General features: G+C 44.4%; 39 protein-coding genes, 1 tRNA gene and 1 pseudogene (1 of these 41 cut by a window edge). 31 read left to right on the top strand and 10 right to left on the bottom strand.

The genetic code is table 11. The annotated features are described in order from the left end of the window. On the top strand, positions 1 to 504 hold the end of the coding sequence (gene pafA, locus A1D16_RS03970) for an alkaline phosphatase PafA (protein WP_290707935.1). The gene continues 1,155 nt to the left of window position 1, outside the view; only the last 504 of its 1,659 coding nucleotides appear in the window; its start codon lies beyond the left edge, outside the window; the stop codon is at positions 502 to 504. A gap of 71 nt (positions 505 to 575) precedes the next feature. On the opposite strand, the gene A1D16_RS03965 is transcribed toward pafA, so the two are convergent. Continuing rightward, positions 576 to 1,025 (bottom strand): SRPBCC family protein, encoded by a 450-nt coding sequence (locus A1D16_RS03965; protein WP_290707934.1) that lies wholly within the window; start codon positions 1,023 to 1,025, stop codon positions 576 to 578. A gap of 174 nt (positions 1,026 to 1,199) precedes the next feature. Between A1D16_RS03965 and A1D16_RS03960 the strand changes: the two genes are divergently transcribed. The 7 genes from A1D16_RS03960 (at position 1,200) to A1D16_RS03930 (ending at position 14,228) form a co-directional block, all read left to right on the top strand. Continuing rightward, complete coding sequence (locus tag A1D16_RS03960) at positions 1,200 to 1,817, top strand: sigma-70 family RNA polymerase sigma factor (protein ID WP_290707933.1); 618 nt, start codon at positions 1,200 to 1,202, stop codon at positions 1,815 to 1,817. 64 nt (positions 1,818 to 1,881) lie between these two features. After that, positions 1,882 to 2,922, top strand: a complete 1,041-nt coding sequence (locus tag A1D16_RS03955; RefSeq protein WP_290707932.1) for a FecR domain-containing protein — start codon at positions 1,882 to 1,884, stop codon at positions 2,920 to 2,922. Between the two features lie 22 nt (positions 2,923 to 2,944). Beyond that, positions 2,945 to 6,325 carry a TonB-dependent receptor gene (locus tag A1D16_RS03950; RefSeq protein ID WP_290707931.1) on the top strand — a complete coding sequence of 1,127 codons (3,381 nt, stop codon included), beginning with the start codon at positions 2,945 to 2,947 and terminating at the stop codon, positions 6,323 to 6,325. Positions 6,326 to 6,355: 30 nt separating this feature from the next. After that, complete coding sequence (locus A1D16_RS03945) at positions 6,356 to 7,912, top strand: RagB/SusD family nutrient uptake outer membrane protein (RefSeq protein WP_290707930.1); 1,557 nt, start codon at positions 6,356 to 6,358, stop codon at positions 7,910 to 7,912. A gap of 9 nt (positions 7,913 to 7,921) precedes the next feature. Beyond that, positions 7,922 to 10,987: a glycoside hydrolase family 2 TIM barrel-domain containing protein gene (locus A1D16_RS03940; protein WP_290707929.1), complete on the top strand. Its 3,066-nt coding sequence runs from the start codon at positions 7,922 to 7,924 to the stop codon at positions 10,985 to 10,987. 157 nt (positions 10,988 to 11,144) lie between these two features. Next, positions 11,145 to 13,316 (top strand): aminotransferase class III-fold pyridoxal phosphate-dependent enzyme, encoded by a 2,172-nt coding sequence (locus A1D16_RS03935; RefSeq protein ID WP_290707950.1) that lies wholly within the window; start codon positions 11,145 to 11,147, stop codon positions 13,314 to 13,316. 9 nt (positions 13,317 to 13,325) lie between these two features. Beyond that, positions 13,326 to 14,228, top strand: a complete 903-nt coding sequence (locus A1D16_RS03930) for a DUF1338 domain-containing protein (protein ID WP_290707928.1) — start codon at positions 13,326 to 13,328, stop codon at positions 14,226 to 14,228. 104 nt (positions 14,229 to 14,332) lie between these two features. On the opposite strand, the gene A1D16_RS03925 is transcribed toward A1D16_RS03930, so the two are convergent. The 3 genes from A1D16_RS03925 to A1D16_RS03915 all read right to left on the bottom strand — a co-directional run bounded on the left by A1D16_RS03925 (position 14,333) and on the right by A1D16_RS03915 (position 18,935). Then, positions 14,333 to 14,725 carry a hypothetical protein gene (locus A1D16_RS03925; protein ID WP_290707927.1) on the bottom strand — a complete coding sequence of 131 codons (393 nt, stop codon included), beginning with the start codon at positions 14,723 to 14,725 and terminating at the stop codon, positions 14,333 to 14,335. 263 nt (positions 14,726 to 14,988) lie between these two features. Continuing rightward, the gene (locus A1D16_RS03920; protein ID WP_290707926.1) at positions 14,989 to 15,243 is read right to left on the bottom strand and encodes a helix-turn-helix transcriptional regulator; all 255 of its coding nucleotides are present in this window, start codon (positions 15,241 to 15,243) and stop codon (positions 14,989 to 14,991) included. A 62-nt stretch (positions 15,244 to 15,305) separates the two neighbouring features. After that, on the bottom strand, positions 15,306 to 18,935 hold the full coding sequence (locus A1D16_RS03915; protein WP_290707925.1) for a two-component regulator propeller domain-containing protein: 3,630 nt from the start codon (positions 18,933 to 18,935) through the stop codon (positions 15,306 to 15,308). 354 nt (positions 18,936 to 19,289) lie between these two features. On the opposite strand from A1D16_RS03915, the gene A1D16_RS03910 reads away from it, so the two are divergent. The 5 genes from A1D16_RS03910 to A1D16_RS03890 all read left to right on the top strand — a co-directional run bounded on the left by A1D16_RS03910 (position 19,290) and on the right by A1D16_RS03890 (position 29,367). Further along, positions 19,290 to 22,604, top strand: coding sequence for a TonB-dependent receptor (locus A1D16_RS03910; protein WP_290707924.1), 3,315 nt, complete (start codon positions 19,290 to 19,292; stop codon positions 22,602 to 22,604). Positions 22,605 to 22,624: 20 nt separating this feature from the next. Then, positions 22,625 to 24,433, top strand: a complete 1,809-nt coding sequence (locus A1D16_RS03905) for a RagB/SusD family nutrient uptake outer membrane protein (RefSeq protein WP_290707923.1) — start codon at positions 22,625 to 22,627, stop codon at positions 24,431 to 24,433. Between the two features lie 112 nt (positions 24,434 to 24,545). Beyond that, on the top strand, positions 24,546 to 25,799 hold the full coding sequence (locus tag A1D16_RS03900) for a glycoside hydrolase family 88 protein (protein ID WP_290707922.1): 1,254 nt from the start codon (positions 24,546 to 24,548) through the stop codon (positions 25,797 to 25,799). Between the two features lie 38 nt (positions 25,800 to 25,837). Then, positions 25,838 to 28,078, top strand: a complete 2,241-nt coding sequence (locus A1D16_RS03895) for a glycoside hydrolase family 95-like protein (RefSeq protein WP_290707921.1) — start codon at positions 25,838 to 25,840, stop codon at positions 28,076 to 28,078. Positions 28,079 to 28,089: 11 nt separating this feature from the next. Next, positions 28,090 to 29,367: a DUF2264 domain-containing protein gene (locus A1D16_RS03890; RefSeq protein ID WP_290707920.1), complete on the top strand. Its 1,278-nt coding sequence runs from the start codon at positions 28,090 to 28,092 to the stop codon at positions 29,365 to 29,367. 10 nt (positions 29,368 to 29,377) lie between these two features. On the opposite strand, the gene A1D16_RS03885 is transcribed toward A1D16_RS03890, so the two are convergent. Beyond that, positions 29,378 to 31,039 carry a glycoside hydrolase family protein gene (locus tag A1D16_RS03885; RefSeq protein WP_290707919.1) on the bottom strand — a complete coding sequence of 554 codons (1,662 nt, stop codon included), beginning with the start codon at positions 31,037 to 31,039 and terminating at the stop codon, positions 29,378 to 29,380. 142 nt (positions 31,040 to 31,181) lie between these two features. Between A1D16_RS03885 and A1D16_RS03880 the strand changes: the two genes are divergently transcribed. The 10 genes from A1D16_RS03880 (at position 31,182) to A1D16_RS03835 (ending at position 47,859) form a co-directional block, all read left to right on the top strand. After that, on the top strand, positions 31,182 to 31,781 hold the full coding sequence (locus A1D16_RS03880; RefSeq protein WP_290707918.1) for a sigma-70 family RNA polymerase sigma factor: 600 nt from the start codon (positions 31,182 to 31,184) through the stop codon (positions 31,779 to 31,781). A gap of 132 nt (positions 31,782 to 31,913) precedes the next feature. Beyond that, entirely contained in the window at positions 31,914 to 32,159 is a 246-nt protein-coding gene (locus tag A1D16_RS03875; RefSeq protein WP_290707916.1) for a hypothetical protein, read from the top strand. A 56-nt stretch (positions 32,160 to 32,215) separates the two neighbouring features. Next, complete coding sequence (locus A1D16_RS03870) at positions 32,216 to 32,992, top strand: FecR family protein (protein WP_290707915.1); 777 nt, start codon at positions 32,216 to 32,218, stop codon at positions 32,990 to 32,992. 91 nt (positions 32,993 to 33,083) lie between these two features. After that, positions 33,084 to 36,512: a TonB-dependent receptor gene (locus tag A1D16_RS03865; RefSeq protein ID WP_290707914.1), complete on the top strand. Its 3,429-nt coding sequence runs from the start codon at positions 33,084 to 33,086 to the stop codon at positions 36,510 to 36,512. Positions 36,513 to 36,523: 11 nt separating this feature from the next. After that, entirely contained in the window at positions 36,524 to 38,221 is a 1,698-nt protein-coding gene (locus A1D16_RS03860; protein ID WP_290707913.1) for a RagB/SusD family nutrient uptake outer membrane protein, read from the top strand. Between the two features lie 22 nt (positions 38,222 to 38,243). Beyond that, complete coding sequence (locus A1D16_RS03855) at positions 38,244 to 38,687, top strand: hypothetical protein (protein WP_290707912.1); 444 nt, start codon at positions 38,244 to 38,246, stop codon at positions 38,685 to 38,687. 78 nt (positions 38,688 to 38,765) lie between these two features. Next, on the top strand, positions 38,766 to 40,904 hold the full coding sequence (locus tag A1D16_RS03850; protein WP_290707911.1) for an alpha-N-acetylglucosaminidase: 2,139 nt from the start codon (positions 38,766 to 38,768) through the stop codon (positions 40,902 to 40,904). Between the two features lie 34 nt (positions 40,905 to 40,938). Further along, the gene (locus A1D16_RS03845; protein ID WP_290707910.1) at positions 40,939 to 43,170 is read left to right on the top strand and encodes a beta-galactosidase; all 2,232 of its coding nucleotides are present in this window, start codon (positions 40,939 to 40,941) and stop codon (positions 43,168 to 43,170) included. A 5-nt stretch (positions 43,171 to 43,175) separates the two neighbouring features. After that, positions 43,176 to 45,584, top strand: a complete 2,409-nt coding sequence (locus A1D16_RS03840; RefSeq protein ID WP_290707909.1) for a glycoside hydrolase family 95 protein — start codon at positions 43,176 to 43,178, stop codon at positions 45,582 to 45,584. A 13-nt stretch (positions 45,585 to 45,597) separates the two neighbouring features. After that, positions 45,598 to 47,859, top strand: coding sequence for a beta-galactosidase (locus A1D16_RS03835; RefSeq protein ID WP_290707907.1), 2,262 nt, complete (start codon positions 45,598 to 45,600; stop codon positions 47,857 to 47,859). A gap of 1,042 nt (positions 47,860 to 48,901) precedes the next feature. On the opposite strand, the gene A1D16_RS03830 is transcribed toward A1D16_RS03835, so the two are convergent. The 5 genes from A1D16_RS03830 to A1D16_RS03810 all read right to left on the bottom strand — a co-directional run bounded on the left by A1D16_RS03830 (position 48,902) and on the right by A1D16_RS03810 (position 52,142). Then, a complete protein-coding gene (locus A1D16_RS03830; RefSeq protein ID WP_290707906.1) occupies positions 48,902 to 49,327 on the bottom strand; it encodes a VOC family protein in 426 nt (141 codons plus the stop codon). A 14-nt stretch (positions 49,328 to 49,341) separates the two neighbouring features. Further along, positions 49,342 to 50,409, bottom strand: coding sequence for an acyltransferase (locus A1D16_RS03825; RefSeq protein WP_290707905.1), 1,068 nt, complete (start codon positions 50,407 to 50,409; stop codon positions 49,342 to 49,344). Positions 50,410 to 50,433: 24 nt separating this feature from the next. Then, a complete protein-coding gene (locus tag A1D16_RS03820) occupies positions 50,434 to 50,868 on the bottom strand; it encodes an SRPBCC domain-containing protein (RefSeq protein ID WP_290707904.1) in 435 nt (144 codons plus the stop codon). 67 nt (positions 50,869 to 50,935) lie between these two features. Further along, positions 50,936 to 51,514 carry a Crp/Fnr family transcriptional regulator gene (locus A1D16_RS03815; RefSeq protein ID WP_290707902.1) on the bottom strand — a complete coding sequence of 193 codons (579 nt, stop codon included), beginning with the start codon at positions 51,512 to 51,514 and terminating at the stop codon, positions 50,936 to 50,938. 556 nt (positions 51,515 to 52,070) lie between these two features. Further along, positions 52,071 to 52,142: transfer RNA gene (locus tag A1D16_RS03810), tRNA-Arg, on the bottom strand. A gap of 195 nt (positions 52,143 to 52,337) precedes the next feature. Between A1D16_RS03810 and A1D16_RS03805 the strand changes: the two genes are divergently transcribed. From A1D16_RS03805 to A1D16_RS03770, 8 genes and pseudogenes are all read left to right on the top strand, one after another. Continuing rightward, on the top strand, positions 52,338 to 52,949 hold the full coding sequence (locus tag A1D16_RS03805) for an RNA polymerase sigma factor (RefSeq protein ID WP_290707901.1): 612 nt from the start codon (positions 52,338 to 52,340) through the stop codon (positions 52,947 to 52,949). After that, on the top strand, positions 52,924 to 54,183 hold the full coding sequence (locus A1D16_RS03800; RefSeq protein ID WP_290707900.1) for an outer membrane beta-barrel protein: 1,260 nt from the start codon (positions 52,924 to 52,926) through the stop codon (positions 54,181 to 54,183). Before A1D16_RS03805 ends, A1D16_RS03800 begins: the two co-directional genes overlap by 26 nt. Before the next feature lie 78 nt (positions 54,184 to 54,261). Continuing rightward, positions 54,262 to 55,095, top strand: a complete 834-nt coding sequence (locus A1D16_RS03795; RefSeq protein ID WP_290707899.1) for a hypothetical protein — start codon at positions 54,262 to 54,264, stop codon at positions 55,093 to 55,095. Further along, a complete protein-coding gene (locus tag A1D16_RS03790; RefSeq protein WP_290707898.1) occupies positions 55,088 to 55,498 on the top strand; it encodes a hypothetical protein in 411 nt (136 codons plus the stop codon). The genes A1D16_RS03795 and A1D16_RS03790 overlap by 8 nt, the downstream gene beginning before the upstream one ends. Before the next feature lie 7 nt (positions 55,499 to 55,505). Further along, positions 55,506 to 56,069, top strand: coding sequence for a YceI family protein (locus A1D16_RS03785; protein ID WP_290707897.1), 564 nt, complete (start codon positions 55,506 to 55,508; stop codon positions 56,067 to 56,069). A gap of 1 nt (position 56,070) precedes the next feature. Further along, on the top strand, positions 56,071 to 56,928 hold the full coding sequence (locus A1D16_RS03780; protein ID WP_290707896.1) for a DUF5777 family beta-barrel protein: 858 nt from the start codon (positions 56,071 to 56,073) through the stop codon (positions 56,926 to 56,928). Between the two features lie 69 nt (positions 56,929 to 56,997). Then, positions 56,998 to 57,366: a hypothetical protein gene (locus tag A1D16_RS03775; RefSeq protein ID WP_290707895.1), complete on the top strand. Its 369-nt coding sequence runs from the start codon at positions 56,998 to 57,000 to the stop codon at positions 57,364 to 57,366. Between the two features lie 88 nt (positions 57,367 to 57,454). Next, positions 57,455 to 57,671, top strand: a pseudogene (locus tag A1D16_RS03770) (hypothetical protein); the annotation flags it as partial.

Genomic DNA, 57,671 nt, shown 5'->3' with positions numbered 1-57,671 from the left:
GCACTACTTAAAGCCAGAACAGGCGTTGACTCCCTGGTAATTAGTTTAGCCAACTACCAGGTTCATTTCAACTACAAACGGATCCAGGAAAAATCAATCAGCGAAAAAGAACTAATTGAGCTGGCAGTTCCTTACCTGCAAAAACTGGAGGGTATTTCCTTTGTTACGCCAATGGCAAATGCGGCAACAGCAGCTATTCCGCAACTCCTGAGAGAGCGGATCATAAATGGCTATAATTATAAAAGAGGGGGAGCTATCCAATTTGTACTGGATCCCCAGTTATACAGTGGCGGACCCAGGTCAAAAGGAACCACACATGGCAACTGGCATCCGTATGATTCCCATATTCCTTTACTGTTTATGGGTTGGGGTGTGAAAGCGGGTGCCTCTAATCGGGTAGTACATATGACCGATATTGCGCCAACTGTTGCTGCTTTATTACATGTACAGGAACCGAATGGAAATATCGGCCAGCCCCTGGTGGAACTACTTAATAAACGATAATAGTACGCTTCTAAAAAACAATCCCATGCAAGATCTTGCATGGGATTGTTTTTTAGAAGAGCGGCAATGGATTATGCATCCGGTATTGTTGGTTCTACCAGTCTTTTCAACTTGTCCAGTGACTCCTGCCAGCCGAGGTAACACATTTCCGCAGGTATCATTTCGGGGATACCCGTTTGCGAAATGGTCAATTCTGTACCACAGATCACTTTTTTAAACCGGATCGTAACTATCATTTCCCCAGGCATGTTAGGATCATCAAAGCGGTCGGAATGTTTGATCAGTTCATTTTCTGTTATTTCCAGATATTCTCCACCAAAAGAATGACCATTACCGGTACTGAAATTGATAAAGGACATTTTATACGAACCTCCTGTTTTAAATTCCATATGGTGCACTTTGGCCAGGAAACCATAAGGTGGCAGCCAGGCAGCATACGCCTCGGGACTAGTAAATGCCTTAAAAACTTTTTCTGGCGGAGCTGCCAATACCCGGTGTAATTGAACTTGATTACTTGACATCTGATACTATTTTTGATTAAATAAGTAAGGTTAACAGAACAAAGATGCGCGGAAAATAATTGATTGCCGGGGGGCAGTTCTGACAGCTTAGGGGGTAGTTTCTGACAAGCTATGAAAAATCAGGAATTATTCAGATTCTGGACTGAATTCGCCATATTTGACTATCCCTGCTGCATGAAAAACGAACTGCTTAATACCCCATCTCCGGATTACCAGCAATGCTGGATAGATTTCAGGTCGGATCAGGAAACCGGCCTATATACCCTGTATAACCACGAATATGACCGGTTATACCGGTATGGTATGCTTTCTTCACAAGACCCCCACCTGGTTAAATCCGCCATTAATTCTACTTTTCTGGATCTCTGGGTCCGGCGCGCACAGCTACCCGAGGTTGAAAATGTAAAAGGGTATCTTTTTATCTGCTTCAAACGTCAACTTTTCCAAACCCTGCGTAAAGAACAGGGCCGACCGCTGCAATTGCAGGATGGCAGCCCGGTGCTTTTATCGGAAGCCTCTTTTGAGGACGCATTGATCGGGCATGAATTAGACGAACGCAGGAAAATCCGTATCAAAAAAGCGCTTGCCTGTCTTTCCGAACGACAACGCCAGTTTATTCAACAGCGTTTTTTCGAGGACATGAATTACGAGGAAATTGCTGAGCAATCAAATACCTCTGTTAGAACCGTATACAATACCATTCATGCGGCCATTAACCGGCTAAGGGCAGAGCTGGGAGATGCCGACCTGCTGGTTATTCTGCTCCTGGCCGGCCTGCCGATAAAATTTTAAAAAAAACTTATCAATTCTTTGGTAAAAACTGCAAGCACCATTCCTCTTTAGTTAAGTTAACAGCATGACGAAGTTCCATCACTACACCATTGAAGAATTGTTATTGGAGGATTCCTTTGTACACTACTGCCTGGCTACCAATGACCAGGCTGTGGAAGAATGGGATACCTGGCTAAAGCAATACCCCGATCAGCAGAAGAAAATAGAGGCTGCGAAAAAGCTCTTGTTTTCACTGGGTATACGTCTTACCAAGGAAGAAAAACAACTGGAGTTGGAGAAGCTGAAAGCCGCTGTTCAGTTAGAAAAACAAAACAGGCAATTGCCGCAGGCCTGGAGGCCATCCGGTAAATCCATGGTTAGGTCGGTAGTTAGTATTGCCGCCGCTGTACTGCTTTTTTTTGCCGGGTACCAGGTTAGCAACTGGTTTAGTTCAGCGCCTGTTTCCGATACCAGGCTCGCTTACGAAATCATTCATTCCGGAAACGGGGAAAGGAAGATGCTTGAATTAAGCGATGGTTCTTCCGTTATTCTTAATTCCAATAGCCGGCTGAAAATTCCGGTGGATTACAACCTCCATACCCGAAGTCTTGAATTAGAGGGAGAAGCCTTGTTTGAAGTAGCTCCCAATAAGAAAAAACCTTTTCTGGTGCGTGCTGAACAAACAACAGTTGCGGCACTCGGAACGGTTTTTAAGGTTCGTGCGTATGCATTTGAACCCGGGTTGCAGGCCTTACTGCTCGAAGGAAAAATAAAACTGTCGTCAGCCGCAAAGCCGGCAGCGGCCAGCTTCTTATTGCCGGGGATGCAATACAGTGCAGAAAGAAAAACCGGAACTGTTTCCTTGCTCAACTTTGACCAGGAACAGGAAGCTGCATGGCGAAAGGGCAGGTTGATTTTTCGGAATGCATCACTCGAACAGATAAGAGAAACCCTTCAATACTGGTACGGTATGGAAGTAATACTTAAGAAAAACTCCCACAAACCTGTTCGCTTTAACGGGGAGTTTGATAACAAGGAACTCAAGGAGGTAATGACAGCTATCGCTTATGTAAATAATCTTTCCTACACTATAAATGAGAACCAGCTTACAATAATTTCCAGGTAACAACCAACTATAACACTGCTATATGAAAAAAATGAACCGCACCGTTAGGTGGCGTAACGGCCTTGTATTGTCTCTGCTCTTGTATTTTTGCCTGCTCCCCGGCATTTTGCCAGCGCAAACGGGAAATGCAGCCAGCCAGCGAATTGAGATCGGATTTACCGATGCTGATATTCGTTCTGTTTTTAAACAGATCAGCTCAAAAACCAACCTCAAATTCTCCTACAACGAAGCTGATCTGGTGTCTTCCGGTCCAATCCGGTTGGAGAAAAAAAATCGTACCCTGGGAGAATTACTTCAGTTGGTTGGTCAGCAGGCTGGCCTTGAATTCAGGGTAGAGAAAGACCTTATATTGGTTAAGCCTCAGGTAAAAAAAGATCCTTCTCTGGAACAGGCAGGTATAAGCGTCAAAGGAACCATCCGGGCAGCGGGCGGAGAAAGCCTGGCAGGAGCATCGGTGCGGGTACGTAATTCAGGTGCTGGTGTTTCCTCCGATGAAGCAGGTAATTTTCAATTGAATAATGTTCCTGCCTCCGGCGTGCTTGAAATCAGCCTGGTTGGTTTTGAGGCAATAACAGAACCCATACAGGGAAGAACACAGATCGCCCTAACCCTGCAACCCACCAGCCAGCAGATGGACCAGGTAGTAGTTGTAGGATATGGCACCCAGCGAAAAAGAGATGTGATCGGTGCCGTGTCTTCTGTGAATACTAAAAATATGGAGAAACTGGCTGGCGGAAATGTGGCTACCATGTTGCAGGGGCAGGTAGCGGGTATTAACGCAGCGCCTGGATCGGGCGATCCGGGAGCTCCACCGGTGGTATTGGTTCGCGGACTTTCCACTATTGGCAATAATGATCCTTTATACGTAATTGACGGAATACCGGGCGATATCAATGCTATTAACCCCAATGATATCCAGTCTATCGATGTGTTGAAAGACGCATCGGCGGCTACCATCTATGGTTCACGGGCCTCTAATGGCGTAATTATGGTTACGACCAAACGCGGCCGTGCTGGTAAAGTAATAATAGGCGTTAATTCCTATTATGGCATCAACCAACTGGCTAAAAAACTGCCCCTTGCCAATCGGGTGCAATACAATTCCATTATGAAACAGGTGGCGCAAAATGATGGTATCACCCCGCTGGATTATGTTTCTTCTGATACCTACACAGATGCAAACGGTCAGCAACAGCGATATCCTGATACAGATTGGCAGGATGCTTTTTTCCGGACTGCCCCTGAAAATAAAATAGATGTATCTGTATCCGGCGGTACAAAAGACATGCGGATGAATGTTTCTTTTGGCCGTTTTGCCCAGGAAGGCATTGCAATCGGTAGTAATTTCGAACGCTATAATATTCAGGTCAATTCCGACCTTACAAAAGGCCGGTTTAAATTCGGTGAATCCTTTACCTACTCCAAAACCAATCGTCGTCTTTTACAGGGCTCCAATGAAAGCAGGGCAAATGGACAAAATGCCGGTTATCCCATCATGTATGAAATGATTAACCGCGTGCCTCACCATCGCCTGTATGATGCTAATAACGATGGTGGTTTTGGAAGCCGTATCGGGTTTCAGATGAGTGATGCCATTAACCCGGTTGGGTACCAGACCCTTGTAACCAGCCGGGATGAACCCACTTATTTCATAGGTAATATTTTTGGCGAATACCAAATCATTGCTCCCTTAAGTTTTCGGTTACAATATGGATTTAGTTCTAACGAAGGGTTTAGCTATACCAAAACTCCTACCTACTATATGGGCGATAAAGCGCAGAACCCCAACGCCCAGTTATATGAGTCCAGAGATCGGAAATTCAGGGATGTACTGAATGCAGTATTTACCTATTCCAAAATCTTCCGCGAGCTGCACAGCCTGAATGTTGTGGCCGGCTTTTCGCAGGAGGGCGAAAACTACCGCAGTCTTTCCGGAAGTAATAATAACCTGCCCTCCAATGATCTGGGTTCCTTAAACGGGGGAATAGGCGATAAATCGGCCGGTGGGGTATTGCTGGAAAGCACCCTGCGTTCCTGGTTTGCAAGAATGAACTATTCTTATGCTGGAAAATACCTGTTAGGCGCCAGTGTTCGGAGAGATGGATCTTCGCGTTTTTCAGAAGCTAATAAATACGGAACCTTTTACTCGGTTTCTGGTGCCTGGAGAGTAAGCGAAGAAGATTTTTTCAGCAATCGTTTTTCGCAAATCAGTGATCTGAAACTCAGGGCCAGCTATGGCGTGTTGGGTAACCAGAGTATACCGGATTATCTCTATCTGCCGGCAACAGTTAATTCTGGCAACCCAACTACCAATTACCCGTTCGGTTCCGGTCTGCGTCAGAATATAGCAGTAGGTGCCATAATAACCAATGCTTCCTCCCCGGATATTCGCTGGGAGCAATCTGCTACCTTTAATGCCGGGCTCGATCTTTCTATTTTGAATGAACGCTTGCTGCTGATCGTGGATTATTTCCGCACCAGAACCACTGATATGCTGGTAACTATTCCGCTTCCGCCAAGTGCCGGGTTGTTATCAAATCCTATCCGTAATGGCGGTGAAATGCAAAACCAGGGAATTGATCTGGCGCTGACCTATCGCAAGAATAAAGGGGAACTGAAGTTTGATATCACCGCTAATATTACTGCAAGCCGAAATAAAATTATTCAGCTTGGATTCGCCGATGAAGCCTTTACAGATGGTTATATGGATTTTAATAATTTTCCAACCACCAGAACAGAAGTAGGTGGACAAATAGGACGATTCTACCTGTATAAAACAGACGGTGTAATCAAAACACAGAAAGAACTGGAAGACGTTAAAACCATTCAGCCAAATGCACAATTGGGCGATATTCGGTTCGTTGATATTAATAAAGATGGAGAGTTGAACGATAACGACCGAACTTTTATGGGAAGCGGACTGCCTAAAATGGAATTCGGCCTCACTTCCAATTTTTCCTATAAGCGCTTTGATTTAAATATTTTCTTCCAGGGTACCCAGGGGAATTATATGTACAATGGCGCCAAACGACTGATGTACCAGAATACAATCTTTAATAAATCTACCGATTTGCTGGATGCCTGGTCGCCCGCTAATCCTGGCAGTTCTATTCCACGTGTATCTATTGTGGATGCAAACGGTAATATGGGCAGGCCCTCTGACCTGTTCCTGGAAAAAGCTTCCTATCTCCGCCTTAAAAGTATGCAATTAGGCTACCGCTTCCAGGTAAAAGGAATCAATGCCTTACGGGTGTACCTGGGTGCAAGCAATATTTTTACTATTACCGGTTATTCGGGTTACGATCCCGGTGTAGTTAACTATTCCTCTTTTGCAAGAGGGGTAGATCGGGGACTATACCCGCTTTCGAGGAATTATTTTGCCGGGCTTAACCTGGAATTTTAACCTGATCTGTAAACGATTAAATCTACTGCCATGACTATAAATAGGTTATATGGATTACTTCTTTCAATAGGACTACTTACCGCGGCCTCCTGTTCCAAATCCTATCTCGATAAAGAAAACAGAAACGAGTTGTCCGGTTCTTCTTTCTGGAAAACAAAAACACAGGCTATACAGGCAATAACTGCTACCTATGCAGCGCTTCAGGCTGCCGATGGTTCCAAGTGGACCTGGTTCGAAGAAACCTATGTGGCTGCTGAATACAAGACCGATGAAATGATTAACAATAAAGCAGAAGGTTATGGTAAAAGCCTTCAATCATTTACACATACCACGGATGAAAGTAGTTTTACCAACCTCTGGCATATGTGTTTTGCAGGCATCAACCGGGCCAACCAATGTATAGAGAATATTCCCCGCGTGTCTTCCAATGCACAGAACGGGTTGAGTGAGGAGGAAAAAGCAAGTCTTATTGCAGAGGCAAAATTTTTACGGGCTCATTTTTATTTATTACTACAAAGTTATTTCACGAATATTCCGCTGCTAACCGCTTTACCCGCTTCCAATGCTGATTTTTATCCTGCACCTGCTTCCGAAGCAGCTATCTGGGAACAGATCGAAGCAGACTTAAAGGAAGCCGCAGCCAAGCTGCCCGCTTCGAGGGATGAGCTGGAACTGGGCCGGGTAACAAAATATACGGCTACCGCCTACCTGGGTAAAGCCTACCTGTTTCAGGAAAAATTTGAACTGGCTTCAGATGCGTTTGAAACAGTTATTAATAGCGGGAACTACCAGCTGCTGAATAAATACGAAGACAATTTCAACGGCCTGGCGGAAAATGGCCGGGAATCAATTTTTGAAATTCAGTTCTCCGGCGATCGTACGAACGGTAATGACGAAAGAACACCCATGCCCTGGGAAGTTAGTCCCTATGCGTTAAACGGCTGGGAATTATTCTACCCCTCCGAATGGCTTGCAACAGAACTTAAGACCGACAAACGTACAGATGGTGGATTCAGTGACCGTGTATACGGAACCATCTTCTTCGATGATCCGGAATCACGCGCAGCGGTGGTAGACCAGCCGGGTGTTGTAAAACGTTATGCTGATGTAAAAAATGACCTTAATAACGACGTATATTTCAAAAAGTATACAACCCCAACCGACCTGGCTGATAACGGATTTTATACCGGGCAAAATATTCATCTGATGCGCTATGCCGATCTGTTGTTGATGCAGGCAGAAGCGCTGAACGAACTGGGTCAAACGGCCGATGCCCTGCTGCTGGTAAACCAGGTAAGGGAAAGAGCAAAGGCTGCTGCCCTGGTTGCTCTTGATAAACAAGCATTAAGGCAGCAGATAAGGCATCATGAACGCCCCTGTGAATTATCAATGGAATATGCCATCCGCTGGCCCGACCTGTACCGCTGGAGCCGTAGTAAAACGGCCCCCGAAAAAATTAAAACTGTAATGGTCAATCACCAGCACGAGTTTGCCACCAACTTTATAGACGGAAAACATGATATCTATCCGGTTCCGCTTTCGGAAATAAACAAAAATCCAAATAGCAAACAGGCGCATAACTGGTAAATAGAAGGGATGATAACGAAACGTACAGCCAGGTTCATTGGTTTGGCCCTGGCTTTTTTTACTTCAATTCATGGCAGATCCCAACAGGTAAATGATTGGGAAAACCCACTGGCTGTATCCTATAATACCAGTGAGCCGCGGGCCTGGTTTCTACCCCAGGACCCCAGCGCCGTAATAAATCTCGACGGGGCCTGGAAATTTAATTGGGTCAAAAATCCCTCTCTCCGGCCGGCAGATTTTTACCAGGTTGATTTCGATTATCGCAACTGGGCTACCATCCAGGTGCCTTCCAACTGGCAAACAGAAGGCTATGACCGGTTTATTTTTACAGATGTGGAGTATCCTATTGCCGTCAACCCGCCTTTAGTACCGCAGGATTTCAATCCGGTTGGCTCCTACATAAGAGAATTTGATTTGCCCGGAAACTGGGATGGGCAGCAATTGCTACTGCGCTTTGGTGCAGTTAATTCCTTTTTTTATTGCTGGGTAAACGGGCAGTACCTGGGATTCAGTAAGGATAGCAAAACACCAGCAGAATTTGATGTGTCTGCTTACCTGAAAAAAGGCAAAAACAGGCTGGCAGTACAGGTCTTCCGGTTTAGCGATGGTACCTACCTCGAAGGACAGGATATGTGGAAGTTGAGTGGAATTGAACGATCGGTTCTATTAATCAGGCGGCCTGTTTATTATATCCGCGACTTTGTTTTGAAAGCTGGTTTAGACAGCAGTTACAGCACGGGTATTTTTAGGCTGGATATAGAAATGGCAGGAAAAACCACCCGTAAAAAAGGCAGCCTCGAGGTTACATTGCTTGATGCCCTGCCTGCCTCCGGCCCGGTATTTTCCGTAGTACAGAAGATCGGCGACCATCCTATGCGGGTAGAACAACAAATCCCCGCTGTAAAGTCCTGGAATGCCGAAGAACCCCATTTGTATACGCTGTTGTTAAGGCATAAAGACGAACGGGGAAAATTGCTGGAAACAATCCGGCAACAGGTGGGTTTTCGTACCACCGAGGTTCGGAACGGATTATTTCTAATCAATGGCAAAGCGGTTAAACTGAAAGGCGTTAACCGGCACGAGCATGATATGATCAAGGGTAAAGTAATAACCCGTGAATCTATGGTGAACGATATACGCTTGATGAAAGCATTTCATATTAATGCCGTTCGAACCAGTCATTACCCCAATGCAGAAGAATGGTATGAACTCTGCAACCAGTACGGTATCTACGTGGTGGATGAAGCAAATATTGAGTGCGATGGCATGGCTTTTCATCCGTTGCAAACACTCTCCGATCATCCAGACTGGAAAGCGGCTTACCTGGACCGAACCAAACGTATGGTAGCGCGCGATAAGAATTTTGCCTGTATCATTACATGGTCACTAGGTAATGAAAGCCGGTTTGGGAGAAATTTTGAAGCAAGTTATTCCTGGTTGAAGCAATACGATGCTACCCGACCCGTGCAATACGAGGAGGCAAAGGATAATCCGTATACAGATATTTTTTGTCCCATGTATAAATCCACCCCCTTTTTGCTGGATTATGTTAAAGAGTGGCGGTCAAGGCCGCTTATCCTGTCTGAATACGCGCATATGATGGGAAACAGTGGTGGCAATTTGTCTGACTATTGGGAATTGATCTGGAATTACCCGCAGTTGCAGGGAGGATTTATCTGGGATTTTTCTGATCAGACATTTTTGAAGAAAAATGAAGCCGGACAATCCTATTGGGCCTATGGTACCGATATGGGCAATGTAGGGGCAACCAGCGATACGAGTTTTTGTGCAGATGGCATGTTTCAGGCCGACAGGCAGCCACATCCCCAGGCCTACGAAGTGCGGAAACAATATCAGCCGGTGCTGTTTCGTGCCCTGCCTTTCCGTTCAGCCATCCAGGTTCGAAACAGGTTTGATTTTAATACTATCCGCCAACATACACTGCGCTGGTCAGTAAAATCAGGCGGTAAACGGATGGCTTCCGGAGAGGTAATGGGACTTACGATTGAACCGGGCAAGGATACTACCATAACCCTTGCTATTCCTCCTGCTGCAAGCCTCTTGCGAAACGCCTCCTGGTTGCAGGTAGAACTTATTAATCCTGTAGCAGAAGGTTTATTAACGGCTGGTCATGTACTGGCAACAGAAGAATTCCAGATCTCCGGCGAGTTAGCCGAACCAGGTATAGCCAGGAACAACTTCCAACCGCTTAAGGCCGTTGAACGGGGAACGAATACCTGGCTGGAGAATGATGGCTTTTTTATGGTGTTTGACCGGCTTTCGGGCTGGTTAACAGCTTACGGGCCAGGGGGAACTAATTTATTGAAATCGCCCCTGGTTCCTGATTTCTGGAGAGCTGTAACAGACAATGATATCGGTAATAGCCTGCAGCTTCGGGCACAGGTATGGAAGCATGCTGCAGATTCAGCGCAGCTACTTGAATTTCAAATGGCCGAGCAGGCAGATACTGGCTGGTTGATAAGTACTAAACATTATTTTCCCACTGTAAAAGCGATTTACCAGACCAGTTATCGGGTAAAATCGTCTGGTGAAGTGGAGCTGGAAGGTAATATGATAGCAGCAGCTGCCAATTTGCCTGAATTGCCGAGATTTGGCTGGAAGGTTTTGGTAGACCGCAGCCTGCAGCAGGTACAGTGGTTTGGGAGAGGCCCCTTTGATAACTATGCCGACCGGAAACAGGCTGCTATGACCGATCTTTATCAGCTTCCTGCCAGTCAGCTCTTTCATCCGTATCCAAGGGCACAGGAATCCGGATACCGTACCGATACGCGGTATATGCAAATGACAGATGCAAAAAAGAAGGGTATCCGATTTGATACGGATACTGTTTTCTCTTTTGGGATTCTTCCCTTCGACCGGAAAAAAATTGATTTTGATCGCACCAAAAACATTCATGGCTCCACCGTAGATCCGGACGATTTTTTTTGGGTTAATATAGATTTGCAACAAATGGGGGTAGGAGGCGATAACAGTTGGGGAGCAAAAACCTATGCTGCTTACAGCTTGCCGTATCAGAATTACAGGTTTCGTTTTCGTTTCTGTATTATTAATTAATGGATAGAATTTGATCGTATGTATTTAACCAAGGAACAGATCAGCGACCTGCTGCAGCAAAACTATGGCTTAAGCGGTTCTATTGAACTTTTAAGTGGGTATGACGAACAGAATAGCCTGCTTACTACTGCCGACCACAAACGTTATATCGTAAAAAATTGCCGGACCGGAGCATCATTGGAGTTTTCTCGATGCCCAGGTTGCTATACTGCAGCAGCTCAAGCATTCGGACGTGTGGAATTATTTTCAGGAATTGCATGCCTCCGTTGATGGCCGTCTGCTTGTTCAGGTAGAGCTGGATAATATTCCTTATTTTATACGGGTACTCTCCTTTATTGAGGGTCGTTTCCTGGTAGAACGAAAGGAACATACCCCAGTACTCCTGGCTTCTATAGGATCTTTTTTGGGGAGGATGGACCTGGCACTGCGGAACTTTCAGCATCCGGCCATGCACCGGCACTACGAATGGGATATCTCTAATACGCCCGACGTATTTTCCAGCCTGCCTGCTATAAAAGATGCGGAGAAACGGCGTATTGCGGGGTATTTTCTCCTTCAATTTGAAATGGAAGTAAGGCCGGCGCTGGCAACCCTGCGGAAAGCCTATATACACGGCGATGCCAATGACTATAACCTGCTTACACAGGGTGATTCGGTGAGCGGTTTAATAGATTTCGGAGATATGGTATATGCCCCGTTAATAAATAACCTGGCAGTTGCCTGTACCTACTGCATGCTGCATAAATCCGATCCGCTGAATGCGGCGGCAGCGGTGATCAAAGCCTATCATCAGCAATATGCCATTACAAGGCAGGAAGCGGATCTGTTGTATTACCTGGTAGCCGGTCGTTTGTGCATCAGCGTGGTAAAAGCGGCGGTTAAACGAAGCCAGGAAAGTTCTAATGATCATCATTTTATATCTGAGGCGCCGGCCTGGGCTCTCTTGTACCAGCTAATTGAAATTAATCCCCTAAGAGCACAGCAGGTATTTCGGGAAGCCTGCAATTGGCCACAACCTCTGCCCGAAAAAACCGACCAGGATAACTTAATGGCCAGAAGATCTGCTGCTATTGGTAAAAACCTGAGCATCAGTTACCGGCAGAAATTAAAAATTGAACGCGGCGCACTTCAATACCTGTATGACGACCAGGGTAATACCTATGTAGATTGTGTGAATAATGTTAGTCATGTGGGGCACTGCCACCCGGTGGTGGTAAGGGCTATGCAGCAACAGCTGGCCATTCTTAATACCAATACCCGTTACCTGAGTGACCACCTGGTAGAGTATGCAGAAATGCTTACGGCAACACTGCCTTCCCGGTTAAAGGTTTGTTATTTTACTAATTCAGGCAGTGAGGCAAATGACCTGGCCATCCGTATGAGCCGGCATTTTACGCAACAAAAAGATATTATAGTACTCGATCATGCATATCATGGAACATCTACCACGGCTATTGAGATCAGTCCCTATAAGTTTGATGGTAAAGGTGGATTTGGACAGGCTGCCTGGGTGCATAAAGCAATGAATCCGGACGGGTACCGGGGGCCTTTTAAGTTCAATGATCCATTGGCAGGTAAAAACTATGCAGCCGATCTGGACCGGATTTTAGGGGAGATGCAGGAAGCAGGTATCAAACCTGCTGCATTTATTTGTGAAACCCTGTTGGGGGTGGGAGGGCAGATACCCCTGCCTGCAGGATACTTACAGGCCGTGTATGAGAAAGTAAGGGCAGTAGGTGGCCTTTGCATTGCCGATGAAGTGCAGGTTGGCTTTGGTAGGGTTGGGGAAAAGTTCTGGGGCTTTGAGTTGCAGCAGGTAGAGCCGGATATTGTTGTTATGGGAAAGCCGATAGGAAATGGACATCCACTGGCAGCAGTGGTTGTTACAGAAGAAATTGCCCGTGCATTTAATAACGGCATGGAATATTTTAATACATATGGAGGTAATCCTGTTTCTATGATAACCGGGAAAACGGTATTGCAGGTAATTCAGCAGGAAGATATGCAGGCACAGGCATTATCTACAGGTAATTACCTGATGGCCAAACTGAAAGAGCTGATGCAACGGCATTCCATTATCGGAGACGTACGCGGACACGGCTTGTTTATTGGTGTAGAGCTGGTACGTGATCGGGTAAGCCTGGAGCCCGCTGTGCCTGAAATAGAACAGGTAGTGGAACAAATGAAAAACAAAGGATTTCTGCTAAGTACAGACGGGCCGCTGTATAATGTGCTTAAGATTAAACCTCCCATGGTATTTAACAGGCAAAATGCAGACAGGCTGGTAGCCTTATTGGATGAAACAATTTCTGAACTCAACTATCAATAATATACAGGTATGCGGGCGGCTTCAACACAATTAAACAGGGTATTGGAAGGTTTGATGCAGCGTTATCAAAACCGGGTACCGGATGTTCAGGGAATTATTAATGCAATGATTCGGGAACAACTGATCGGGTCTGCGGATGATATTGAAAATGATCATATCGCTTTCCGTACATTAGGGGTTCCTCATTTGGGTATTCAATCTCTGGAGAAGATATTTATACAGCTGGGTTATGTAAAAAAAGATTATTATTTCTTCCCGGAGAAAAAGCTGGATGCTTTTTGGTATGCACCCCCCGAGCCAACATTGCCCCGGATTTTTATAAGTGAATTGCGGGTACAGGAATTGTCTGAAAAGTCAAAACAGATCATTCATTCCTATACTTCAACCATAATAACCGACCCGGTAGATCAACTGAACCTGGCCGATGCGTCGGTAATTGATGCTTTTTTACACAGTGGTCTATGGGAACTTCCCTCTGCATCTGATTACAAGGCATTACTGGAAGAATCTGAATATGCAGCCTGGGTAATTTATAACCGATACTACCTCAATCATTTCACCGTAAGTGTGCATCACTTAAAAGCAGGGTATAATACTATACCTGCGTTTAATGAATTCCTGGAACGAAATGGTTTTATACTGAATGATGCCGGCGGAAAAGTTAAAATCAGCCCCGATGGACTCCTATTACAAAGTTCAACCATTGCCCGGATGATAAAGGCAGTATTTGCGGGTGGTGAGGAACTGGAAATACCTGGCTCCTATGTAGAGTTTGCAGAGCGAAAACCCTTGCCGGAATATAGTGGCCTGCCCATCGGCATGTTGACTGGCATACACCGAAGAGAAGGGTTTGAAGCGGCTAATGCGAACCGTATATTTGAGAGCACCTATCGTACTCAAACGAACCGCTGATAACAGCTCCTGAACAGACACGAGCAGCTTAGCTAATAATGGGTTCATCCCCCGTTTATAAAACGCCCGTAGGTCCGCTGCGCGAGTTAACAAACTGTACAACATCAATTGTATTTTGCCAGTAATTGCGACAATATCAGGCGGAACCGGTCAATTGGTTCCAGTTTGCAGTAGAATGCATGCAGGCCGGTTTCCAAGGCCCGCAGCCTGAAACGCTCAGAATTATTTATACTGATGCCCAGCCATAGAATATCGGTATGTTTTGTTTTAAGTTCAGTTATCGTAGCTAGTACGGCTGGTCTTTTAGGAGAAAGGTCTATTATGCAAAGGTCTATATTAATACCGGAGTCCAGTAGTTCGAGTAATAAATGGTCGTTTTTGAGGACATATTGTACTCGTCCGCCCATTGATTCAACGATCTTTTTAATGACTTCCTGCATTGCCGGGTGCGATTCAACAATCGTAATGGAAGGTCTGTTTCCTTCTGCCCTATCCATATTCTAGGTTTTTAAGAAGTAAATGACTAAATAGAAATATGTACTATTGCAACAAAATGCCTGGCGGTTTATTCTGTAAATGAGCCCTGTAATTCAATGGTAGATGCCTGGGTGCATAATTCGTTTTCTCAGAAATTCGTATAGGGTAATGCGTGGTACTATGAAGGTACTGATTATAGTTCTTTTTTCCCCCCTCTCTATAGGATTTTAATGAGAACATTTTTTGATGTTATAACAATATCCTGCTTGATTGGGTGGCTGACTTATTGATTGTCTGGATCTTGTTTAAAACTGCTCGCATAGTCGCTGGGTGTTTGTCCATATTTTCGCTTAAACTCACGACTGAAATATTTTCTGTCAGAATAGCCAATTGCATAGGTTATTTCATTAATTGTATATTGATTTTTCTTCAAAAGTTCACTGGCTTTTTTCAGACGCATTGATTTTATGAATTCATTCACCGAAAGATTGGTTACGGCCTTTAATTTTTTGTATAATACAGGTACACTCATGGCCATTAACCTGGATAATTTTTCAACCCCAAATTCAGGATCATCAATGTGATTACCGATATGTTCGATCAGTGTTTTGATGAAATTGTATCGATGCTATTGGGGAGTTTGATCTCAATAGTGGAATCATCCTTCGTGTTGGTTAGGCTGTCTCTAAATAAGTCCTGCCCAAAATTCACCCTCATTTTCTCTTTTAACCGAAGCAGGTTTCGAACATTTAGTGCCAGCGCTTTAAGGTGGAATGGTTTGGTGATGTATATGTCGGCCCCGTTATTAAATCCGCTCAGGTGGTCGTTTTGCGTGCTTTTAGCGGTTAGTAATATTACCGGTATATGGGAGGTGGCGGGGTCGGTTTTAAGTTTATTACAAAGTTCCAAACCACTCATAACCGGCATCATTACATCGCTTATGATGATATCAGGCAATAGCTCCAATGCTTTTTCGAAGGCTTCCTGTCCATTTTCAACAGCAACTACGGTGTAGCTTGCCGAAAATGAATCAATAATTAGCTGAGTGAGCTCAGGATTATCCTCTGCCAGAAGAATCGTAAAGCTGCTGCCGGGTTGATCAGTGGAAATGGTATTTCCAACTTTTGTAGGTTCGTCATAAACAGTATCGGTATACCTTGCTGTATTACTGGTCGGTTGTAGCAATTCCTTTTGTAATGTTACCGTAAAGCTGGTACTACCGGTTTCGGAAGGTGTTGAAACCTGGCTGTTAATGGTAATTGTTCCCTTATGCAGTTCTACAATTTGCTTCGCAAGCGCCAGGCCTATGCCATAGCCTGTATTCTGCGGACCGTGTTCAGCTACCTGGAAAAAATTGTTGAATAACTTTTCATGGTAATTGGGATCTATTCCCCGGCCGTTATCGCTTACTGTAATAGTTACCTGTTGGTCGTCCTCTTTGATCTGAAGTATTACCTGGCCACCGGCATCTGTATATTTAAAGGCATTATCCAAGAGATTAATAAGTACCTTTTGAAATTGATCTTTATCGATGGCTAAATAAATGCTGTCCACATCGTGTATAAAAGAAAATCGAATGTCTTTGGAAAGCGAAAGCTCCACAAAACTGTCGTATATCCGTTCTAAATAAGGAATTAGATTGGTAGGTGTGAGTTGTAAGGAGTGATTGTTTTTTTCAATTTTTCGAAAATCCAATAACTCCGTTACCAATGTTAATAATCTAGTGGTATTAAGTTTGATTCGATTCAATACCGGATAATCAATGCTGCCCGGGTCTTTTTTATTGACCAGTTGCTCAAGCGGAAGCATAATTAAGGTAAGGTGGGTTCGTATTTCATGCGATATATTAGTGAAAAAATCCAATTTTAACTGGTGCAGCTCATTTTCTTTGTTTAACAGGGCTTTCATATGAAAAGAACGTAGTACAAAGAAGAGGATGCCTGCCAGTACGATGAAATACGCGCTGTAGGCCCACCAGGTAAGCCATATAGGGGGAAGAATAATGATCTGGAACTTTTTAACCGGGCTCCAGACGCCGTCATTGTTGGCCCCCTTAACGGTAAATGTATACTTGCCTGGAGGAAGGTTGGTATACGTGGCAGCAGGTAGCTGCGTAGAATTCCAGGTCAGATCGAAACCACTCAGCAGGTAGGAATACGTGTTTTTATCAGTCTTAATATAGTTAAGCAATGCAAAATCAATAGTGAAGGTGTTTTGATTGTGTTTGAGCGTAAGCGATGGTAATGAATCAGATGGGTTCCTGAACTCATGGGTGCCTATCCGGGTAGCTTCTTTGGTGGCGGTTACTGTAATTCCTGTAAAGAGAAGGGGCGATACCAGGTAATTGCACTCTATAAGCTGTGGATTGAACCGAGTGATGCCCTGTAATCCTCCAAAATATAACATCCCTTCCGAATCCTTCAAATAGGAATTTGCGTTAAATAAATTACCGGCCAATCCATCGCTGGTGGTAAAAAGTTGAAATGATTTACTGGAAGGATGGTACTTAATTATTCCCCGATCCGTGCTCATCCATATTTTATCCGGCTCCCGAAGTAGATAGTTTCCTTTTTCTATCAGAATACCCAAAATACTGGTAGCTGCGTAGGGTATATTTTCCCCGGACCTTTCCAGTATCCCGGTTGTAGGAGAGTATTTTACGAGGCCACTAAATTTTGTGCCCAGCCATATATTTCCTTCACTATCTTCTGCCAGGCAGTTGACGGCAGAATTTGTATCAATAACCGTAACGGTATTGTGGACAATTTTTAAGAGCCCTGCATCGCCACCAATCCAAAGTTGATGAAGGGAATCTTTAAAAACCGCTGATACTACAAAATCTTTCGGATAGGAGGGAAGCGAATCAGATAATGCATAGGGTTCCAGTGCTGTTCCATTTCTTTTAAAAACCTGGGCTCTTTTGTTTTTGATGATCCAGCAGCGTTCATTATCATCTTCCAGTATATGCGTTGTTTCACTCGATAAAATAGAGGTTTCATCCTTATCAAGCAAGTGCCGGGTGAATTTCCCTGTACGGGTGTTGAATACGCTAACGCCCCCGCCATGCGTACCTACCCAAATATGCTGATCTTTATCTATATATACATTTTTTACCAGGTTAGAACTCAGGCTGTTTGGATCATCGGGCTTATTGGTATAGACGGTAAACTTCCCGGTTTTTCTATTCAGGAGATTTAATCCGCCACCTTCAGTACCGATCCAGATATTTTTATTATGGTCTTCCGCCATTCCACTTACAATGTCATTGCTCAGTGAATTTTTGTTTTCTTCTTGCTGAATGGTTGTAAAAACTGTACTGATGGGGTAAATAGTATTTACGCCGCCAAAATAGGTGCCTATCCAAATGAGCTGTGCAGCATCTTTATAAAGTGTATAAATGGAGTTTTGACTTAAGGAATTTTTATCGGCCGTATTGTGCTGGTACGACCGGATTTCCAGTTTCACAGGATCTATTACACTCAAACCCTCCTGGGTGCCGACCCAGATTTGATTGTTAATGCTTAAAATTTCCCGTACATTATTATGTATAAGGCGAAATTTTTCAGCAGGCGCAGCCCCTATTCTTGTAAACGCTCCGGTTGACCTGGTATAGTAGTTGATGCCCGCATTTTCAGTTCCTATCCATAGTTTCTGGTAGCCATCTTCAGCTATGGATGTTATTGAATTGGAGCTGATACTGCCTGGTTTTTCGCTGGCATGGGTATAAAAATCTACCCGGTATTCCTGATTCCGGATAGTCATTTTGGCCAACCCTTTATTGGTGCCCACCCATAAAGCGCCTTCTTTGTCTTCATAAATGGCCCGGATAATATAATTGGGAAAAAAGGAACGAACCGTTTTATTGGAGGTATTCTTAAGCAGGTACAGTCCATTGGCAGTTCCTACCCAAATAGCCCCCACCCGGTCTTCATACAGGCTGTGGATATTTCCTACCCGGCTTCCCTCCAGCCAAATCCGTTCAAATGTATCGGTTGCGGGGTTATACTTATCCAGGCCACCCCCGGTACCAATCCAGAGAGTTGCTTTCGAGTCAAATAAAAGGGAGGTTATATTGTTGTCGGAGAGGGTAGTGCTGTCTTTTCCTTTTTGGTACAGCCGAAATCGATAGCCATCATACCTGTTAAGTCCGTTGGAAGTCCCAAACCACATAAAACCTTTTGCATCCTGGCAAATTGATAATACCGAATTGCTCACCAGTCCCTGTTCCAATTTAAGGTGATTAAAGCGTATAGGTTGAGCGCACAGCGTTATCGCCAACAGTAACGATGATATAAGTAGGGCGGATAGTTTACCGCAGCCTTTTAGTTGAGCAAGCATTTGTTCTGGCCTTTATAAGCAATCTGCATAAAGTTACACGAGGGGTAATTTAATAAAGAAACAATAGCATTTCCATTATTAATCAGCGAATTAAGCGATGCTTAAAAAAATCACCCCATTCATTTAAAGGAATCCCCCCTGCTGGTAAAACTGAATATGGAATTTTCAGGAGCTTCTTTTCAGGGCCCGTTCTCTTGCAGAATTTTCGGCGCCTGCTTTATTAACAAAACATCAAAAAACTGCGTTATGCGAAATTTACTCCTGTTTTACCTGCATCGGATACCAATCCGATTTTTGATTGGATTGGTGATCCTGTTTTTGCCGGCTTTTGGCTACACCCAGGTCAAAGTTGTAACAGGCATTGTTGTTGATCAGTCCGGGCAACCGCTTCCCGGTGTTTCCGTAACCGTAAAGAACACAGAAAACGGCACTGCTACAGATGAGGCGGGAAAATTTTCTTTAGCTGTTCCGGAAAATGCGGTGTTGGTCTTTTCTGCTGTGAATTTTGACCCGTTGGAGCAACAAGTGAACGAAAGCAATGCTTTAAGGATTGTGCTTAAAGCGGCGGCGGGTTCCTTATCAGATGTTGTTGTTGTAGGATATGCAACGCAGAAAAAAGCCAACCTGACGGGTTCGGTGTCAATGATTTCGAAAAAAAGCCTGGAAACCAGGCCGGTCACCAATGTTTCATCGGCTTTAAGCGGATTGGCGGCTGGTGTTTATGTTCGGCAAGGCTCGGGCAAGCCAGATAATGATGATGCAAGCATCCGTATAAGGGGTATCGGTAGCCCTAATAACGCCAGTGCGCTGGTAGTTATTGATGGTATTCCGGGAACCATGGATGCGGTAAATCCGGCTGATATCGAATCTATCTCCATTCTGAAAGACGCTTCAGCTGCTTCCATTTATGGGGCAACGGCCGCAAATGGGGTAATCCTTATAACCACTAAAAAGGGTAGCAGGGGCAAGCCCTCTGTTACCTATACCGGTACTTTTTCTGATACCCGTCCTGTACAACTGCCCTCCTTTGTGTCTGATTATGCTACCCATATGGAATACTACAATGAGGCGCGGTATAATCTCGGACAGGGGAACCTGTACCCCCAAGCTGCTATCGACCTGTGGAGAGAGAAAAAAGCAGCCCCCCATGAGCTGAATAGTTTTGGGATTCCCAATTATGTGGCCTACGCTAATACCGATTGGGGAAAAGAAATATTTGACTATGGCTTGCTGCAGAATCATAATATTTCTGTAGCTGGTGGTTCGGAAAATACCAGGTACCTGTTTTCGGGTCGTTACCTTGATAACCCTGGAATTATGCACAATACCGGCATAAAACGGTATGAACTGCGAATGAACCTGGAAACCGCTATAACCAAGTTCCTGACGGTTGGTACACAAACCTTTGGACTATCACAAAAAGGACAGGCAGGAAATACAGATAATACAGGCCTCTTTAATTTTTTGCGGCAAACTGCACCCGGGCTGTATCCGTTTTACGAGGGTAGGTTTGGTGCGCCCTCAGAAACCGCTGTAACAGGTGAATCTCAAAGCTTAAATAACCTATTGGTTCATTTGTATGGAAATGCCGGTGAAGACCTCACTAACCGGTTAAACACCACCGTTTTTGCAAGGGTAAAGTTCCTGAAAGACTTTGAGTTTGAAACGAAGTACAACTATCAATTACGAACACTGGAAAGAAACCGCCACGTTGTACCAATTGACCGATGGGATTTTAGTGCCAATTCAATTATTGTTCAGGCTACTCAGCCCGCCCAGATGGGTATCTCCGCCGAGTTTAATAAAAACTATGTGTCAACATTTGATAATGTATTACGCTGGAAAAAAAGTATTGGCCAACATGCCATTAATGCCCTGGTCGGACATAATGAATGGTATTACAATGAAAACGGCTTCGGCGTTTCGCAGACCGGCGTTATTGATGGTACCATATACACGATTGGTACGGGTACAATTACCAATACCCCTACCGGGTACGAAAATGACCGCGGAATGCGCTCCTTTTTTGGCCGGGTAAATTATGTGTATGATAACCGGTATTTATTTGAAGCTAACCTGCGTAGAGATGCTTCTTCCAAATTTGGAGAGTATTATCGTTGGGGAAGCTTCCCTTCTTTTTCTTTTGGATGGCGGATATCAGAAGAGGCTTTTTATAAAAACTTTGAACATGTTGTTCAGAACCTGAAGGTGAGAGCATCCTGGGGCAGATTAGGTAATGAACTGTCCTTGGGCAATTATGATAAACAATCCAGTTATGGCGCGGCCAACTATTCATTTGGCGGCTCTCCCTATATAGCACTTGCCCGAACCAGGCTGGGTAATGATTCTTTACGGTGGGAAGAAGCTACCAATACATCCATTGCCCTGGAAGGGAATTTGCTTAATAATAAATTGAGTTTCGAAATTGAATATTTCAACAGGGCCACTAATAAGATTTTAACAACACTCGTATTGCCCAGTACCATGGGAAGGGTTAGCTCGCCATTTGTAAACGGCCCCAGTTTTATTAATAAAGGATGGGAAGTAAACCTGGGATACAGAAATTCCGCAGGCGCTTTTTCCTATGATATCAAGGGGAATTTTTCCTATATAAAGAATAAAGTGTCAAAATGGAAAGGCGAATTAAGACAAGGTTGGGAAAAGAATAGCAGTGGCGAAGATGTTTGGAGAACGAATTTTTCCAATGTGGCTGATCTTAGTGGTGCCAATGGCGTTATACTGGAGAATCACCTGTTCCAGGAATATTTTGTGCGCAGTGTTTACAGGGGGTCGGGTCAGTATTTTAATACCGATGGTTCCGTTAACCCGGCGGGTGGTCCAAGAACGGGCATGATTCGTACACCAGAAGATATGGTCTGGGTAAACGCGATGAAAGCTGCAGGTTATACCTTTAGTCCGCAGAATACTACCTATGATCCGGCTACCCCCGGCTCTAATAAAGGATTGCTTAATTATGGCGACCTGATCTATGATGATCTGAATGGCGACAAAGTTTATGGAAATTCGAATGACCGGTATTTTACCGGTTCCAGTCCAAACCCCAAATTCATCTTCGGATTTAGTACCTATTTTTCCTGGAAGGGTATTGATCTTGGCCTTATTTGGTTTGGCGCGGCTGGCATGCAACACTATTGGGACCAGGAGGGGTACAATAATAGCCGGTTGCAGGTTGGAAATGCTGTTTCTACCAGGGTGGCTGCCAACAGGTATTTCTATGATGATGCCAATCCGGACAATCCCCGTAATAATACGAATGGAACACTGCCCCGTTTAAAAGTTGGATCCGATGCCATTAACTACCAGCCAAGTGATTATTGGTTATATAATGCAGGATTCCTGAAGCTGAGAAATATACAGCTGGGCTATACAGTTCCCAAACACTTTTCCGATAAAATCAGTGCTACCAGTATTCGTCTTTTTGCGTCTGCGGAAAACCTGCTGACAATTTCATCTTTTGAAGGCCTGGATCCTGAAATGGGCCCCAATATCGGTTACCCAATAATGAAACAATTTGCCGGAGGAATAGTAGTTGGGTTTTAATAAGCATGAAAAAAATAATTATGAAAAGTATATCATCTGTAATAAAGCAGTTTTTACCTGTGCTTTGTTCAACGCTGCTGATAACAACAGGATGTAAAAAAGACCTGTTGAATACTACCCCTTATTCTTCTATCGGATCGGGTAATATGTGGACCACCGATAACCTTACAGATTTAGGGGTGGGAGGCGTTTACAGCGCTTTGAAAATTGGCACTTCAACCGGCGGCGTGTCTCGCCGCGAACTCTATCATTATGACCGCTTGGTTACCAGCCAGTGGCGTAGTTCAGATGCGCTCACAAATGGCACTGCAACAGCCAACGAAAGCCTGTTTGCCAACGTGTGGCAGGATTTGTACGAAGGTGTGCACAGGGCCAATGAAGCCATCGATGGAATAACCAGGATTTCGCCCAGCACACCGGAAAAAAAGGCAAGGCTGGTAGCTGAAATGAAGTTTATGCGGGCGTATTATTATTTACGGCTCAATCAGTTGTATAAAGGGGTACCGGTGTTTACCCAGCCTGTTACTGAAACAGAGGTCAAAAATACAGCGCGCAGCTCCGAAGCTGATGTCTGGAAACAGGTTATTACAGACCTTACAGAAGCAATCCAGGAACCGAATCTCCCGGTTCGTTACGATGCGGCTGTTGCCGCTCAAAGAGGCTTTATCGGGCATGCTTCTAAATCAGCGGCCTATGCGCTGAGAGGAAAGGCCTATATGTACACGAAGGAATGGGATAAAGCAATTGCCGATTTTGATGAGGTGAAAAAAGCCGGCCATGTGCTTTGGCCGAATTATTCAACACTGTTCGATATGGAACAGGAGCAAAACCCGGAGATGATTTTTTCTATACAATATCAACCTATTTCCGGAGGCTTTGGCTCAACAACCCAGTTTTATTGCGGTACAAGATCCTCTTTTGGTTCTTGCTGGACAGAATTCAATGTGAACCCGGATATTGTAGACGAGTTTGATAACCTGGATGGAAGCCCCTTCAATTGGGACCTTGTCATACCCGGATATGCTGCTATGAACCCCGAATCAAGGGAAGTATTCTTTTTGCGTAATAATGCCAGTGCTGGTGAACTAAATGCGGCTGCAACCCGGGGTGCTGCTACGGTTTTATACTTGCCGGTGGGTAATGAAGAACGGATTAAAGCAGCTTTTGCTAACCGCGATCCTCGCCTTGCCGCACAGGTTATTACCCCTTATTCAGACTACCTTGGAAGGGATGCAAATAATGACGGCAGTGATGATGTGTTTACCCTGCGCTGGCCCTATAGAAATGAAAATCCTTTATTTGATATTAACCCGGATACAAGAACCCTTGGTTATTACCTGCATCGTAAGTTTGTATATAAGGGATCCAATACATTTTACCTGGCAGATCGCGTTTCGGGTGGCATTGATTTTCCCTTGATCAGGTATGCGGATGTATTGTTGATGTGGGCGGAAGCGCTGAACGAAGCCGGTGATCTAAATACCGCTATTGAAAAAGTAAATGAAGTGAGGAGCCGGGCTGGTGTGGGGTTATTAAATAGCAGCGCAGCTACCACCGTTGCGGATAAGGACGCATTGACCACCAGAATCCGTAAAGAAAGAAGAATCGAATTTTTAAATGAAGGCATTTCTTATTTTGATGAGCTGCGCTGGAAAACACTTAAGGAAACAAGCTATGCGCAAGGCAGCGGTGCTAAGGAAATGTGGGGAAGTATAAAACGAACTTTTTCGAATAACTGGCCCGGTGATTTTTTCTATGCCTGGCCGGTTCCTGCTGCAGAAATTCAAAGAGCGCCTGTTTTAACACAAAATCCTGGTTGGCCGGAATAAGTAAGTTTTTTACTTTACCGTTTAAACCTGGTGTACTAAAATGTTATTGATTTCTGAGCACTATTGCCTGTTAGCACTGCTGTTATTTTTTATGGTAAAAATCTGGCACTAAATGAAGAACTTCTTATACCTGATTTCCTTTGTAGTTCTGTTGCTTCAAACCGGAACAGATGAAAACTCCTTTGTTGCTGAAAACGTTCAGTATGCTGCTGATAAGTATCAAAAACTGATCAAAGCTGCCGACAGCACTAAAAACAGGTTTCCACGAACCTGCAATGAAGCGGGTGATCTGCTTTCGACTGATATGTATGACTGGACTTCCGGTTTCTTCCCTGGAAGTCTCTGGTATCTTTATGAAGCTACGAAAGACACCAGCTTTCAAACTGCGGCCATTAAGTGGACCGATTACCTGGAGCCTTTAAAAACCTTTAAAGACCATCATGACCTTGGCTTTATGATGTACAATAGTTTTGGGAATGCTTTTCGTATAACCGGCGATGAACGCTATAAGTCAATAGTAGTGGAATCAGCACGTTCCCTGAGCTCAAGGTTCAGCCCGGTTACAGGAAGTATTAAATCCTGGAACTCGTTTAAGAGCTGGGGGGGCGAAGGAGTTTATACGTTTCCGGTTATTATTGATAACCTCATGAACCTGGAGCTATTGTTTTTTGCTTCCAACCATACCGGTGATTCATCATTCAGGAAAATGGCTGTTTCCCATGCCTTACAAACCATGAAGAATCATGTCAGGAAGGATTACAGCTCCTTTCATGTAGTATGTTATAACCCTCAAACCGGTAAGGTGGAGGCAAGGGAAACAGGCCAGGGATATGCCAATAATTCAACCTGGTCGAGAGGGCAGGCCTGGGGTATATATGGTTTTACCATGTGCTACCGCGAAACCAGGGACCCCCGGTTTCTAAAAACAGCACTTGGTATGGCCAATTATTTTATTGCTCAGATCAATAAGCAGGAAGATAAAATTCCATTCTGGGATTTTAATGCGAACGAAAAAGGATATGAGCCGGGAAAAAATTCCTATGCCAATAAGGTTTCAATTAAGTATCGCGATGCCTCTGCGGCTGCCATTGCCGCATCGGCATTATTGGAATTGAGCAGATTTGCTGATAAAAAGCAGGCAGCTCTTTATGTTGAAAACGCGAAAGAATTATTGCATCTTTTATCCGGTGGTATCTACCGCTCCGACGATGTTAAAACCGGGAATTTTCTCTTAGGAAAATCGGTGGGTAGTATTCCTCACAAAGTAGAAATAAATGTGCCGCTTGTGTATGCTGATTATTATTTTATAGAAGCCATGATGCGGTACCAGACCCTGCTGAAAGAAAATAAGACCAACCCTGATTAGGGCTGCTAAAAGCCTGTTTTAGATGAAAGCAATTTAATATGTACAGGATTATTGTTTTAGTATGGCTGCTTGGAAGTGGCATTCAGCTGAATGCACAACAGTTGGATATTGACTGGGAAGCATTTATGCGGCGGAATGATATGGTTTTTGATTCCCTTACCACCAACTGGGAGCAGGGTGTTTTTACTGGTAATGGACTGTTGGGCGGCATGCTCTATATGGAGGATAGCAATAGGATCAGGCTTGATATTGGCAGAACAGATGTAACAGACGATCGTAGAGAGAACATGTCGCCCCTGTTCCGGAACGCAAGATTGCCCATCGGCCGGTTTGTACTTACCCCATCGGGCAGGGTTTTACATAGCAGTGCCAGGTTAGACCTCTGGAATGCTACCGCAAATGGACTACTGATTACCGACAAGGGCAAAATAAAATGGAGTTTTAAAACGCTGTCCGTTCCGAATGTTGTGGTATTTGAAACCAGCACGGTAGACGGAGAAGAGCAGTGTAACTGGGAGTTTATTGCAGAAAAATCCGAAAGCCCCAGGGCCTTATTTAATTATGTAACAGATAAGCCGGTGGGGTATGAAAATAATCCACCGGGGAAAAGCAGCCAGGAGGAAGGTATTCATTATTTCCGGCAGCCTTTATTGGCGGGGGGAGATTATGTAACCGCCTGGACAATGCTCCAAAAACCAGGCAAGCAGGTTTACGTAATGTCGGTAGCTATCAACCGGTCGCTCACTGCTTTACCAGATGCACTGAATACGCTCAAAGAAGCTGCGGCCGGTAAGCTGGAACAATTCAACAACAACCATAAAGCCTGGTGGCATTCCTACTACAAACAAAGCTTTTTGTCTCTTCCCGACGCACGGATGGAAAGCTTTTACTGGATTCAAATGTATAAGCTGGCATCGGCTACCCGGGCAGACAAACCCCCTATGGATTTGATGGGGCCCTGGTACCGGGTTACGCCCTGGCCAGCCTATTGGTTGAATCTGAATATCCAGTTAAGTTATTCTCCCTTATACACGGCAAATCGATTAGGGCTGGCAGAAGGGCTCAATAAAATGCTGATGAACGCGCAACAGAACCTGGAATTGAATGTACCCGCACCATTAAGGAAGCAGGCTATGGCTGTTGGACGGGCAGCTTCTATAAAGTTGTTGGCACCCGTAAAGGTTCAACCAATACTGGATAGTACGGCTGCTCCGGCAGATTTGGAGCTGGGTAATCTTACCTGGATGCTGCACTATTTCTGGTTGCATTATCAATATACCCTGGAAGATTCGGTAAAACAGCAACTATATCCCCTGCTTAAAAAAAGTATTAATTACTATCTGCAGGTAATGACTAAAGACGCACTGGGGAAATGGCATTTGCCCTATACCTATTCACCCGAATATCCAGGGGGTATAACAAGAGATTGTAATTATGATCTTGCCTTATTTCGATGGGGTTGTAAAACCCTGTTAGAACTTAACAGCGCAGATCCACTGGCAGAAAAATGGAGCGATGTACTTGCTAATATAACGCCTTATCCTACCGACGAGTTCGGATTTAGGATAGGACAAGATATAGGCTTCAACCAGTCGCACCGGCATTATTCTCATCTGCTGATGATTTATCCATTGCATCTTGTTAACTGGGAGGATAGAGTTAACCGGCCATTAATTGAAAGGTCCTTGAATCGATGGCATAGTTTCAGGAATGCCTTGCAGGGGTACTCGTTTACCGGAGGTGCTGCAATTTATGCAACCATGGGTAATGGCGATAAAGCAGTTGCTTACCTGAATCAGTTATTCGATGCCTATATTAAACCCAATACCATGTACCTGGAGTCGGGGCCGGTAATCGAAACGCCGCTTGCAGCAGCAGAATCCATTCACCTGCTTCTATTACAGTCATGGGGTAATAAGATCCGGCTATTTCCGGCTGTTCCCGATAATTGGAAGGAGCTTAGTTTCGAAAATCTTCGGACACAGGGCGCTTTTCTTGTAAGTGCTGTAAGGCAGGAGGGCAGCACCAGGTGGGTAAAAATCAAGAGCTTGAAAGGGGCGCCCTGTATTATTCAACCGGGTATAGAAGGCCCTGTCAGGGTCAAAGGGAAAAAGGCAAAGCTGGTTAAGCTGGAGGAGGGAGTATATAGCATAACACTAAAAAAAGGAGAGGAACTGGTATTATACAGCGGTGCTAAGCCGGTACATAAGCAGGCAGGTGCAGTAAAGCAGGAAGGGAAGGCGAATTTTTGGGGCCGGCCTAAGAGCATTGTTCAATAAACTGGTGTTGAATGAATGGATATAATATGCAATGGAAAATAATCTGGAACAGGTATTGTATGGCGGTTTGGCTGCTGGTACTGGCGTATCCGGTTGCCGGGCAAACTCAACATAAGAGGAACGAACCTGATGAGCCAGGGGCTGCTGACCGGCGCTTCTGGGTTCATGCGCTACATAAAATAGCCTACCCTGTTGTACACCATCTTTCATGCGGCAGTTTAGCGCAGCAAATGCCGGTTGAAGTGCCTCCGGGAATGCATGCTGAAAATTTTAAAAAGGTTACTTACCTCGAAGCAGTGGGAAGAACCTTTGCAGGTTTAGCGCCCTGGCTTGGTTTGCCGGATGATAATTCGGAAGAGGGGCTACTGCGCACACAATTAAAACATAAAATTGTGCAGGGCTTAACGAATGCGGTTGATCCTTCCAACCCCGATTGCCTGAATTTCAAAACTGAACTGCAGCCTATTGTTGATGCAGCTTTCCTGGCTCATGCATTTTTACGTGCTCCACATGTGTTTTGGACCCCGTTAGACAGTGTCACCAAAAGAAGATACGTCGACGCGTATAAATCGTTAAGGAATCGTTCCGGTGCCTATAATAACTGGCTATTGTTTGCCGGCCTCAACGAAACTTTCTTGGTGAGTATAGGCGAGGACTATGATCCTGCAAGAATTAGTTTTGCCAGGAATAAACTGAAGGAATGGTATGTGGGAGATGGCTGGTATAGCGACGGGGCAACATTCAGCCTGGATTATTACAACGATTATGTAATTCATCCCATGTTGGTGGATATGCTTAAAGTGCTGGTAGATAAAAAAATGGCCACCAAAGCTGAATACGATCAGGCCTTACTGCGGATGGTTCGCCATTCTGAATTTTCTGAACGCATCATATCACCAGAAGGAAGCTTTCCACCGGTCGGCAGGTCAATTACTTATCGGACAGCCGTTTTTCAAAGCCTGAACCAGGTTGCTGTATTGGAAAAATTGCCGGCTTCCATTAAACCGGCGCAGGTTCGTAGCGCCTTAACAAAAGTGTTTAAGAACATGTATGAAGGGAATCAGAATTTTGATTCAGCGGGTTGGCTGGTGCTTGGCTTTAATGGCCATCAACCGGCACTGGCAGATACCTATACATCAACCGGTAGCCTCTATATGGCTACACTAGGTTTTCTGGCCCTGGGATTACCGGCCGACAATAAATTCTGGACCGATCCGCCAGCTGACTGGACCTCCAAAAAAGCCTGGAGCGGCTTGCCTGTTAAAAAGGATTATAAAGTTGAGTATTAGTGCATTTTGCTTAGTTAAAGGGTATGGTGCTGAATCCAAAACCGGATGAAGTAGTGGTGGGGTCATTTATTTCGATGATAAATGCATAGGCAGTACCTTTTTCCAGTTGATAAGAAGTAGTAAGGTCAAGGATGTGTTTTCCATAAGCAACAATGGGAGGAACCCGTCCGCCGGCAATTTCTTTTTTACCCTCCGGTGTTTTTACCCAAACGGTTAACCGGCTTTCTACTGATGGTGCAATCCCTAAATTTTCTACAACAATCTGCAGGCTGGTTTGGCCGGCACCTGCTTTAAAAGCCGGGCGCAGCGCTGATAAAATTGCAGCGTCGTACTTCACCCAGGGAACGCGGGTATAGCCAAATAATAGCTTGCCCGATCGGTATTTTCCAAGTAGTTTAGGTGCAAATTCTTCAGCAGACAAACCATGGCCTTCAGCGCTGAAACGTAGTAGAAGATCTTTGCCCTGTTTTTGGGTGGATACCACACGGGCGCCTTTCCCGTTGTTTACCTGTTCAGAAGAACCAAAACGGAGCGATTCAATATCCAGATCCTGCTGTGGATCAAAACCTGGCTCAGCAGTTAGCCTAATCTGAATGGTTTCGTTGGATCCGGGGAACTGTTTGTTCAGCAGCGTGATTAATACCCCTGGATTCAGCGGTATGGAAATATTTTTAGAGCTGTGCCGGTCATTGGCCTTATCCTCTTTTTTTAGGGTATCAATTACTGCAAAGTTGGCCTGTATGGCTCGCCCATAGCTGTCCTGCAAAATTTTAATTCGTTCAAATTTAAACCAGTCTTCCAAGCGGCCATCTTCGTGAAAAGCTACACCGGGTACATAAGCTTCTCCGGGGTCGGTAATCCAGTTAACGCCATCTTTGGAACGTAAATAATAAGCTATTCTACCCAGCCAGTCATTTACGATCATATTATACTGCACATGGTCTTTCCAGATAACCGGATCTTCAAATTCGCCTGCCACATCCGGGTAAACTCGTTTATTCGAAATTTGCCGATAGGTAGAAAGACCTGTTTGGCTGACCCAGATCCCGCCACCGCGGCAGACCATCAGATAGGAGCCATCGGGGCGTTGGGCAAAGCTGAGGTTCGAAAGGCCTTCGATGATGGGTCGATCCCTGGGATCAAATTCGAATTTTCCTTCCTTCCAGGGTCCGTTTAAACTGGTTGCAACATAATTTTTATCGATACAGTAAAGCACCAGTCGCCCGTCTTGCAAACGAAATACTTCCGGGTTATGACCGCTGCCAATGGTGTCCTTAATAATGTAGGGGCCAAAGCGATTTTTACTGGTGGTACGGTATACGATCGAATGCGGCCATTGTGCATGCCCTTTTGGCGAGCTTTCCGGCCAGCCGCAAACAAACAGGTGGTAGGAACCATCTGTGCCCTCGAGAATATTACCACCCCAATAGGAGCGTTCAGCATCTTCAATTCCGTTGTCGATATAGCGGGGCAATACATTCGAACCGCCCCATACCTGGCTGCTTAAAACACCTTTCGGCATCGGCAAAAACCGGTCTTTAAACGCGGCACCTTTTACAAGCTGTTTCCAGCTTGCCGGCCGCGGCCGTTCAGTAACCTGGGCAGAAACGGTAGCTATTCCTGATAAACAAAGACCTATAGATGCGATTGCCGTGTAAAGCGCTTTATTCATTTCTTCTAACTGATTTGGGAAAGCACTAAAATACCACATGAACCACATGCTGACTACCAGACGATTAGCGCGTTATTGCTGGAAATTATCTTTATGTAAAAAAGAAAATTGTACATTCATCCGGCTATTGAAATTAACTGTAATGAAGTCTGAACAACAACTTTGGGAAGGTTTTTTAGCGGGCGACAGAGATGATTTTTTAAAGTTGTATGAAAAATATTATCCGTCTTTATATTTTTTGGGCATTAAGCGTACGCACGATGCAGGCGTAATAAAAGATATTATACAACAACTGTTTCTGTATTTATGGGAGAAGCGAGTTGGGTTAACGGTTCCCCAAAACGGAAAAGCCTATGTAACACAGTCGTTTCTGCGAAAATTAAATGCAGACTGGCTCTCTTTCGAGCGGAGAAATACACTGGAAGTGGCATGGTCATCCAGTTATCTTATAGACCAGCCCGGTCCGGAAGAATTATTGATCCAGGAACATACCCGCAACCATAGCAGTGAACTGATAAAAGCCCTTATAAGCACCCTTCCAAACAGGCAGAAGGAACTGGTTTTTATGCGATTTTATGAAGGCCTCAGTATTGATGAAATCGTTGAAAGAACCGGCTTGGCGCATAGAACCGTCTACAATAAAATTCATGAAGCGGTGAAAGCCATGAAGCAGGAGATTTTTTCAAATCCCGCCAAATTCGGAAGCCTCGACCAATTCACCTTCTTCCTTGCTCTATTTTAACCGAAACTATTTTTATTTTCTCTACTTAGGGTAAATAATTGTTACCAAATGCTCTAATGAATAAGCACCTGTCAAGTTATCGGGTGGCCTTAGAAGAATTTAGACGTTTAGTAACCATATAAATAGTTCAATTTGACCATTGAAGAAATGCTGCTGCATGAGCAGTTTCACAAGTATTGTTTGGAGTCAGATCCTGCAGCGATGGCTTATTGGCAAGAATACCTCCTGGCCAATCCAAAAGACAAGGCCTTGCTGGAAAGGGCAAAATTGCTCTATAAAGAACTATACGTGGGATTGGCAGATCTTGATCTGGAAGAGCAGAAAAGAATCTTATCTGAAAAAATACAAGTAACGGCGAAGCGCCGGTTATTCGCCTGAAAAATAAAGGAGTAGTTCGCAAAAACCGGATACTGGCAATCGCTGCCTGCCTGCTATTGCTCCTGGCTGTTGGTTGGCTATGGGTACATACAATTAGTGGCGCTGCAGCAACCGCAGAAAGCCAGCACTTTGCTGCTAACCCCGGGGAAAGAAAACATATTCAGTTACAGGACGGTTCTGTTGTACGCCTGAACGGCGGAAGTCAGCTGGTTATTCCACCGGGTTATGGAAAGGAACATCGCAGGCTGGAATTAGCAGGGGAGGCTTTTTTCGAAGTGCAGCATAATACGGACTTGCCTTTCATCGTAAAGACCGAGTTAATGGCGGTTAAAGCCGTTGGTACCTCCTTTAATGTAAAAGCCTATCCCAATTCCGGTATTGATGAAGAAACCACGCTTATTTCAGGAAAAGTTCTGGTAGCATTAAAAAATAAAGCAGATACTTTTCAGTTGCTGCCGAATCAGAAAATTAAAGTTTCCCGTACCAGTGATGCTTTATTACAAAAAAACATTGCTGCAGTTAAACCGGCAGATACATCGGCTATGGTAAGTATACAGCCAATTAAACAGAACCAGGATGGTGATGTAAAGGAAATAGCCTGGATGGACGATAAACTGATATTTACCGATGAGTCTTTTGAAGAAATTGTTGTTTCCCTGGAAAGATGGTTTGGTGTAACAATATCATTTGAGGATGAACTGCCCAGGAATTATCGGTTTACCGGAAGTTTTCAACGATTGGGATTGCAGGATATTCTTGAAATACTACAGGAAACCCGATCATTTAATTACCAGATAGAAGAAAACGGAAAAAAGGTCACCATTCAAAAATAAAAGCAGGGTAATGCGCTAACATTCCCTGCTGGCTGAGTTTTTTAAACAGCGGGTCGGCTGTTTTATTTATTAACCAAACCAAGATAAAGGTATGAAAAAAAATCATGCTTATTGGTGGGGGCTACCATCTCCCGCCATCCCAAAACTACTGCTAATTATGAAACTAACGGCTGCTTTCATTCTGGTAGCTTCCATGTCCCTCAGTGCTGCCGGGTTTTCCCAGGATGCAAAGATTACGATGCATTTGAAGGGGGTAAAAATGGCAAAATTGCTGAAGCTGATTGAACGGCAAACAGCTTACCGTTTTGCGTACAGTAATGACATATTGCCTGCGGATGTAAATGTATCGGTTTCAGCCGTGGACCAACCGGTAAAAACGGTACTGGAATCAGTATTAGATATCCATGGAATTAATTTCAGGTACCTGGAAGCTTCTAACATAATCGTGCTTTCAAAAAAACCGGAGATAAATAGTTTATCCGGTCAAACGGCTTTAGATAGAGTTATTACAGGAAGAGTAACAAATGAAAATGGTGAGCCATTAGAAGGTGTTACGGTTTCTGCAAAAGGAAGCAATGCCGCCACTACCACAGATGCAAGCGGTGCTTTTTCCATTGAAGTAGATGCTTCCGTGTCGATACTGATTTTCTCTTACATCGATATGGAGCGGCAGGAAGTTAATGTTAATGGAAAACAAGTGGTTTCCGTTAACATGAAACGCAAAGAAAATATTGCGGAAGAAGTGGTAGTGGTAGGTTATGGAACCACATCCAGGAAAAAACTGGTAAGCGCGGTTTCTACTATCAAAACCGATAAAGTGGTTGGATTGCCCTTTACCAATATGGCCGACGCCCTTGCAGGAAGAGCGCCTGGTATCATTACACAAACCTCTGGTGGAGAGCCTGGACAGGGATTTGCCAGGATTGCCATAAGAGGAGGAAGTGGTCCTGACAGGGATGGTCCGCTGTATGTAATTGATAATATTATCGGCTCTTATTCTCAATTCGCTAACCTTCAGCCGCAGGATATAGAAAGCATATCTGTACTGAAAGATGCCGCAGCCACTGCCGTATACGGTGCCAGGGGCAGTAACGGTATTATCCTGGTTACTACCAAAAAGGGTAAATCAGGTAAAACCACGGTTAATTTTTCCGCCCTCTCCGAATGGGGTGCTCCTACTGTTTTGCCTAAGCGCATCAACTCTTATAACTATGCACTTGCTGTTAACAGGGCAGCTGAATTGGATGGTTTAGGACCCAACTACCGGTACCGCCCGGGTCGTTTGGATACCATTAAAAATCAGCTCGATCCTTATCAGTTTGGTAATACCGATTGGTATGATATTACCCTTCGGAAATATACTCCGCAGAAACGCTATGGAGTAGACATGAGTGGAGGAAATGATAAAACCACTTATTTCGTATCACTGGCGTATTTTAACCAGGGAAGTAACTATACCACCAATGTAACCACTTTTGACAGGTACAATGCCAGGGCAAGTGTTACAAATAATTTTGATAAAGCCGGTATAAAAGTAGGCGCTAATTTAGATGCCTTTATTACCAAAGGACGTTATCCCGGGCCTAGTGCAGATGCCGGAGCAATCTGGAGTCATCTCCAGAATACCCCGCCACTTCGTCCACCTTATAACCAGGATGGTACTTATTCAGACGGTAGCGATCATCCCCTGGTGGATATTGATCCCCGTACCGGTTATGTCAGAAATCAAAGCAATAACCTTAACACCAATGTGTTTTTGGATTGGTCCATTCCCTGGGTTAAAGGATTGAAAGCAAGCTTTCAGGGAAACTATCGCTTTGTAGACGATTTCTCAAAGCGTTGGAACACGAGGGCTCCCCAGTTCAGCAGCATCGGTGTTCCCCAGCCTTTACCAACCATTACGTTGGAACAGGAAGCCAATAAATACTGGACCTATACGATCCAGTCAAAATTGGAGTATACAACCAGTTTCGGAGAACATGACCTGGGCGTGATGGCATTGTTTGAACAGGCAGAAGAATACAGTGATAATATGTCTGCGTTTAGAACCAATTTCGTATCGCCTTCCGTTGATCAGCTGTTTGCAGGCGGAGTAGACGGACTCAGAAACAGCGGTACCGGTTCAGAAGGCGGACGCCAGGGTGTAGTAGGCAGGTTGCAATATGCCTATGCCAATAAATACCTGTTAGAGGCTTCGTTCCGGTATGATGGTACAGATAATTTTGCGCCCAACAGGTGGGGGTTTTTTCCTTCACTCGGCCTGGGATGGGTGGTATCCAGTGAAAAATTCTTTAGCGGCATTAAGCAAAAAGGTATCCTGGATTATTTGAAATTGCGGTATTCATTAGGGGTGGTAGGAGATGTAACGTATAAAGACCCCAACAATGAAAACCGGGTAACCCGTTTCCCATATATTTCTAATTATGGACTTAATTCGAACGTGTATGTGGTGGGTGGTAGCCTGGTGAACGGATTCAGCGAAGGAAGACTGGTTGATCCGCTGGCCTTGAGCTGGTATAAAACAAACGATTATAACACCGGCCTGGATTTTACCACTTTGAATAATAAACTATCAGGAAGTGTAGACTATTTCTATAAACGCACAGCTGGTTATATCACCAACCCGGCTGCCGGTTATACTACTCCGCTGGGAACAGCTTTGCCGCCAGTGAAAGCAAATAGTAGTTTCCGTCGTGCTGGTTGGGAATTTCAACTTGCGTACTCCAATACTATTTCCAAGGATATATTTTATTCCATTGGCGCTAACCTAACTACCTACCAGGAACTTTGGGAAAGAAATGACCGGGAGGATTCAGTAACCCTTAAGAATCCATTTACCCGTACTACGCATGAAACGGATTTCCTTACCAGGGGATATGTGAACAATGGTTTTTACGGTTCTGTGGAAGATATTATTGCCAACCCCAGACGTACTTCTGCCAACCAGTTAGCTGCCGGAGACCTGTATTACCAGGATATTAACGGAGATGGCAAACTCGATGGAAATGATCAGGTCCGTATTGGAAACTCAGCCTTCCCGCATACCAGTTATGGGGTTAACCTAACATTCGGGTTCAAATCACTTTCGCTCGATATGTTATGGCAGGGAACGGGAAATAGAAGTTTTTACAGGGATGGTACACTACAATCGAGAGATGCAACCTTTATTGTATTTGATTACCAGCGGAATTTCTGGACGCCGGAAAATCCAAATGCTGATTTCCCAAGAGCAACCCTGCAGTCAGGCCTAAACAGTAATAATAATTACACTACTTCCGATTTTTGGCTGGTAAATGCAAGATACCTGCGCCTCAGGAGTTTGCGCTTGGCCTTTGACGCGAAAAAGCAATTCCCTACTCAGCTTAATTTTCTTTCCAGTTGTACAGTTAGTCTGAATGCAACGAATTTGCTGACATTTTCACCGGCTAAAAAATATTTTGATCCCGAAACAAGTAGCGCATCCAATTATGGCTACCCGGTTCAAAAAGTATTTTCCCTTGGTATCAATGTTGGTTTTTAAATTTTTTTATTATGAAAAAAATAATTTTTTTCTATACGCTTTTAATAACGGCACTTTGTTCCTGTACCAGGGAAGTGCTGGAGAAACGCCCCTTGGATGGGTTTAATGAATTATCTGTTTGGGGCGATGCAAAACTGGCCGAAGGTTTTATCTATACAACGTATAATGACATTGTCCGGAATTTATACTATTTCGGAAATATTGATGATTGGACAGATAATACCTGTAATAACTACACCAATAATGTGTCTCTTGAAAATATTGATAACACTTATGACGCGGGTTGGGATCAATATGGCAGAATCAGGAAATGTAATCTTATTCTGAAAAAAATGGGAGAATCATCTCCCCTTACAGAGCAGCAGAAAAAACTATTCATTGCAGAAGCAAAATTTCTGCGAGCCATCACCTACTACTACATGGCGCAGCGTTTCGGTGGCGTAATGATTGTAAAAGAGGTGCTGGACCAGAATACACCCGATTTTAAATTTACCCGCAGCACCATCCAGGAAGTATATGATTTTATCCTGGAGGATCTTACCCAGGCGGCGGCTGATCTTCCGGCTACGGCAGTAAGTGGAAGAGCTTCGAGCACAGCGGCGCAGGCATTTATCTCCAGGATTGGTTTGCAGGCAGCGGCTTATGTACCAGCTAAAAAGCAGGATTACCTGCAAATGGTAGTAACTGCATCCGAAGCGGTTTTTGGAACGGCTCATGCGATGGATGCTGATTATATGGGTATGTTTAATGATTTCTCCAAAGGACAATCGTCAAAGGAAATTATTTTCGGATACTACCTGCTGGCCGCCAATAATACCTTTTCCGGATGCCTGCTTCAAAGTTTAAGCCCCAATAACAGGAACGAAACACTGGATGCCGGATATGGCCCCGCATTTGTACAGGATATGCAGGGCTGGCCCGATCGGTTTCCTTCGCAGAATTTGGTGGATGAATACGAGGTACTGGACCAGGATGGCCTTGCAAAAAGATGGAATCAAACCTCTTATTACACGAATTATACTGCCAATGGAGGTTATGCATCAGACGTGTTGTATAAAAACAGGGATAAGCGTTTCTATGCAACTGTTGCCTACGATTCATCAACCTTATTGAAGAACCGGATCCTGACCAGGAAAGGGGGCAATATGTACAGGCTCAGCAATAAGCTGAGTGATTGGGGTGTGTCAGAATCAAATTACTACATGAAAAAAAATGTGTATGAAGAAAAATTTGTTTGGTACAGCGATCCAACCAATCACCATCGGCCAATAATCCGCTTAGGTGAAGTATATCTTAACTATGCCGAAGCCTTACTGCAACTTAGTGCACCCAGGGTAAACGATGCGGTGGCTGCCATTAACAAAACCCGTACCGTTCATGGAAACCTGCCTGCATTAGGTACCTTAAGTTTGGCAGATGCCTGGACGGCCTACAAGTCTGAAAGAAGAGTGGAACTGGCATTTGAGAATGATCGTTATTGGTCTTTGTTGAGATGGGCGAAATTTGAAGGAGTTACGGTTATCCCGGAATTAAATCAAAATGTTCGCGGTGTGGATATAGAAGCGGATGGCAAAGGCTTCAGCTTTACCAATATCAGCCTGAATGGAAATACCGGGCGTTTGTTTACCCCGCGCAGGTTTTTATTCCCTGTTCCGTTAAATCAACTCCAGGCAAATCCTAACCTGGCTCCTCAAAACACAGGATGGTAATGTTAACCCCAAAAAAATAAACATGAAAGTTCAATACAGCGTCGGAATTATACTACTTATGTTTGTGGCATTCAGCTCCTGTCTTAAACGTGGCCTGGATGAATTACCGACATTTTCTGATACAAAAATAGACCGGTTTGATTTTGAGTACCGGTGGAACGATAATGGTACGTTCCGGGTTGTTCGTTTTAATACGAATAGTACTATTGAAAATGATAATATCACGGTCACCACTACCGTTCCGGCGGCATCCGGCTCATTTACAAGCCAGGTTCGGAATGAAATTACACTTTCAAATATTGTAGGCATGTGTAATATTTCTACCGCTGCAACCATTAAGCCGGTAGACGGAGCCCCTGAATTAGGCGTGCCGGGTAATTATTCAAAAAATGTCAGTTATGAGGTAACTGCTGCAGATGGCAGAACGAAAAAACGTTGGAATGTAGTAGTTAACCTAATAAAATAAGCGGTTTCTCGTTCGTTTTTCTTTTCATTAGCCGCTTCAATTCTTTGAAGTGGCTTTTTTTTAAAAAATTCTCCCTACATGTACAAGCCATTTTTCCTAAGCCTGGTTGTTTTGGGTAGCTACTGTTGCCAGGCCCAAACCAAGCCAGATCCGCTTACCAGTACGCGGGCGCTGCTTCAGCGGGTTCTGGGTGAAAAAGCAGCAACCATCAGATTAGCCCTGGATGGTACTCATCAACAGACCGATCGCTATCTGTATAAATCATCCAATAATAGTTTATACGTTTCCGGAAATTCAACAGTAGCCCTGGCAAGGGGGGTGTATGATTATTTTAAAGATCAGGGCCTGGGTATGATGGATTGGGCGGGGCATAATTTTGATTTGCAGGCTGCTTTTCCGGAAGTAAAAGAGAAAGCAAGGCAGTCGCCGTTTAAAATACGGCAGGCATTTAATGCAGTTACACCTGGCTATACTACCCCTTTCTGGACCTGGGAACGTTGGGAAAAGGAACTCGACTGGCAGGCCATGCATGGCTTCAATATGCTGATGGCACCTGTTGCCACAGAGGCAATTGCGGCCCGGGTATGGAAAAAACTAGGACTTACCCAGCAGGAAATCGATTCTTTTTATGTAAGCCCTGCCCTGTTACCCTGGCAACGAATGGGCAATATTCAACAGGTGGGCGGCACCTTGTCGCCGGCCTGGCATAAGGAGCAGATTGCGCTGCAGCATAAGATATTAGGTAGAATGCGCGCACTGGGAATGGAACCTATTGTACAATCTTTTGCCGGCTTTGTTCCAAAAGCAATTAAAAGAATTTATCCCTCCCTGGTACTTCATGAAACGCTTTGGAATGATGGTTTTGCGCCTGCACAACGGCCCTCCATGATACTGCCCGATGAACCGCTGTTCAAACTCATTTCGCGCTTGTATATGGAAGAATGGAGAAAAGAATTTGGTAAGGCAACCTATTACCTGGTAGATAGCTTTAACGAGTTGGAATTGCCGGATGCGGACAAACCGCCAACAGAATTACTGGCAGAAATAGGAAAACTAACCTTCGAAGCAATTGATACGGTACAAAAGGATGCCGTATGGGTGATACAGGGGTGGATGTTTGGGTACCAGCAAAAACAATGGCCGCCGAAAAATGTGAAAGCCCTGTTCAGTAAAGTGCCGGATAACCGCTTGTTAATATTGGATTATGCCAATGATTATGCAACAACCTGGGCTACTCATAACGGGTTTAATGGAAAACAGTGGGCTTATGGCTTTGTGCCGAATATGGGCGGAAAAACTGCCTATACCGGCAACCTTCAACTCTATGCCAATGGAGCAGCTACAACCTTAAAAGATCCCAACCGGAAAAACCTGGTGGGCTTTTCGCTTTCGGGTGAAGGACTGGAAAATAATGCGGTTGTATATGAGTTACTGACCGACGCGGCCTGGTCTGCCGAACCAATAGATTTTTCTGCATGGATAAAATCCTATGCCCAAAACCGCTATGGGGCATTTCCTGCCGACATGCAAAAATCATGGGATTTGCTCCTCAAAAGCAGTTATTCTTACCTGGTAGATCACCCGCAGTTTAACTGGCAAACTGCGCGTTTTTCAAAAGGACGGGTGGATCGAAGTGCGGAGTTTTATACATCGGTTAAATTATTCTTAGCCTGCCGCCAAGCATTCCAGCATAATACCAATTATGTAGCTGATGCAGTTGAAAGAGCTGCATTGGTGCTGGGATTGAAGGCGGAAGACCTGTTTTTTGCAGCAGCCAAAGCCTATGAAAACAACGCTGTTCAGAAAGGCGACCAACTGGCTACCACCGCACTTGAAATGCTGACCAATCTGGATAGATTGCTGGAATCTCATCCGCTCAATCGTTTAGATCGTTGGCTCTACTTTGCTGCCTCAGGCAGTAAGGATACCATGCTGGTTCAACAAAAATTAGCAAGCGCCCGCCGAATAATAACTATATGGGGACCTCCTGTAAATGATTACAGCTGCAGGCTATGGGCTGGTTTGGTTAGAGATTTTTACCGCCCACGTATGAATTACCTGCTGAACCAGAAACGATCGGGAATAGCATGGGATAAAAATGCCTGGGAATTGAATTGGGTAGAGCACGCCATACCAAGCCGGGTAGAGCCCTTTCCTAACCCGGTAGAATTTGCGGCAGCCCTTGTTGATGGGGCGCTTGAACTAACCATTGATTAAAGAAAATTAAAGCAGTAAGAGCTTATTTATTATTATGAAACGTAGTTTATTTTTTGCAGCAGTATTGTTCCTGGCGCAGACAGGTGTAGGACAAATCACAACCATCGACATTACAGCGGTTCCGGCGGCAAAGCTGGAAAGCCTGCCAATGGAAGGAAAGGACCCGGTTGGTAACCAGTTAAAAGTAAATAACCAGTTTTTTACCAAAAATGATAAAGCCTGGTTTCCTGTGATGGGTGAAATGCATTACAACAGGGTGCCTGCAAAAGAGTGGAAAGAAGAGCTGTTAAAAATGCGCGCCGCTGGTATTACCATTGTAGCGTCCTATGTTTTTTGGAATGAACATGAAACAAGTCGTGGGAAATGGGATTGGGAAGGAAACAGAGACCTCCGAAAATTTCTGCTAACCGCACAGGAATGCGGCCTGTATGTCTGGCTTCGGATTGGCCCCTGGAGCCATGGCGAACAATTGCACGGCGGCCACCCGGAGTACGTTCATAAGATGAAGGGAAAAAGAAGCAATGACCCGGAATACGTAAAGGCTGTTTTTCGCCTTTTTGAACAAATAGGAAGGGAAACAAAGGACTTGTATTTTATAAATGGCGGACCTATTATTGGCGTGCAGTTGGAGAACGAGTATGCTTCCGGAAAAGCTGAACATATAAGCGTGCTGAAAGAAATTGCAGTGGGGCATAAAATAAATCCGGTTTATTGGTCGGTTACAGCCAATACCGTGTTTAATGATGAACTGCAGGAAGTAATCCCCCTGCAGGGCGCTTATCCTTATAGGGGCTGGGAAGCAGGAGGTGGTAAAGCCACCAAAGATTTTTTATACGGCAATGATCAATGGATAATGACCGATGCCCTGGGTAAATTATATTATGAATTAGACAAATTTCCCAAAGGACTATGTGAGCAGGGAGCTGGTAGCCAGATGACTTTTGCCAACCGGTTTGTAGTGGAACCCCATGTAGTGGAAGCACACCTTCAGAATCAGGTCGGACGGGGAATGAACCTGGTTGGTTATTACATGTTTAAAGGAGGTACCCAAACGCCTGGTTTAAAAGAACCAGGCTGTCCTGAAAGTTATGATTTTCAGGCGCCGATCAGCGAATTTGGTTTGATCAGGCCCTCCTACCGGTATTTGAAAATACTGCACCATTTTATCAATGATTTTGGAGAACAGCTGGCTCCCATGCATACCGTGGAAGCTGCCAATCCCGTTACAAACGAGTTAGACAGCATGCAGTTGCGCTATATTACCAGGGTAAAGGACGACCAGGGCTTTATTTTTTTATGTAATACCCAGGTTCGGCTGAATATGCCAGATAAGGAAGTGAACCTGCAAATCAGGCTGAAGAATGAACAAATTGAATTTCCTTCCTTTCTTCTTAAAGGGCAAACCAGCCCGGTTTTGCCGTTCAACCTTAAACTGGGTACAGCCACCCTTAAATACGCAGTGGCACAACCTTTTTCCAAAATTCAAAATGGTAATCACCTGCAGGTTTTTTTCCAGAATCTTCCGGGTGTAAATCCGGCATTGTCTCTTCAATTGCCGGAACATGCAGTAATCGAAACACCGGGATGGAAGCGCACGCAAGTAAACGACCGCTACGAGCTGGTTGCAGAAGGTGGAAATATGGTTCGGTTGAAATTGTCCGATGGCATGACGGTTTCGCTTCATTTTATGCAACGATCAGAGGCGGAGAATGCCTGGCGGATCAATAAAAACGGCGCTGAGTTTATGATCATAACAAAAGCCGATCTCTTGTATAGCAAGGATACCCTCCAGTTTTATCAATTAAACCGACACGCATTTTCAGCACGTGTGTATCCATCCGATAGGATACTTTTTCAGGATAAAAAATCAACGACTACTGCCAGTTACAGGCTTTATAATTGGATGGTAAAACCTGTTAATGCAAATGTCAGGATAAAAAAAGAACAGGCTGCTACACGGGTTAGTATACCTGCTGCCTGGCCATCTTCCATTAACAATGTGTTCTTAAAAATTCAATACAGCGGAAATGCAGCAGTGGCCAGTTTAGGTAGCCGGGTGGTTACCGATAATTTATTCAATGGCACTGACTGGATGCTTGGGTTAAAGCGATTTGGCGGAAAGGAAATTAGCTTAACGGTTACCCCCTGGGACGAAAAAGTTACCGGTATTGCTGATTACCTGGCAGCTACCGCAAAAAAGCAAGTGCCTGTAATTAATAAGGTGGAGATATTACCTGTTTACCAGGTTCGTTTAAGATTAAATTAACCAATATGAAAACTACACGGATCCTTTTTTTTGTTGCAGCTTTCTTCCCGGTTAGTGAAACTCGGTCACAGGTCAAAACGGGGGCTAAGATTGCCCGGTATGCAAGTCCGGCAGGTTCTTTTATGCAGGCAATTCCCATTGGCAATGGTCGCTTGGGGGCTACTATTTTCGGTGGAGTGGAAGAAGAACGGATCGTACTAAACGACGATTCTTTCTGGTCGGGCGAGCCTTATTCCGGTAAAGTTGCCAACGGGCCGGAAACGGTGGCGCAAATACATGCAGCGTTGGTTAAGGGAGACCATGCGTTGGCCGATGAACTGGCTAAAAAGTTACAGGGGCCTTACAATCAATCCTACCAGCCCCTGGAAGAATTACGGATCCGGTTTGATCATACTGGAAAGCCGGTCAACTATACCAGGTACTTAAATATTTCTGATGCAGTGGCTGCGGTATCCTACCAGGTGGATGGTGTCGTATATACCAGAACGGCATTTTGTAGTTTTCCGGATCAGGCCATTGTTGTGCAGTTGGAAGCCAGCCAGTCGGGTAAACTCAATTTTACAATTGCTATGGCCGGGAAACACCAGCAACAGGTAAAATCTGTTTCCGGTACTTCCTTGCAGGCTTTCGGCAGAGCGCCTTACCAGGTTGATCCCAGTTATCTTTCCACCGATAAACCGGTTCTTTATGATTCCGCGGAGAACGGGAAAGGGATGCGGTACGCCGCTATCTTAAATGCGCAGGTGAAAGATGGCAGGATTAGTAATAAGAACGGAACAATCAGGGTGGTCAATGCCACCAGTGTGCTGCTGTTGATTTCGGCCAGAACCAGTTTTAACGGGTATAACCAGTCGCCTTCTAAAAACGGGCTTAACTGCAACAGATTGGTTATGGATGACAATAGGAAGCTGCTCGGAAAATCCTATGCTACCCTGCTTGCCGCACATATTTCAGATTATCAGCGCCTGTTTAACCGGATGGAATTGAAACTGGACGCCGGCACGAACCAGGATCAGGCCCCTCTCAGCAGTTTGGTTGAACGATTTAAAAAAGAGAACGATCCTTCCTTTCTTACCCTTTTGTTTGATTTGGGGCGGTACCTCATGATTGCCGGTTCAAGACCTGGAAGCCAGCCATTAAATCTGCAGGGGAATTGGAATGAATGGGTTCGTCCGCCCTGGAGCAGCAATTATACCATGAACATAAATTCCCAGATGAATTATTGGCCCGTATTGGTGGCCAACCTGGCTGAATGCCATGAGCCCATGCTTTCTTTCATAGAAGAGCTGGCAGAACATGGACGGGAAACCGCCCGGCATAACTATAATAGTTCGGGTTGGGTAGCACATCATAATGCCGATATCTGGCGGTATTCCGGCGCCGTTGGGGCCGGCGGTGGAGAGCCCTCCTGGGCTAACTTTATGGGTGGTGGCATTTGGGAGTCCTTTGACTTTTGGGAGCATTATCAATTTACAAACGACAGCGTTTTTCTCAGGAACCGCGTTTACCCATTGTTAAAAGGTGCGGTTGAATTTAGTTTGGATTGGCTGATAAAAGATAGTTCCAATCAGTTAGTGCCACGCTTTACTGTTTCGAGCGAGGCCACCTATAGTACACCGGCTGGTTATAAAGGATATTGTATACTTAATTCCGGGCAGGATATAGCACTCTACGAAGAGTTGTTCATGAATTTTATACAGACCTGTGAAAGGTTGGCGATCAATGATTCGCTCTATCAAAAAACGAAGGCCGCTTTTCACCTGTTACCGCGCTACCAGGTAGACCCGGAAGGGAAAATCAAAGAATGGCTTGAACCCGGTATTGACCGGCCTTATGGGGGTAATAAAAACCACCTTTCACAATTGATCGGTTATTTCCCTGGCCGCCAGCTAATCCTTAAAAATGACCCCAAGCTGGAGAATGCTGTAAAACGAACCCTGGAAATTTTCGGGCCCAGCACTGCCAAATGGATGCATGCCTGGGAAATAAATCTTTGGGCAAGACAGGCTAAACCCGAAAGGGCCTATGAATTGGTAACAAGACTAGCAGAAGGATATGGTCCCAATGATTTTAATCCCGACCAGTCTTACCAGATCGATTGGCAGATGGGTTTTACGGCTGGTATATGCGAAATGCTCCTGCAATCGCACCGGGTAGATGAAAAGGGAATTCCGGAAATAGAGGTGTTGCCGGCATTACCAAAAGAATGGCGAAACGGCTCCATAAAAGGAATTCGGGCACGTGGTTGTTTTGAATGTACGCTCGAATGGAAAGAGGGTAAATTAACCAGGCTCCAGGTTGAAAATATATCGGGGCAGGCCGGTAGTAACAAAAAGGTATGGATTAATTATGGGGGCAATAAAAAATTACTGGAGCTGGAGCCTGGGAAGGTGAGCACTCAATTTTATAACTAATTTCTAAAAGATAATGTATTCGTTTCCTATAAAACTAAGCTACCTGTTAACAGTATTTTTCTCGTTTCATGGTAGTTTAATGGCACAACCCGTGTTCTATAAACTAGATGCTTCCGCGGTAGCCGCCCAACCTGTAAAAGCAATTCCCGCTTTCTTTGGTAAAAATCCGGAAGGGGTAGTACTGGGCGTCAACAACCAGTATTTTGAAAAAAATGGGCAGCCCTGGTATCCATTGATGGGGGAGTTTCACTATTGGAGATACCCGGCAGAATATTGGGAGGAACAACTCCTTAAAATGAAAAGCGGTGGTTTGCAGATTGTTGCTACCTATGTTTACTGGGGTGCGCACGAAAAGCCGAAAGATACCTGGAGCTGGTCGGGCAGCCTAGACCTTCGCCAGTTTATCAGCCTTTGTAAAAAGCATCAAATGTATGTGTGGCTTCGGCCCGGACCCTATATAAATGGCGATGTCAGGGGCCGCGGATTTCCCGACTGGATCTATACTATGCGAGAGAAAAGAACCAATCAACCGGTTTATTTAAAAGAAGTGGCCAACTATTTTAACAGGTTGGGTGAACAAACAGCTGGTTTATACTGGGGGCAGGGAGGGCCGGTAATAGGGGTACAGTTGGAAAACGAATACGCATCCGGTGATTCTACGCATATTAGCCAGCTAAAGCGGCTTGCAACAGAAGCGGGGATAGCGCCCGTATATTGGTCGGTAACAGCCAATACCGTTTTTCAGGATAAAAAATTTGAAGTACTTCCCTTGCAGGGGGCATATTGTTACAGGGGTTGGGAGCGTAAAAAGACCCTGACCACAGATTTTCTATTTGCCCAGGATCAATGGATCATGGAAGAAAACCTGGGACAGGTTTATTATGATGTGGAAAATTATCCCAGGGGTTTATGTGAACAGGGGGCAGGCATGCAGGAAACCCATGCTGCCCGTTTTATAGTACAGCCCAATGTAATTGAGGCGCATGCACATAACCAGGTTGGAAGGGGTATAAATATGTTGGGTTATTTCATGTTTCAGGGAGGAACGCAATACCCGGGTACTGAAATGCCTTTGTCAGACGGACCGCTAATGCCTTCCGGCTTAGTGTCCTACGATTATCAGGCTCCGCTTGATGAGTTTGGACAGGTGGCGGAGAGTTATAAATTTCTGAAACTGCATCATCTGTTTTTACAGGATTTTGGAAGTCAGCTTGCCCGTACAAAAGTGGTGCGGCCTTCTCAGCTGCCCACCAATCCTGCAGATACCGTTAACCTCAGGTATACCGGCCGGTTTAACGATAAGGGACAGGGTTATGTATACATCTGCAATACCCAGAATTACAGGCAGATGTCAGAGAAGATGGTACAAGTTGAGCTTGCGCTGCCTGCTGAAACGATCCGTTTTCCCCGGAAGCCGGTACCAATAATTGACGGTGTAATAGCTACCTGGCCGGTGAATCTTGATTTCAATGGTATCCAGATAAAATACGCAACAGCCCAGGTATTGTGCAAGGTTAAAAATAATGATCGGGAAGACATCTTTCTATACAATACGGAAGGGGTGCCGGTAGAAATTTGCGTAAAAAAAGAGAATATTGAAAGCGTAACGGCTCCCGGATGCCAGGTAGAAACAGCTGATCAGTTTTATTATATCGGCGCTGATGGGGCTGCGAAAACAATTGAGCTTCGGAAAAAGAATGGGCAAAGCGTACGAATTATTCTGCTTTCCAGGAAAGAAGCGGAAAATGCCTGGAAATTTTCCTTAAAGGGCCAGGATTTTGTTATTATTTCGGAAGCATCTTTTTTGCAGTTTCCTGGTAAGCTTGTTGCCAGGCAGCTAGGGGATCCGGAATTGAAATTTTCCATTTATCCCAATAACCAGCTAACTAATACCATCAAAAAAAAGGGGACTGGTTTTTCTGCCTATACCATGCGTGTGAATAAATATACAGCGGGCAGTATCGGTCATCATCGTTTAAATGATAGTACAGCCAGGGTATCACTAAAAGAAAAAGTTCCGGCCCAGGTATCGGATGTGTTTTACAAGGTAGATTTTACGGGTGATCTGGGAAGCGTTCAATTGAAAGGCATCACTGTTGCAGACCGGCTGAATTATGGGAAAAGCTGGATGATAGGATTGAAAAGATTTGAGAAGGAACTGGTTGTAAAGGGCAGCGCTATGCAGCTAATCATTTCCGGCCAGTACAATCAATTGCCTCCTCGGATACTGCGTACGGAAATTATACCTGAATATGAATTTATTCTCGGGTATTAAGGCAAGTGAATCGGGGGGCGCTCGGTGATTTAGGGTGCTTCTATCCAAAGGGGTTGTTTAATCAGGTGTTTAATTAGGGGCAAGGTATTGAAGAAGAACGTACCAAATCCTTTTTTGCCGGGCTGAAATAGTAAACCATGTACCATCCATGTGCCATCCTTCAGTGATTCATCAGTTGCTCCGGGGGATATAGCGAGTTTGAGTGAAGGATGAGTGGAGGATGAGCGAAAGATGAGTGAAGGATGAGTCTTGTCTTATAAAAGCCATAGAGGTTAAAGAATAGATCTGAAACCGGTTGGCAGTAGAGGTTGGTGATGTTGAATTGGGTTGAGGTGCTCATTTTTTAGTTTAAGTGCAAATAGCCTGGGTTTAAAATAGAGGATCCCCTGGGTAATACGTGGGTAGTGCTGATGAAAGGGAGAAAGCTCATATCAATCAGGCCAGGGTTGAGGCAACTAGGCGCAATCTGGAACTAGCCCATTTTGGTTCGAAGTAGGACGACCTAAGCATACCGGTTAAAATGGATCCTTACGTTGAACCAGCTTGCAATCTGGATCCAAATAGCCAGCAAATCGTAAAATTGAATGGTGCTGCATCCAATAAGCGGGTTGGCCTGAGTGTGGTATTGAAACTAATGGCGGAGGATTCTGCCCATTCCATCCCTATCCATATATTGTCCGCATTAGCTGGTTCCGTACCTTTAGGAGCGAAGGGTAGCTTGGGTGCAGGCTTGGATGCCAAGGATCCAAATTCACCAACTGATATACCGAAAGCGTATTTAGGTAAACTCTGCGACTGTTGCACATGACTGGTGTCTCAACGTCCAGCCCTGCTTTAGCAAATATTTTCTCTGAGCTGACTGCTTTCTTGACTAAGAAAAGTGCCATTAAAAAGTACGATCCTCCACTTGTCAGGATCTTCATACGTTTCGCTTTTGTCTTCCCAGTACGGATTTTCATTCACCAACTGATATACCGAAAGCGTATTTAGGTAAACTCTGCGACTGTTGCACATGACTGGTGTCTCAACGTCCAGCCCTGCTTTAGCAAATATTTTCTCTGAGCTGACTGCTTTCTTGACTAAGAAAAGTGCCATTAAAAAGTACGATCCTCCACTTGTCAGGATCTTCATACGTTTCGCTTTTGTCTTCCCAGTACGGATTTTCGGGTTTTACAGGCAAGCAACCCATTTGTTGAAGCCTGCTACTTGCTTCGTTGAAATTATCAGAATTATCAAAATATAAAACCAGTAGATGCTCCTTGGTAGGGGCCGGCAGAGCTGTCTCATTTATATATTGTGTAAATTCAAGATGATGGTGACTGTCGGGAAGACCTATCATAACGCCGTCATATCCATCATGACCGGAGAATTGTCCGATAACTTTTAAGCCAAGCCCTTCTGTATAAAATCTTGTAATTTGTGCTAGTTGATTAGTGGGCCTTGCGATTCTAAATTGTACTGCCTTCATTTTTTATTATGAGGTTAAATAATTTGCCTGATATATTTGTTGTGTCTGATTGTAATGGATAATAAAACAGAAAGAAGAATACCAGCAATGGTAACTGATATGAACTTTATATTGGCATTGATCGAAAGGTTTATTAAGCCATACTGCAAAAAAATAACGATAAATAAATGTAAGAGGTATATGCCATAGGCATTTGCTGATATTTTTGAAATAAGTGTATTGGTTTTGTTTCCAACGCTTTTAAAAAAAGAAAGGATACCCATGCTTATTCCAATACACATGACTGATTCAACAAGTGATTCTGTAATCAGATAATTTGTTATTTTATAGGGCAGATACCTTTGCGTCAGATAGATGAAAACAGCAAAACCGAAAAAAGATAAGCTCTGTTTTCCTGCTAACTGATTCAGCCAGTTTGCATGATTGAAAAAAGTTCCTGCCAAAAAAAGCAAAAAGTATTGCGGAAGATGAGCAGGCTCCACTGGTATGAGCCAGGTTCTCCAAACGTCAATAGGGTATTTAAAACGTATGGCAGCACATAGTAGTGTTAAGGCCACTGTAAAAACTAAAATATATCTAACTGGTAATGGACCGGTTTTTTCTGCAATGCTGATAAATCTTTTATGAAAGAAAATAATGTAAATAATTGAAAAGACAAGTAGTAAGGCTACAAACCAAAGATGACCGGTAGCCACAGGTGGCTTGTGCAGGTAACTATCAATAAAGAAACTTAGTATATTGTTATTACTTTCAGCATTATAATAATTGAATGGAAGAAAGATGAACAGGGTAAAGAATAGCAATGGTACACCTAATCTTTTGAACCGTTCATTCAGGAATACAGCGTTTGATTTCTTTTTAATACTGAAAACCATAAAGTAGCCGGAGATAAAAAAATAAAGCCCCATCATATAAGAGGCGTTTATAAAAAAGAAATTTTTTAACCAGTCTGCTTTGAAAGGGTCGTTTACAACCCATATACCACCGGTAGGTCCATATGCTTGAGCAGAATGGTGTGCCACTACAAGACCGGTGAGAAATACTTTAATGTTATCTATGTAAACAATACGGTTGTCATTCATGTTTTTCGGTTGAAAAAATGAAAATCAATTAGACTCTGCTGTGTTTTTCAATGCCAGATTCATTTGAATAAAATTATTTCTGGTAACTGTCCCTATTTTTTTTAAAATAAATGAACTGAACAGCCCACTGAAACTCTCTGAGTGTACCAATTTAACATGATCTTTACCTGCATTTTCTATTTCAAACGAATGAAGACCGTCAAATAAACCCTTAAAAAAAAGACTGCCAAGCCAGGAAAAACTTTCACCCTGTTTTATCTGCAGAATAGTGGGCTTGAATATCATTGTCTTGTGCCCGTTTTGTAATGTATTTTTTAGCCGTCCCCCTTCTTTAAATTCTCCTTCTACGTTTATAAGGAAGGGATTCCATGTAGGATAAGATGTGAAATCTGTGAGAACTTGCCAAACTTTCTCCCTGGAGGCATTAATTATTATTTCTGTCTTAATCTGCTTGTTCATATTATATTTATTTACTGAACAAAGTTAGGCAGTGCCGATTGCAGGGTTATTAACTTTTGTAAAGAAATCATTTTCCGTCCATAAGTCGTTTCCTTATCCTGCTAAGAGAAACAGGTGTAATTCCTAGGAAAGATGCAATCATATGATGTGGTACACGAAGAAGCAAATCGCTTTGTGTAGCTTCAAATTTCTGCCATCGTTCTTCTGGGCTGTCAAGAATGTAAGACGAAAATATCAGTTGTGCATTGATAAATCGCTGTTCGGCTATCTTTCGGGCAACGGTTTCCATTTTAGGAACCTTTTTGTAAAGTGTCTGCAAATCGTCGTAGCTGATAACAAGGAGTTCGGCATCTTCCAGCGTATCAAGTGATTGATTACCGGGTGCCTGGCGAAGAAAACTTTCATAACAACTTGCAAACAGATGTTCCCTAAAAATAAAGGCCGTAATATCATCTGTGTCTTTGGTGTAGTAAAGCCGGAGTAGTCCCTTATTTATGAAAAATAACTCTCTTGCAATTTTTCCTTTTTTAATCAGGTTGAATTTTTTAGGTACCTGTCGGAATGTGAAATAGCTTTCTATGATTTGTCTATCTTCACTGGTAAATGTATTGAATCGGGATATGTAGTGAAATAAGGATGTAAACATGGCAAGGAAAATAATACTGGTTGATTCATTAGAGGGCTTGAGCTTTCAGCTAACGAGCAGCTATTGCCGATGTTCTTGGGCACTCCTCCCTGAGCTCTTCGATGATTCTAAGTTTGTCGCAAGGCTTTAATGTTTTTTTTAATCATGTATTTTACCGTTTCTTGTTCCGTAGCCAGGTTGGCATACATGGCTCTAAGCCATGCATTTTTCTCTTCCAGCTCTTTAATGCTTTGGTGCGCTGGCTTCTAAACCTCCATGCCACCGCTATCTATAATACGAAGCTTCTCTTACGCCATATTCAGGGTGAATCTCTTCCTTCGATTTGGCTTGTTCCAACTCCTTGGAATGATGGCAGTCTGTATGTGACTGAACTGACTCATCCTCCTACTTTGCATATTAAATGTATAAACTTTTGTCTACAAATAAACCGTACTATTTTAGTGAACTTACTTGTATCGATAGGAATTAAACGAGTGGTAAAACGTAGAAAGCCTTACAAGTCCATGACTTTATAAAGCTTTCATTTTCATTAGTAATTTTTTATTTAGCAGCGTAGTGGCCTCGCCAGGAATCGAACCTGGATCTGGAGCTTCGGAAACTCTTATACTATCCATTGTACTACGAGGCCGTCCTAAAAGGAGTGCAATATTACGGGTTTTTTGTGAATTCTAACAAACACCGGTCAGATGCCGCCCGACCCGCAGTACCCGACCCGCAGCACCATTCCGGTAGTACCCCTCCGGCAACACCCAGCCGGTGAAAAGAAAAAAATACCTTTGGCAAAGCAACCCGGACAAGCCGGCTTGCGTATAGGCCGATGGACATGGACATTACGGCACCCACAGACAGCCTGCTAAAGCAATTGGTGGAGGGATGCGTTTCCCTCAAACGCCAGAGCCAGAAGAGCTTTTACGAGCATTTCTATGGCTATGCCTATGCCGTTTGTAATCGCTATATCAGCCGGGAAGAGGAAGTGCTGGAAGTGGTAAACGACGGATTTGTTAAGATTTTCCGCGAAATGGAACGGTTTCAACTCCGCTATGACTCCTACGAAGCTTCCCTGAAAGCCTGGATCCGCCGGATCTTTATCAATACCGCCATCGATCATCTCCGGAAAAAACAGCTGAGCATGGTTACCCTTCCTACCGAAACGGAAGAACAGATTCACCTGCCTGCCGTTGAACCCACCGGATTATCGGCTATTGCTCATAAAGAATTATTGGCCATGATCCGGAAACTTAGTCCCGCTTACGGACTGGTTTTCAATCTATATGTAATTGATGGCTACACGCATGAAGAAATTGCCGCTATGCTGAAGATCAGCGTCGGCAGCTCCAAATCCAACCTGTCAAAAGCCCGCGCCAACCTCCAGAAAATGTTGGCAGAGGAACTAAACCGAAACCAAAAAAATGAAGGGGAAAGAATTCGACTTTAACCAGTGGGAGGAAGGTCTGGATGACCTTTTCCGCAAGGCGGCTGCCAGCGAGCAGCCCGCACCACCCCCGCAGGCCTGGTTGAAAATGAATCAGCTTCTCGATGAAGATGAAGAAAAACGCCGCCGCAGATTCGGCTGGTGGTGGTTGCCGCTGTTGCTATTTATGGCCGGGCACCGGCATTTTTTACCCCACCATGCTGAACACTCTACCATTCATGCCAGCTCAGCTATACCGGTCAACCGGCAGGAAACAACCAAAATAAACCAACGTGCACGCCAAACTCAACAGGCAGCAGCAGAGCAATTGGCGGCCAATACCTCAGCGCCAACTATTTCACCCATAGTAGCCGACAAACCATCGCAGGCACCGCTAACCCCCGGATCCCTACAGGTTGTAAAACAATCGGATCGGGTAAAACAACAGGCCAACCAAAGAGCGGTAACAAGGTTGTCTGCAACCAACACCACCAAACAGCCGGCTTTATCCTCTTTCTACCAGGAAGAAAAATTGCTGGTTGCCCGCCTGCCAAAAAAAATACCCTTATCCGGCAGCGGTACGGTACAAGCCTCCGAACCGCGGATGCTGCTTAAGATCAGGAAACCGGCTTCCAAAACACCGGACGCTTCCTCCTTCAGGTTTTACCTGTACGGGGGAGGAGGGGCTGATCGGGGCTTTATCGATGCCGATCATTCCTCCGCCTATAAACTTGCTTATGGTGGCGGCATTGGTGTGCAGCTTACCAGGCATTGGGCCATTCAGGCAGGTATACAGCAAACCAGGAAAATTTATGAAGCTCCCGGCGATGCATATACCCCAAAAAAAGGGTCCTATTATGATAACCCGAATCTCCAGCTTAAAGAAGTAGATGCGGATTGCTCTATCCTTGAAATACCAATAAGTATACGCTACGGTTTCCTGCAAAAAAACAAGCAGCAGTTATTTGGTATGCTCAGTATCCAAAATGCGGTGATGCTGAGAGAGTCTTATAACTATTATTATTATCGGTTCGGTCAGCCGGCAAAAGGATACTATACCTATCGAACCAAAGCCTTTGAATTATTTTCCGGAATAGGCCTGAGTATTGGCTACGAAAGAAAAATCAGCAAGCAACTGCACTGGCAAATTGCACCCTATTTCAATTTTCCGCTGAATGGTGTTGGCGAGGGCTCCGTTAAATTACGTTCGGCTGGCTTCTTTACCGGACTTCGATATTCTTTCTGGAAGAAAAATTAAAGCAGAGGCAACCATTTTTTAAACTGGTACGATTAGGTAGTTAATCATCCACTGCGCTACGCGCACAACTCCTATAATATGTTGACAGCCATCCTACGCTGCCGGCGAATAAGTTTCGTTGGCTTAACCCTTCTTTGTTTTTTATCCTGCAGCAAAAGCGGAACAGATAACCCTGGTAACCCTTGTGAAGGAATCACCATAGCAGTGAATGGAACCGTAACCAATACAGGTGGTCCGGGTAGTGCAACGGGTTCTATTACTGCTACCGCTTCAGGAAGCTCAGGTTTTACGTTCAGCCTGAATAATGGTCCTTTCCAGGCTTCCGGAACGTTTAGCAATCTTGTAGCCGGTGCCTATACGATCCGCGCTAAAAACGGAGATGGTTGTATGGGAAGCGGAAGTTTTACCGTAGCCGATGGTGATCCATGTGCCGGAAAAACGATTACGGTAACGGCTGATATCGGTTCGTCTGAAAAATGTGGAAAAACAGGAACCATCACCGTTACCGCTTCCGGCAGCACCGGCTTCATGTACCGGTTGAACGCAAGCGGAACCTACCAGGCAGCTAATACATTTACACAACTCGAAGCCGACAATTATACGATATACGCGAAAGATGCAGCCGGTTGTGAAACCACCAAACAAGTAACAGTACCTGCTGTTGCAAATGGTCCATTGTTCACAGCCGTTGTAACGCTGATCAATTCCAAATGCAGTGGTTGTCATACAGGATCAAATCCCACCAGTGGTATCAGCTTTGCAGCCGACTGCGCTATTGTAGAAAAGAAAAATAATATCAAAACACAGGCAGTAGACCTGGGAACAATGCCCAAAGGCGGACCTGCATTGGGCGCTTCTGATAAAAAAATAATTACCGATTGGATAGCGGCAGGAGGCAGAGCCAGTGATTAAGCGAATTTTATACGGAAGCCTGTTATTGGCGCTGCTGCTGGGTGGAATCGGCTACTGTTTTTACCAGCTAGAAAATGGTTCCATACAATACCAATCGCCTGCTTACCGGTTAAGTGCAACCGAACTGGTTGCGGCTTTCCTGCAAGATGAACAGGCGGCCAGCCGGCAGTATTCAGGCAAGCTGCTGGAAGTGCGCGGAGCTATTAATTTACTGAACCCGGAAAATGGATTTATTTACCTCGGAGCGCCTACGGCGTCCAGTTCTGTCAGTTGTACAATGGATTCCACGCAAATTGATAAGGCCGTTCTGCTGAAAGCAGGCGATACGGTTACCATAAAAGGGATCTGCACCGGCTTCCTGATCGATGTTCAGCTGAACCGGGCCGAATTCTTATCCAAATAAAACAGGAATGAACAGCATAATTGCTTATATAAGTTGGATGGCAGTATTAGTTTTTCCTGCCAGAATTGTTTATTCACAACAATATAATTGCCGCACCCTGCTGGTACAGTTTGTATCGGTTACTCCATTGGAAACAATTAAGGCGGAAAATAAAAACGGCGTACTACTGCTTGATCTGCAAACCGGCAGGGTAGAAGCAGCAGTGTTGATCAAAGGCTTTCTTTTTCGGAAGGCATTGATGCAACAACACTTTAATGAATCCTACATGGAATCTGATAAGTTTCCGAAAGCCGTATTTAGCGGAAGATTTGATCCCGCCCTGGTTTCATCAAAGCAAGCAGGTGAACAAGTAATCCCCATAAGCGGTACCCTAACTATGCACGGGGTGTCGAAACCACATGCCTGCGACATAATACTTAAGTTTAGCGATACCGACTGCCAGGGTTTTGCCAGCTTCTTTATTAAGCCGGAAGATTTTTCCATACAGGTGCCTGCCCTTGTTCGGGATAATATCAATAAACAACTTAAGGTGGAATTGTCTACCGGATGGATGAAACCAAATACCCGCTAATATGACCCGGATCCTAGTTTTGCTTTTAGTAGTATGCACTACTCTTAACGCGCAGGAACAGTCGAAAGATTCATTGCCTGAACTGGAAATGAATTCTACGCAGAAAGTTACCGGCATTTTCCACGCTACCCGGATCATCCAGTCGCAATCAGTTGAACTACTGGCAAAGGGAAGCCTGGATGTTCGGATACTGCATCGGTTCGGGCGCTTATCTGATGGTGTAAAAGAACTGTTTGGCCTGGACCAGGCCTCCATGCGTATGAGCTTTGATTATGGTGTTTATAACTGGTTAACGGTTGGGCTTGGACGAAGTACCTACCGTAAGGAATACGATGGACTGGTTAAAGTAGGCCTGCTGCAGCAGGCAAAAGGACAGAAAGCCGTTCCTTTTTCGCTTGTACTGGTTACAGGTATCATGCTCCGTACAGCCGATGAAAGCTCCGCCAACGGGTATAAGCCCACTACTGGCGACCGAACTTCTTTTTATGGTCAGTTGCTGATGGGACGTAAATTTTCTCCTGGTTTTTCTGCGCAACTGAGTGCTACCCTTCTGCATATGAATTATGTACCCAATGAAAACTGGAAAAATAATTTCTTTGCCCTGGGTATTGGCCTGCGGCAAAAATTAAGCAAGCGGTTTGCCCTCACCTTTGACCATCAATTGGTGGTAACCGGTTTGCCAGACGGCTATTATTTTCCATTGGGCATCGGAGTTGACATCGAAACAGGCGGACATGTTTTCCAACTGCATTTTAGCAATGCAATTGGCATGAATGAACGTGCTTTCCTAACGGAAACTACAGACCGTTTCTTCCGCGGCGAGATCCGCTTTGGATTTAATCTTTCCCGTATGTTCTGAGTCCTTGCCACCCAATCGCTAACGGTTTTACCAGGATTTTTTGAATTATAGGGCTATCTTTGCCCGGCAATGAAAAAATGTCTGCTGGTATTTTTATTGTTCAACTATATAAATACCACCATGTTTATTCCGGTTATTGAGGAAACCATGGTGGTGAAAAAAACGTACCGGCACTACGACGAAACGAACTCCATCATTGAACTCATCAAAAAAGAAGTTTTTGGTTTAAAAAGCAAACAGGTAACGGATGAGGACGATGATCAGCCGCTGTCTGCTGCCGTTCTTTCCATTAAGCTAAGCCAACTCGCCATCAGCGAATTACATACGCTGGTATTTACTTATACAGTACAATCACTGGTACATAGCAGGGTAGATACTGCTCCTGCCCTGCCAGATGGTTTTCTTAGAAAAGATTCTCCTCCTCCCGATTTCTGCTGATTTCTACCACGTTAATGTACAATGCATCTCCTGGCGGAGATGTGATTACTCTTTTGCCGGCATTGTTGCCGGTTAAATTACTCGAACCATGAAATTCAGCACAACAGTCGGTTGTTGGCTGCTTCTTGGCTGTATGCTGGTATATAACCAGGTATGGTCACAGGACAGTAAGCGCCTGTCCTTAGCGGAAGCAGAACAACTTTTTATTTTGAATAATCTCGAACTACTTGCCGGCGCTGCCCAGGTAAATGCAGTGCAGGCAAATGAAATACAGGCAAAACTATTTCCCAATCCATCAATCAGGG

It is taken from the genome of Flavihumibacter sp. CACIAM 22H1, from assembly GCF_001601815.1.
GTDB lineage: Bacteria > Bacteroidota > Bacteroidia > Chitinophagales > Chitinophagaceae > Flavihumibacter.
The sequence above is the reverse complement of the archived record's forward strand: the minus strand, read 5'-3'. Positions and strand labels throughout refer to the sequence as shown.

What these genes read in the sequence shown, in the direction of transcription:
- A1D16_RS03800 (WP_290707900.1), top strand. Translation starts at nt 52,924, where the DNA reads ATGAAGGGGAAAGAATTCGACTTTAACCAGTGGGAGGAAGGTCTGGAT.
- A1D16_RS03835 (WP_290707907.1), top strand. Translation starts at nt 45,598, where the DNA reads ATGTATTCGTTTCCTATAAAACTAAGCTACCTGTTAACAGTATTTTTC.
- A1D16_RS03795 (WP_290707899.1), top strand. Translation starts at nt 54,262, where the DNA reads ATGTTGACAGCCATCCTACGCTGCCGGCGAATAAGTTTCGTTGGCTTA.
- A1D16_RS03840 (WP_290707909.1), top strand. Translation starts at nt 43,176, where the DNA reads ATGAAAACTACACGGATCCTTTTTTTTGTTGCAGCTTTCTTCCCGGTT.
- A1D16_RS03955 (WP_290707932.1), top strand. Translation starts at nt 1,882, where the DNA reads ATGACGAAGTTCCATCACTACACCATTGAAGAATTGTTATTGGAGGAT.
- A1D16_RS03780 (WP_290707896.1), top strand. Translation starts at nt 56,071, where the DNA reads ATGACCCGGATCCTAGTTTTGCTTTTAGTAGTATGCACTACTCTTAAC.
- A1D16_RS03820 (WP_290707904.1), bottom strand. Translation starts at nt 50,868, where the DNA reads ATGAACAAGCAGATTAAGACAGAAATAATAATTAATGCCTCCAGGGAG.
- A1D16_RS03890 (WP_290707920.1), top strand. Translation starts at nt 28,090, where the DNA reads ATGAATGGATATAATATGCAATGGAAAATAATCTGGAACAGGTATTGT.
- A1D16_RS03850 (WP_290707911.1), top strand. Translation starts at nt 38,766, where the DNA reads ATGTACAAGCCATTTTTCCTAAGCCTGGTTGTTTTGGGTAGCTACTGT.
- A1D16_RS03860 (WP_290707913.1), top strand. Translation starts at nt 36,524, where the DNA reads ATGAAAAAAATAATTTTTTTCTATACGCTTTTAATAACGGCACTTTGT.
- A1D16_RS03805 (WP_290707901.1), top strand. Translation starts at nt 52,338, where the DNA reads ATGGACATTACGGCACCCACAGACAGCCTGCTAAAGCAATTGGTGGAG.
- A1D16_RS03895 (WP_290707921.1), top strand. Translation starts at nt 25,838, where the DNA reads ATGTACAGGATTATTGTTTTAGTATGGCTGCTTGGAAGTGGCATTCAG.
- A1D16_RS03845 (WP_290707910.1), top strand. Translation starts at nt 40,939, where the DNA reads ATGAAACGTAGTTTATTTTTTGCAGCAGTATTGTTCCTGGCGCAGACA.
- A1D16_RS03960 (WP_290707933.1), top strand. Translation starts at nt 1,200, where the DNA reads ATGAAAAACGAACTGCTTAATACCCCATCTCCGGATTACCAGCAATGC.
- A1D16_RS03910 (WP_290707924.1), top strand. Translation starts at nt 19,290, where the DNA reads ATGCGAAATTTACTCCTGTTTTACCTGCATCGGATACCAATCCGATTT.
- A1D16_RS03965 (WP_290707934.1), bottom strand. Translation starts at nt 1,025, where the DNA reads ATGTCAAGTAATCAAGTTCAATTACACCGGGTATTGGCAGCTCCGCCA.
- A1D16_RS03830 (WP_290707906.1), bottom strand. Translation starts at nt 49,327, where the DNA reads ATGAAGGCAGTACAATTTAGAATCGCAAGGCCCACTAATCAACTAGCA.
- A1D16_RS03945 (WP_290707930.1), top strand. Translation starts at nt 6,356, where the DNA reads ATGACTATAAATAGGTTATATGGATTACTTCTTTCAATAGGACTACTT.
- A1D16_RS03905 (WP_290707923.1), top strand. Translation starts at nt 22,625, where the DNA reads ATGAAAAGTATATCATCTGTAATAAAGCAGTTTTTACCTGTGCTTTGT.
- A1D16_RS03825 (WP_290707905.1), bottom strand. Translation starts at nt 50,409, where the DNA reads ATGAATGACAACCGTATTGTTTACATAGATAACATTAAAGTATTTCTC.
- A1D16_RS03865 (WP_290707914.1), top strand. Translation starts at nt 33,084, where the DNA reads ATGAAAAAAAATCATGCTTATTGGTGGGGGCTACCATCTCCCGCCATC.
- A1D16_RS03900 (WP_290707922.1), top strand. Translation starts at nt 24,546, where the DNA reads ATGAAGAACTTCTTATACCTGATTTCCTTTGTAGTTCTGTTGCTTCAA.
- A1D16_RS03815 (WP_290707902.1), bottom strand. Translation starts at nt 51,514, where the DNA reads ATGTTTACATCCTTATTTCACTACATATCCCGATTCAATACATTTACC.
- A1D16_RS03775 (WP_290707895.1), top strand. Translation starts at nt 56,998, where the DNA reads ATGAAAAAATGTCTGCTGGTATTTTTATTGTTCAACTATATAAATACC.
- A1D16_RS03930 (WP_290707928.1), top strand. Translation starts at nt 13,326, where the DNA reads ATGCGGGCGGCTTCAACACAATTAAACAGGGTATTGGAAGGTTTGATG.
- A1D16_RS03880 (WP_290707918.1), top strand. Translation starts at nt 31,182, where the DNA reads ATGAAGTCTGAACAACAACTTTGGGAAGGTTTTTTAGCGGGCGACAGA.
- A1D16_RS03950 (WP_290707931.1), top strand. Translation starts at nt 2,945, where the DNA reads ATGAAAAAAATGAACCGCACCGTTAGGTGGCGTAACGGCCTTGTATTG.
- A1D16_RS03785 (WP_290707897.1), top strand. Translation starts at nt 55,506, where the DNA reads ATGAACAGCATAATTGCTTATATAAGTTGGATGGCAGTATTAGTTTTT.
- A1D16_RS03855 (WP_290707912.1), top strand. Translation starts at nt 38,244, where the DNA reads ATGAAAGTTCAATACAGCGTCGGAATTATACTACTTATGTTTGTGGCA.
- A1D16_RS03885 (WP_290707919.1), bottom strand. Translation starts at nt 31,039, where the DNA reads ATGAATAAAGCGCTTTACACGGCAATCGCATCTATAGGTCTTTGTTTA.
- A1D16_RS03925 (WP_290707927.1), bottom strand. Translation starts at nt 14,725, where the DNA reads ATGGATAGGGCAGAAGGAAACAGACCTTCCATTACGATTGTTGAATCG.
- A1D16_RS03920 (WP_290707926.1), bottom strand. Translation starts at nt 15,243, where the DNA reads ATGGCCATGAGTGTACCTGTATTATACAAAAAATTAAAGGCCGTAACC.
- A1D16_RS03940 (WP_290707929.1), top strand. Translation starts at nt 7,922, where the DNA reads ATGATAACGAAACGTACAGCCAGGTTCATTGGTTTGGCCCTGGCTTTT.